Origin of the sequence: Allobosea sp. CS1GBMeth4 (genome assembly GCF_900185715.1) — a bacterium.
Taxonomy (GTDB): domain Bacteria; phylum Pseudomonadota; class Alphaproteobacteria; order Rhizobiales; family Beijerinckiaceae; genus Allobosea.
Window position 1 is genome coordinate 57,033 of the sequence record NZ_FYAS01000016.1, and the last position, 53,972, is coordinate 111,004.

At 69.5% G+C, this 53,972-nt stretch carries 56 protein-coding genes, 1 tRNA gene and 1 riboswitch (2 of these 58 cut by a window edge); of the genes, 22 read left to right on the forward strand and 35 right to left on the reverse strand.

Annotated features, from left to right (window positions below; genetic code table 11):
* Both CS1GBM4_RS09145 and CS1GBM4_RS09150 read left to right on the forward strand, forming a co-directional pair.
* On the forward strand, positions 1-257 hold the 3' portion of the coding sequence (locus CS1GBM4_RS09145; protein WP_186418396.1) for a GntR family transcriptional regulator. Its footprint begins 400 nt before the window's first position; 257 of the gene's 657 nt are visible here — the last part of the coding sequence; its start codon lies off the left edge, out of view; the stop codon is at positions 255-257.
* 98 nt (positions 258-355) lie between these two features.
* Positions 356-1,552: an MFS transporter gene (locus CS1GBM4_RS09150; RefSeq protein WP_186418397.1), complete on the forward strand. Its 1,197-nt coding sequence runs from the start codon at positions 356-358 to the stop codon at positions 1,550-1,552.
* Between the two features lie 130 nt (positions 1,553-1,682).
* Here CS1GBM4_RS09150 and CS1GBM4_RS09155 read toward each other — a convergent pair whose 3' ends face one another.
* Genes CS1GBM4_RS09155 through CS1GBM4_RS09165 form a run of 3 tightly spaced genes read right to left on the reverse strand, consistent with a single transcriptional unit; the run spans position 1,683 to position 3,848 of the window.
* On the reverse strand, positions 1,683-2,408 hold the full coding sequence (locus tag CS1GBM4_RS09155; RefSeq protein ID WP_186418398.1) for a beta-ketoacyl-ACP reductase: 726 nt from the start codon (positions 2,406-2,408) through the stop codon (positions 1,683-1,685).
* Between the two features lie 35 nt (positions 2,409-2,443).
* Entirely contained in the window at positions 2,444-2,659 is a 216-nt protein-coding gene (locus CS1GBM4_RS09160; protein ID WP_186418399.1) for a DUF1737 domain-containing protein, read from the reverse strand.
* Positions 2,660-2,669: 10 nt separating this feature from the next.
* Entirely contained in the window at positions 2,670-3,848 is a 1,179-nt protein-coding gene (locus tag CS1GBM4_RS09165; RefSeq protein ID WP_186418400.1) for an acetyl-CoA C-acetyltransferase, read from the reverse strand.
* Positions 3,849-4,099: 251 nt separating this feature from the next.
* On the opposite strand from CS1GBM4_RS09165, the gene phaR reads away from it, so the two are divergent.
* The gene (gene phaR / locus CS1GBM4_RS09170; RefSeq protein ID WP_186418401.1) at positions 4,100-4,681 is read left to right on the forward strand and encodes a polyhydroxyalkanoate synthesis repressor PhaR; all 582 of its coding nucleotides are present in this window, start codon (positions 4,100-4,102) and stop codon (positions 4,679-4,681) included.
* Between the two features lie 60 nt (positions 4,682-4,741).
* Here the strand turns inward: phaR and CS1GBM4_RS09175 are convergent, their stop codons facing one another.
* Complete coding sequence (locus CS1GBM4_RS09175; RefSeq protein ID WP_186418402.1) at positions 4,742-6,439, reverse strand: GGDEF domain-containing phosphodiesterase; 1,698 nt, start codon at positions 6,437-6,439, stop codon at positions 4,742-4,744.
* A 165-nt stretch (positions 6,440-6,604) separates the two neighbouring features.
* Between CS1GBM4_RS09175 and CS1GBM4_RS09180 the strand changes: the two genes are divergently transcribed.
* Entirely contained in the window at positions 6,605-6,820 is a 216-nt protein-coding gene (locus tag CS1GBM4_RS09180) for a hypothetical protein (RefSeq protein ID WP_186418403.1), read from the forward strand.
* Positions 6,821-6,905: 85 nt separating this feature from the next.
* Here the strand turns inward: CS1GBM4_RS09180 and rpmF are convergent, their stop codons facing one another.
* Together rpmF and mtgA are read right to left on the reverse strand one after the other, a co-directional pair.
* Complete coding sequence (gene rpmF, locus CS1GBM4_RS09185) at positions 6,906-7,091, reverse strand: 50S ribosomal protein L32 (RefSeq protein WP_186418404.1); 186 nt, start codon at positions 7,089-7,091, stop codon at positions 6,906-6,908.
* A gap of 91 nt (positions 7,092-7,182) precedes the next feature.
* The gene (gene mtgA, locus CS1GBM4_RS09190; RefSeq protein WP_186418405.1) at positions 7,183-7,956 is read right to left on the reverse strand and encodes a monofunctional biosynthetic peptidoglycan transglycosylase; all 774 of its coding nucleotides are present in this window, start codon (positions 7,954-7,956) and stop codon (positions 7,183-7,185) included.
* 78 nt (positions 7,957-8,034) lie between these two features.
* Between mtgA and CS1GBM4_RS09195 the strand changes: the two genes are divergently transcribed.
* Positions 8,035-8,988, forward strand: coding sequence for a polyprenyl synthetase family protein (locus tag CS1GBM4_RS09195; RefSeq protein ID WP_186418406.1), 954 nt, complete (start codon positions 8,035-8,037; stop codon positions 8,986-8,988).
* Positions 8,989-9,096: 108 nt separating this feature from the next.
* Here the strand turns inward: CS1GBM4_RS09195 and CS1GBM4_RS09200 are convergent, their stop codons facing one another.
* From CS1GBM4_RS09200 to CS1GBM4_RS09210, 3 genes are all read right to left on the reverse strand, one after another.
* Positions 9,097-11,082, reverse strand: a complete 1,986-nt coding sequence (locus CS1GBM4_RS09200) for a potassium transporter Kup (RefSeq protein WP_186418407.1) — start codon at positions 11,080-11,082, stop codon at positions 9,097-9,099.
* 169 nt (positions 11,083-11,251) lie between these two features.
* A complete protein-coding gene (ispG, locus tag CS1GBM4_RS09205) occupies positions 11,252-12,529 on the reverse strand; it encodes a flavodoxin-dependent (E)-4-hydroxy-3-methylbut-2-enyl-diphosphate synthase (RefSeq protein ID WP_186418408.1) in 1,278 nt (425 codons plus the stop codon).
* A 71-nt stretch (positions 12,530-12,600) separates the two neighbouring features.
* Positions 12,601-13,137 (reverse strand): transcriptional repressor, encoded by a 537-nt coding sequence (locus CS1GBM4_RS09210; RefSeq protein WP_186418409.1) that lies wholly within the window; start codon positions 13,135-13,137, stop codon positions 12,601-12,603.
* Positions 13,138-13,255: 118 nt separating this feature from the next.
* Here CS1GBM4_RS09210 and CS1GBM4_RS09215 point away from each other — a divergent pair, with 118 nt between their 5' ends.
* The 3 genes from CS1GBM4_RS09215 to CS1GBM4_RS09225 all read left to right on the forward strand — a co-directional run bounded on the left by CS1GBM4_RS09215 (position 13,256) and on the right by CS1GBM4_RS09225 (position 15,955).
* Positions 13,256-14,041 (forward strand): 3-hydroxybutyrate dehydrogenase, encoded by a 786-nt coding sequence (locus tag CS1GBM4_RS09215; protein WP_186418410.1) that lies wholly within the window; start codon positions 13,256-13,258, stop codon positions 14,039-14,041.
* Complete coding sequence (locus CS1GBM4_RS09220; protein ID WP_210201558.1) at positions 14,038-15,105, forward strand: patatin-like phospholipase family protein; 1,068 nt, start codon at positions 14,038-14,040, stop codon at positions 15,103-15,105. Before CS1GBM4_RS09215 ends, CS1GBM4_RS09220 begins: the two co-directional genes overlap by 4 nt.
* A gap of 145 nt (positions 15,106-15,250) precedes the next feature.
* The gene (locus tag CS1GBM4_RS09225; protein WP_186418411.1) at positions 15,251-15,955 is read left to right on the forward strand and encodes a L,D-transpeptidase; all 705 of its coding nucleotides are present in this window, start codon (positions 15,251-15,253) and stop codon (positions 15,953-15,955) included.
* Positions 15,956-16,039: 84 nt separating this feature from the next.
* Here CS1GBM4_RS09225 and CS1GBM4_RS09230 read toward each other — a convergent pair whose 3' ends face one another.
* On the reverse strand, positions 16,040-16,699 hold the full coding sequence (locus CS1GBM4_RS09230) for a methyltransferase (protein ID WP_186418645.1): 660 nt from the start codon (positions 16,697-16,699) through the stop codon (positions 16,040-16,042).
* A gap of 5 nt (positions 16,700-16,704) precedes the next feature.
* Positions 16,705-17,859: a glycosyltransferase family 4 protein gene (locus CS1GBM4_RS09235; protein WP_244607143.1), complete on the reverse strand. Its 1,155-nt coding sequence runs from the start codon at positions 17,857-17,859 to the stop codon at positions 16,705-16,707.
* A gap of 142 nt (positions 17,860-18,001) precedes the next feature.
* Between CS1GBM4_RS09235 and CS1GBM4_RS09240 the strand changes: the two genes are divergently transcribed.
* Complete coding sequence (locus CS1GBM4_RS09240; protein ID WP_186418413.1) at positions 18,002-19,426, forward strand: M20 family metallopeptidase; 1,425 nt, start codon at positions 18,002-18,004, stop codon at positions 19,424-19,426.
* Between the two features lie 158 nt (positions 19,427-19,584).
* Here CS1GBM4_RS09240 and CS1GBM4_RS09245 read toward each other — a convergent pair whose 3' ends face one another.
* Entirely contained in the window at positions 19,585-19,890 is a 306-nt protein-coding gene (locus CS1GBM4_RS09245) for a hypothetical protein (protein WP_186418414.1), read from the reverse strand.
* A gap of 197 nt (positions 19,891-20,087) precedes the next feature.
* Between CS1GBM4_RS09245 and CS1GBM4_RS09250 the strand changes: the two genes are divergently transcribed.
* The gene (locus tag CS1GBM4_RS09250) at positions 20,088-20,615 is read left to right on the forward strand and encodes a hypothetical protein (RefSeq protein ID WP_186418415.1); all 528 of its coding nucleotides are present in this window, start codon (positions 20,088-20,090) and stop codon (positions 20,613-20,615) included.
* A gap of 67 nt (positions 20,616-20,682) precedes the next feature.
* Here CS1GBM4_RS09250 and CS1GBM4_RS09255 read toward each other — a convergent pair whose 3' ends face one another.
* Together CS1GBM4_RS09255 and rpsU are read right to left on the reverse strand one after the other, a co-directional pair.
* Positions 20,683-21,057, reverse strand: coding sequence for a DUF6481 family protein (locus CS1GBM4_RS09255; RefSeq protein WP_244607144.1), 375 nt, complete (start codon positions 21,055-21,057; stop codon positions 20,683-20,685).
* Positions 21,058-21,140: 83 nt separating this feature from the next.
* Positions 21,141-21,404 carry a 30S ribosomal protein S21 gene (rpsU, locus tag CS1GBM4_RS09260; protein WP_186418646.1) on the reverse strand — a complete coding sequence of 88 codons (264 nt, stop codon included), beginning with the start codon at positions 21,402-21,404 and terminating at the stop codon, positions 21,141-21,143.
* 302 nt (positions 21,405-21,706) lie between these two features.
* Between rpsU and proB the strand changes: the two genes are divergently transcribed.
* From proB to CS1GBM4_RS09315, 11 genes are all read left to right on the forward strand, one after another.
* Positions 21,707-22,846: a glutamate 5-kinase gene (gene proB / locus CS1GBM4_RS09265; protein ID WP_186418416.1), complete on the forward strand. Its 1,140-nt coding sequence runs from the start codon at positions 21,707-21,709 to the stop codon at positions 22,844-22,846.
* 79 nt (positions 22,847-22,925) lie between these two features.
* Entirely contained in the window at positions 22,926-24,167 is a 1,242-nt protein-coding gene (locus CS1GBM4_RS09270; protein WP_186418647.1) for a glutamate-5-semialdehyde dehydrogenase, read from the forward strand.
* Positions 24,164-24,775 carry a nicotinate-nucleotide adenylyltransferase gene (locus tag CS1GBM4_RS09275; protein WP_244607145.1) on the forward strand — a complete coding sequence of 204 codons (612 nt, stop codon included), beginning with the start codon at positions 24,164-24,166 and terminating at the stop codon, positions 24,773-24,775. The genes CS1GBM4_RS09270 and CS1GBM4_RS09275 overlap by 4 nt, the downstream gene beginning before the upstream one ends.
* A gap of 123 nt (positions 24,776-24,898) precedes the next feature.
* Positions 24,899-25,255, forward strand: a complete 357-nt coding sequence (gene rsfS / locus CS1GBM4_RS09280; RefSeq protein ID WP_186418417.1) for a ribosome silencing factor — start codon at positions 24,899-24,901, stop codon at positions 25,253-25,255.
* Between the two features lie 110 nt (positions 25,256-25,365).
* Positions 25,366-25,848, forward strand: coding sequence for a 23S rRNA (pseudouridine(1915)-N(3))-methyltransferase RlmH (gene rlmH, locus CS1GBM4_RS09285; protein WP_186418418.1), 483 nt, complete (start codon positions 25,366-25,368; stop codon positions 25,846-25,848).
* Positions 25,849-25,925: 77 nt separating this feature from the next.
* On the forward strand, positions 25,926-27,251 hold the full coding sequence (locus CS1GBM4_RS09290; RefSeq protein WP_186418419.1) for a peptidoglycan DD-metalloendopeptidase family protein: 1,326 nt from the start codon (positions 25,926-25,928) through the stop codon (positions 27,249-27,251).
* Complete coding sequence (locus CS1GBM4_RS09295; RefSeq protein ID WP_186418420.1) at positions 27,251-28,606, forward strand: S41 family peptidase; 1,356 nt, start codon at positions 27,251-27,253, stop codon at positions 28,604-28,606. The genes CS1GBM4_RS09290 and CS1GBM4_RS09295 overlap by 1 nt, the downstream gene beginning before the upstream one ends.
* A gap of 167 nt (positions 28,607-28,773) precedes the next feature.
* Entirely contained in the window at positions 28,774-29,985 is a 1,212-nt protein-coding gene (locus tag CS1GBM4_RS09300; protein ID WP_186418421.1) for a divergent polysaccharide deacetylase family protein, read from the forward strand.
* On the forward strand, positions 29,982-30,485 hold the full coding sequence (locus tag CS1GBM4_RS09305) for an RNA pyrophosphohydrolase (RefSeq protein WP_186418422.1): 504 nt from the start codon (positions 29,982-29,984) through the stop codon (positions 30,483-30,485). The genes CS1GBM4_RS09300 and CS1GBM4_RS09305 overlap by 4 nt, the downstream gene beginning before the upstream one ends.
* A 61-nt stretch (positions 30,486-30,546) precedes the next feature.
* The gene (gene hisE / locus CS1GBM4_RS09310; protein ID WP_186418423.1) at positions 30,547-30,960 is read left to right on the forward strand and encodes a phosphoribosyl-ATP diphosphatase; all 414 of its coding nucleotides are present in this window, start codon (positions 30,547-30,549) and stop codon (positions 30,958-30,960) included.
* A gap of 132 nt (positions 30,961-31,092) precedes the next feature.
* Positions 31,093-31,169, forward strand: a tRNA-Arg gene (locus CS1GBM4_RS09315).
* Between the two features lie 386 nt (positions 31,170-31,555).
* On the opposite strand, the gene CS1GBM4_RS09320 is transcribed toward CS1GBM4_RS09315, so the two are convergent.
* The 21 genes from CS1GBM4_RS09320 to CS1GBM4_RS09415 form a co-directional block, all read right to left on the reverse strand.
* Positions 31,556-32,509 carry a VOC family protein gene (locus CS1GBM4_RS09320; protein ID WP_186418424.1) on the reverse strand — a complete coding sequence of 318 codons (954 nt, stop codon included), beginning with the start codon at positions 32,507-32,509 and terminating at the stop codon, positions 31,556-31,558.
* Positions 32,506-33,615, reverse strand: a complete 1,110-nt coding sequence (locus CS1GBM4_RS09325; protein ID WP_186418425.1) for a 5-methyltetrahydropteroyltriglutamate--homocysteine S-methyltransferase — start codon at positions 33,613-33,615, stop codon at positions 32,506-32,508. The genes CS1GBM4_RS09320 and CS1GBM4_RS09325 overlap by 4 nt, the downstream gene beginning before the upstream one ends.
* Before the next feature lie 25 nt (positions 33,616-33,640).
* Complete coding sequence (locus tag CS1GBM4_RS09330) at positions 33,641-34,351, reverse strand: ABC transporter ATP-binding protein (protein ID WP_186418426.1); 711 nt, start codon at positions 34,349-34,351, stop codon at positions 33,641-33,643.
* A complete protein-coding gene (locus CS1GBM4_RS09335) occupies positions 34,344-35,096 on the reverse strand; it encodes an ABC transporter ATP-binding protein (protein WP_186418427.1) in 753 nt (250 codons plus the stop codon). The genes CS1GBM4_RS09330 and CS1GBM4_RS09335 overlap by 8 nt, the downstream gene beginning before the upstream one ends.
* Positions 35,093-36,100: a branched-chain amino acid ABC transporter permease gene (locus CS1GBM4_RS09340; protein ID WP_186418428.1), complete on the reverse strand. Its 1,008-nt coding sequence runs from the start codon at positions 36,098-36,100 to the stop codon at positions 35,093-35,095. Before CS1GBM4_RS09340 ends, CS1GBM4_RS09335 begins: the two co-directional genes overlap by 4 nt.
* Positions 36,097-36,954 (reverse strand): branched-chain amino acid ABC transporter permease, encoded by an 858-nt coding sequence (locus CS1GBM4_RS09345; protein WP_186418429.1) that lies wholly within the window; start codon positions 36,952-36,954, stop codon positions 36,097-36,099. The genes CS1GBM4_RS09340 and CS1GBM4_RS09345 overlap by 4 nt, the downstream gene beginning before the upstream one ends.
* Before the next feature lie 46 nt (positions 36,955-37,000).
* Positions 37,001-38,176: an ABC transporter substrate-binding protein gene (locus CS1GBM4_RS09350; RefSeq protein WP_186418430.1), complete on the reverse strand. Its 1,176-nt coding sequence runs from the start codon at positions 38,174-38,176 to the stop codon at positions 37,001-37,003.
* A 52-nt stretch (positions 38,177-38,228) separates the two neighbouring features.
* Positions 38,229-38,918 (reverse strand): 4-carboxy-4-hydroxy-2-oxoadipate aldolase/oxaloacetate decarboxylase, encoded by a 690-nt coding sequence (locus tag CS1GBM4_RS09355; protein WP_186418431.1) that lies wholly within the window; start codon positions 38,916-38,918, stop codon positions 38,229-38,231.
* Positions 38,915-39,637 (reverse strand): PIG-L deacetylase family protein, encoded by a 723-nt coding sequence (locus CS1GBM4_RS09360; RefSeq protein ID WP_186418432.1) that lies wholly within the window; start codon positions 39,635-39,637, stop codon positions 38,915-38,917. Before CS1GBM4_RS09360 ends, CS1GBM4_RS09355 begins: the two co-directional genes overlap by 4 nt.
* A 20-nt stretch (positions 39,638-39,657) precedes the next feature.
* Positions 39,658-40,773, reverse strand: a complete 1,116-nt coding sequence (locus CS1GBM4_RS09365; protein ID WP_186418433.1) for a 4-oxalomesaconate tautomerase — start codon at positions 40,771-40,773, stop codon at positions 39,658-39,660.
* 4 nt (positions 40,774-40,777) lie between these two features.
* Positions 40,778-41,758 (reverse strand): tripartite tricarboxylate transporter substrate binding protein, encoded by a 981-nt coding sequence (locus CS1GBM4_RS09370; protein ID WP_186418434.1) that lies wholly within the window; start codon positions 41,756-41,758, stop codon positions 40,778-40,780.
* A complete protein-coding gene (locus CS1GBM4_RS09375) occupies positions 41,758-42,588 on the reverse strand; it encodes a DUF1932 domain-containing protein (protein ID WP_186418435.1) in 831 nt (276 codons plus the stop codon). The genes CS1GBM4_RS09370 and CS1GBM4_RS09375 overlap by 1 nt, the downstream gene beginning before the upstream one ends.
* An 86-nt stretch (positions 42,589-42,674) precedes the next feature.
* A complete protein-coding gene (locus tag CS1GBM4_RS09380; RefSeq protein WP_186418436.1) occupies positions 42,675-43,595 on the reverse strand; it encodes a LysR family transcriptional regulator in 921 nt (306 codons plus the stop codon).
* Positions 43,596-43,707: 112 nt separating this feature from the next.
* Positions 43,708-44,502, reverse strand: coding sequence for an ABC transporter ATP-binding protein (locus tag CS1GBM4_RS09385; RefSeq protein ID WP_186418437.1), 795 nt, complete (start codon positions 44,500-44,502; stop codon positions 43,708-43,710).
* Positions 44,499-45,542: an iron ABC transporter permease gene (locus CS1GBM4_RS09390; RefSeq protein ID WP_244607146.1), complete on the reverse strand. Its 1,044-nt coding sequence runs from the start codon at positions 45,540-45,542 to the stop codon at positions 44,499-44,501. The genes CS1GBM4_RS09385 and CS1GBM4_RS09390 overlap by 4 nt, the downstream gene beginning before the upstream one ends.
* Positions 45,539-46,549, reverse strand: coding sequence for an ABC transporter substrate-binding protein (locus CS1GBM4_RS24550; protein WP_244607158.1), 1,011 nt, complete (start codon positions 46,547-46,549; stop codon positions 45,539-45,541). Before CS1GBM4_RS24550 ends, CS1GBM4_RS09390 begins: the two co-directional genes overlap by 4 nt.
* A 234-nt stretch (positions 46,550-46,783) precedes the next feature.
* Positions 46,784-46,992, reverse strand: a riboswitch (cobalamin riboswitch).
* A 65-nt stretch (positions 46,993-47,057) separates the two neighbouring features.
* Positions 47,058-49,544, reverse strand: coding sequence for a glycoside hydrolase family 2 protein (locus CS1GBM4_RS09395; protein ID WP_186418439.1), 2,487 nt, complete (start codon positions 49,542-49,544; stop codon positions 47,058-47,060).
* Positions 49,545-49,547: 3 nt separating this feature from the next.
* Entirely contained in the window at positions 49,548-50,561 is a 1,014-nt protein-coding gene (locus tag CS1GBM4_RS09400; protein ID WP_186418440.1) for a DUF1839 family protein, read from the reverse strand.
* Positions 50,562-50,566: 5 nt separating this feature from the next.
* Complete coding sequence (locus CS1GBM4_RS09405; protein ID WP_186418441.1) at positions 50,567-51,487, reverse strand: amino acid--[acyl-carrier-protein] ligase; 921 nt, start codon at positions 51,485-51,487, stop codon at positions 50,567-50,569.
* A 4-nt stretch (positions 51,488-51,491) separates the two neighbouring features.
* A complete protein-coding gene (locus CS1GBM4_RS09410; protein ID WP_280177697.1) occupies positions 51,492-52,727 on the reverse strand; it encodes an acyl-CoA dehydrogenase family protein in 1,236 nt (411 codons plus the stop codon).
* The gene (locus tag CS1GBM4_RS09415) at positions 52,727-52,972 is read right to left on the reverse strand and encodes an acyl carrier protein (protein WP_186418442.1); all 246 of its coding nucleotides are present in this window, start codon (positions 52,970-52,972) and stop codon (positions 52,727-52,729) included. The genes CS1GBM4_RS09410 and CS1GBM4_RS09415 overlap by 1 nt, the downstream gene beginning before the upstream one ends.
* 408 nt (positions 52,973-53,380) lie before the next feature.
* On the opposite strand from CS1GBM4_RS09415, the gene CS1GBM4_RS09420 reads away from it, so the two are divergent.
* Positions 53,381-53,972: the 5' portion of an acyltransferase gene (locus tag CS1GBM4_RS09420; RefSeq protein ID WP_186418443.1), read on the forward strand. It continues 614 nt past the right edge of the window; only the first 592 of its 1,206 coding nucleotides appear in the window; its start codon is at positions 53,381-53,383; its stop codon lies off the right edge, out of view.

Consider the following 53,972-nt stretch of genomic DNA (forward strand, 5'->3'; position numbering starts at 1 on the left):
GCCGCTTTCACCACGCGATCACCGCTCCCTGCGGCATGCAGCGCCTGCTGGCGACGATCGAGGGCCTGCAGCGGACGAGCGCGCGCTTCTTGTTCGCGGCCTGGCGCGAGCTCGACTGGCAGCCGCGTTCGGAGGCGGAGCACCGGCACATCCTCGCGGAGCTGGCAGCGGGGCGGATCGACGCCGCCGCCCGAGCGCTCGAAGCCCATATCCTCGCGGCGGGCGACGCGCTGGCGGCGAGATTGGCCTCCGCCTGACGCATTGCCCCGGCGCAGCTTCTGGGCGATGGCGGCCATGCACGCCGCGCCGCGCCGACCGATTGACCGCGCCGGGAGACGGAGGCAAGCGTCTGGGCATGACCACGCTCCCCCTGCCGACCGCCGCCCGCCCGCTGATGCCGGTCCTGGCGGCTCTCAGCGTCGCCCATCTGCTCAACGACCTGATCCAGTCGATGATCCCGGCGGTCTACCCGCTGATCAAGGAGAGCTATCGCCTCGATTTCGTGCAGATCGGCCTGATCACCCTGGCCTTCCAGGTCACCTCGTCGCTGCTGCAGCCGGTCCTCGGCTATCTCACCGACAGGAAGCCCTGGCCCTATGCGATGGTCGCCGGCATGGGCGCGACCTTGGCCGGCCTGCTCTCGCTCGCCTTCGCCCAGAGCTACCCGATGGTGCTGGTCGCCGCCGCTCTGGTCGGCACCGGCTCCGCCGTCTTCCATCCCGAGGCGACGCGCATGGCCCGCCATGCCGCCGCCGGCCGGCAGGGGCTGGCGCAGGGCGTCTTCCAGGTCGGCGGCCATGCCGGCTATGCGGTCGGCCCGCTGCTCGCCGCCGCCATCGTCGTGCCGAACGGACAGCACAGCCTGTCCTGGTTCTCCGGCATCGTGCTCGTCGCCATGCTGCTGATGGCCTGGATCGGCTCGCGCTATACCGCCTTCCGCCGCGAGCAGGCCGCCTCGAAGGCCCAGGCCGACGACGTCGCCGCGCATGGCATGTCGCGGTCTCGCGTCCTGCTCGCCATGGCGGTGCTGATCGCCATCCTGTTCTCGAAGAACGCCTATACGGCCTCCTTCACCTCCTACTACACCTTCTATCTGATCGAGCGCTTCCAGGTGCCGCTGCAGCTCTCGCAGATCCTGCTCTTCCTCTATCTCGTCGTCGGCGCGGTCGGCGTGATCATCGGCGGCATGATCGGCGACCGGATCGGCCGCCATCGCGTGATCTGGCTGTCGATCCTGGGCTGTCTGCCCTTCGCGCTCGCCCTGCCCTATGCCGACCTCCTCTGGACCGCGATCCTGAGCATCGTCATCAGCTTCATCATGGCGAGCGCCTTCTCGGCGATCCTGATCTACGCGATCGATCTGGTGCCGCATCGGGTCGGGCTGGTCGGCGGGCTGTTCTACGGCCTCGCCTTCGGTCTCGGCGGCCTCGCAGCGGCGGGCCTCGGCGCGCTCGCCGACAGGATCGGCATCGTCCAGGTCTTCGCGCTCTGCGCCTGGCTGCCGGCCTTCGGCCTCCTCACCTTCCTGTTGCCGAAGGGCGCGCGTAGCTGAGGCTCGCCGTCATTCGGGGCTTCGCGCAGCAAAGAGCCCGGAATGACGAAACGGCCACGCGAAGCCTGGCAGAACGAAGAAGGGCGGAGCCAGCCGGCTCCGCCCTTCTCATGTCAGCCGATGAGCGGCGTCAGGCCATGTATTGCCCGCCATTGGCGGTCAGCGTCGAGCCGGTGATGAAGCCGGCATCGTCGCTCGCCAGGAACGCCACGGCTCGCGCGATCTCCTCGGGCTCGCCGAGGCGGCCGACCGGGATATGCGGCAGGATCGACTTCTCGACCACGGCAGGATCGATCGCCTTGACCATCTCCGTCGCGATGTAGCCGGGACAGATCGCGTTCACGGTGATGCCGGCCCGCGCCCCCTCCTGCGCCAGCGCCTTGACGAAGCCGATGTCGCCCGCCTTGGCCGCGGAGTAGTTGACCTGGCCCATCTGGCCCTTCTGGCCGTTGATCGACGAAATGCAGATGACGCGGCCGAACCTGCGCGCGCGCATGCCCTCCCAGACCGGGCGGGTCATGTTGAACAGCGAGTTGAGATTGGTGTTGATGACGGCGTTCCACTGCTCCTTGGTCATCTTGTGGAACATGCCGTCGCGCGTGATGCCGGCATTGTTGACGAGCACGTCGACCGGGCCGAGCTCGGCCTCGACCTTGGCGATGCCGGCGACGCAGGAATCATAGTCCGAGACGTCCCATTTGTAGGCCTTGACGCCGGTTTCGCCGGTGAACCTGGCGGCCGCCTCGTCATTGCCGCCATAATTCGCCGCGACCGTGTAGCCCGCCGCCTGAAGCGCCTTGCAGATCGCCGCGCCGATGCCGCGCGTTCCCCCCGTCACCAGTGCAACTCTCGCCATCGTCTTCTCCCCTCTGAGGCCGGCTGTTAACCGCGTTATTGTTTGCCGAGATCGAGACCGGGCTCGTAAGCCCGGTCGACATCCTTGATGATCGCCTGACCGCAGATCACCCGCCCCGACGTCGCGTCATAGGTCAGGGTCGGGTGGCCGTAGAGCTCCCAGCCCCGGCTCAGCGCCTCCGAGACCCGATGACAGAAGGAGGCGTCGTCGGGGCCGGTCAGATAGCGGTAGAGCGTGGTCTGCTTCGGCATCGGCCGGCCCTCAGCGCTCCACCGCCAACGCGATGCCCATGCCGCCGCCGATGCAGAGCGTGGCGAGCCCCTTCCTGGCGTCGCGCCTGGCCATCTCGTGCAGCAGCGTCACCAGCACGCGCGCCCCCGAGGCGCCGATCGGATGGCCGATCGCGATCGCACCGCCATTGACGTTGACGATCGCCGGATCCCAGCCGAGATCCTTGTTCACGGCCAGCGCCTGCGCCGCGAAGGCTTCGTTGGCCTCGACGAGATCGAGGTCGCCGATCTTCCAACCCGCCTTCTCCAGCGCCTTGCGCGTCGCCGGGATCGGACCGGTGCCCATGATCGCCGGGTCGACGCCGGCCGTCGCCCAGGAGGCGATCCGCGCCAGCGGGGTGAGCCCGCGCCGGCTCGCCTCCTGCGCCGTCATCAGCACCAGGGCCGCGGCGCCGTCGTTGATGCCGGAGGCATTGCCGGCGGTGACCGTGCCGTCCTTCGCGAAGGCCGGCCTGAGCTTGGCCATCGACTCCAGCGTCGCGCCCTCGCGAATGTACTCGTCGGCGTCGACGACGATGTCGCCCTTGCGGGTCGAGATCGTCACCGGCGCGATCTCGTCCTTGAACCGGCCGGCCTTCTTGGCGGCCTCGGCCTTGTTCTGCGAGCCGACGGCGAAGCTGTCCTGCTCCTCGCGCGTCAGCTGCCAGCGCGCCGCGACGTTCTCGGCCGTCGTGCCCATGTGATAGCCGTGGAAGATGTCCCAGAGCCCGTCCTTGATCATGGTGTCGACGAATTTCACGTCGCCCATCTTGGTCCCGGCGCGCATATGCGAGGCGTGGGTCGACTGCGACATCGATTCCTGGCCGCCGGCGACGATGATCCTGGCATCGCCATTGGCGATCTGCTGCATGCCGAGCGCCACCGCGCGCAGGCCCGAGCCGCAGACCTGATTGAGGCCCCAGGCGGTCGATTCCTGCGGCACGCCGGCATCCATCGCCGCCTTGCGCGCCGGATTCTGTCCCTGCGCCGCGGTCAGCACCTGGCCGAGGATGACCTCGTCGACTTCGGCGGCCTCGACCTTGGCGCGCTTCAGAACATCCTTGATCACCGCCGAACCGAGATCATGGGCGGGCGTATTGGCGAAGGCCCCGTTGAAGGCGCCGACCGCGGTGCGCGCCGCGCCGACGATCACGATGTCATTCTCAGCCATGGGCCTCGTCCTCCGGTTCTCTCCCGCCGGCCCACCCGGCCGGACGGCTTGTCGCGTCCACCTTCGAAGCGGCAGGCGACCGCGTCAAGACGGCGAGGCGGGGAAGCCCATCATCGAGGCAGTCCCGACGCGGCCGCGGCCCGCGCTCAAAAAACTTGCAGCGAACAACCGAAGGGTTATCGTTCTCGTCGAGACCGTTCTCCGGCGTTGCCCGCCTCGGGTCATGACCGCAACAAGCCGCGTGGGTGTCGATGGCCAGCGACAAAGAACCGACTGTCATCAAGAAATACGCCAATCGCCGGCTATACCACACGGGTACGAGCTCCTACGTCACGCTGGAGGATTTGGCCGGCCTGGTCCGCAAGGGCGAGGACTTCGTCGTCTATGACGCCAAGAGCGGCGAGGACATCACCCGCTCGGTGCTGGCCCAGATCATCTTCGAGGAAGAGAGCAAGGACGGGCAGAATCTTCTGCCGATCACCTTCCTGCGTCAGCTCATCCGCTTCTACGGCGACAGCATGCAGGCGCTGGTGCCGCGCTATCTCGAGTTCTCGATGGAGAACCTGACCCAGGAACAGAACAAGATCCGCGAGCAGATGAGCAAGGCCTTCGGCGCCGGCGCGATCGACGCTCTCCAGGCCCAGACGCGCGCCAACATGGCGATGTTCACCGAGGCCTTCCGGCTGTTCAACCCGTTCGCGGCCGCCGCCGCGACGAAAGCCCGCGGCGAAGCCGGGGCGTCGGCCCAGAGCGAGAACGGCGAGCTCGGCGACCTCAAGCGCGAGCTCAACGAGATGCGCGAGCGGCTCGACCGGCTGGCCAGGGAGAAGTGAGGCTGCGACGCCCGCCGTTCCCGGGCAGCCCTGTCCGGGGCGGGCCGGGCGGACGCCCGCTCAGCCGGCGGCCCGCAGCGGCGATGCCCCGGCCGCCGCGTCCGGCTGCGTCAGCTCGGCCTGGCCCACCAGGTGCCCCTGCAGATAGGTGACGCCCCAGTCGCACAGCATCGAGGCCTGCAGCTCGTCGTCCACCCATTCGGCGACCGTCTCGACGCCGAGGTGATGGGCGAGTTCGAGCAGGGTGCGCACGAAGAAGCGGTCATCGGTCGAGCGCCGCAGATTCTGGGTGAAGGCGCCATCCAGCTTGAGGATGTCGATCGGGAAGGCCCGCAGATGCCGCAGCGAGGTGTGACCCGCCCCGAAATCGTCGATCGCGATCCGCGCGCCCCGCTGCTTGATGCGGGCGAGCTGCCGCGCCATCAGGGCCGGATCCTCGATCGTCGCCGTCTCCGTGATCTCGACGATCAGCCGTTTTGCGGCCGCGGGGTGCGTGCGTAGGCTCGCCTCGAAGCCATCGACCCATTCCCGGTCCGCAAGCGAGCGCGGCGAGACGTTGATCGACAGCGCCGCTGCCGGCTGCTCGCGCAGATGCGACATGGCGAGCTCGAGCACGCGATGGTCGAACAGGCCGATCAGCCCGCGCGTCTCCAGCAGCGGAACCAGTTCCGCCGGGGCGAGAAAGCCGTCGCCCTGGCGGCGTTCGACCCGCAGCAGCGCCTCGCTGAAGGCGAGCGTCCGGCCCTTCGCCGTCACCACCGGCTGGAGCGCGAGCCTCACCCTGCGCTCGTTGAGCGCGGCGACCGCCTCCAGATCGAGGCGCGGCGCGGCGGTGTTCGCCTCCGCCGCAACGCTGCGGCGCGCGACCACCGCGGATTCGGCGGCGCTCGCCTCCGCTCCGGCGAGCGCGTTCTCCGCGGCCTGGATCAGCACGGATCCGTGGCGGGACAGGTCGGGAGCGATGGCGGCGCCGACGCGCAGCCGGGCCAGAGCGATCCCGCGCGACGTCTCGACCGCCGAGCGCGTCACCGCCCCGATGAAGCGCTGCGCGGCCGCTTCGATCTGGCCGGCCGGGCAGCCGCTGAGCAGGATGGCGAAGCGGTTGCCGGCGTAATGCATCAGCTGGTCGCGCCGGCGCATCACCGAGTGCAGGCGCTGGCGGACCTCCTCGACGATCTCCCCGATGCCCTCATGGCCGAAATCGCCGCTGAGCCGCGGCAGGTCGCCGATCGCGGCGATCAGAACGACGACGGGACGCTCCGCCGGCAGATGCTCCGCCAGAAGCGCGTCGACGCGCTCGACCAGGGCGTCCCGATCGCACAGATCATGATCCGCGGCTCCGAGCTCCTCGGGCCGCACCGCGCGCTCCAGCCTGAGCACACCGCGCGCCCGGGCGGGGCGGCCGTCGATGCCGGCGAACCAGCGTCCCGCATCCTCGATCCACATCTTGCGGCCGGCGAGATCGGCGGCATAGCGCGTGCGGTAGACCGCTCCGTCGCCGAAATCCTGCCCGCCCGAGGAGAAGATCGCGTCATAGCGGCTGCGGCCGCTGCCGGGCTCGACCAGTCCGGCGAAGGACAGGCCACGCTCGAGCACGGCCTGCGGCACCGGCCCCAGCACCTCCGCGGCATTCGGCCCCCAGCTCAGCGTGTCGCTGCCGATGTCCCAGCTATAGGCCACCTCGCCGATCGAGGAGAGCAGGCTGCGCGGCTCGACGATCTTCTCGTCGCGGGAACCGAACAGGAACGGCGCAGGCATGGTGCGGCTGCCTCGGGCGACGGAGGAGGTATCGTCCCGTTCCGAAAGCGGGATGGCGGGAAATCGTCCCGAAACGATGCATGCATTTGCCTTAACGGCCGGTTAAGATCGGCCGGCAGATTGCAGAGATTCGCTCTCGAAACCCCGATGTTCCGGAGCGGCACGATGGGCGAGACCGAGCGGCCGGACGCGGCCTTCTTCGCGGATCAGGGGGAGCGCCGCGCGCGCGTGCCCGCGGTCTTCCTTGTCCAGCTCGCCGCCAGCCAGGCGGAAATCGGCCCCTTCGCCGGCCGCGACCGCGAGACGCCGCTCATCGGCGCCCGCCGCTATCACGAGGGCCTGGCGTGCCGCCCGTCCTCGAGGCTGCTGCGCTCGGCCTGATCCCCAATCCACAAACGAAAAAGGCCGGCCTCGCGGCCGGCGCTCCTTCGTCGTGCGGGTCGGGGCTCGTCCGAGCCTCGTCGCATCAGGCCTCGGTCTTGGCCTTGAGCACCTGACGGCCGCGATACATGCCGGACTTCAGGTCGATATGGTGCGGACGGCGCAGCTCGCCCGAGTTCTTGTCTTCGATATAGGCGGGCTGCTTCAGCGCATCGGCCGAGCGGCGCATGCCGCGCTTCGACGGCGAAGTCTTTCTCTTCGGAACGGCCATGGGTACTCTCCATCATGCCTTCGCGCGGGGCGCCAGGCTCTCGCCTGCACCACTGTCGCGACGACGTCACATTCGTGATGAGGCGTTGCCCTTACACGCTCGCGCGCGTCCTGGCTAGACGGTCGGGCCGAAAAAGTGAGGCCTGCGCGCCCGCGCCGGCCGGCAGGACACAATTGCCGAGGGCGCCGAGCTGGTTCATCCGGCGCTGCACGCGGCCGGCGGCCGCCATCAGCGCGCGGCTCGGCCGCGACGGGTCGCGCAGGGCCGGGTTCGGCAGGGCGCCGGCCAGCCGCGCCGCCTCCGCCGGCGTGAGCCGCGCCGCCGGCTTGCCGAAATGGCGCCGGGCCGCCGCCTCCGCCCCGAAGACGCCGTCGCCCCATTCGGCGATGTTGAGATAGACCTCGATCACCCGCCGCTTCGGCCAGGCCAGGTCGATCGCCAGGGCGATCGGCAGCTCCAGCCCCTTGCGCAGATAGGAGCGCCCCGGCCAGAGGAAGAGATTCTTCGCCGTCTGCATGGTCAGTGTCGAGGCGCCGCGGCTCGGCCCGTCCTCGTCCTGCAGCACGGCGTTGAGCTCGCCCCAGTCGACGCCGTGATGCGAGCAGAAGCGCTGGTCCTCGGAGGCGATCACCGCCCGGACCAGATGCGGCGAGATCTGCGACAGCGGCACCCAGTCGCGCTCGACCGGGCGCAGGCTCAGCCAGCGGCCCAGCATCAATGTCGAGGGCGCCGGCACGAAACGGTAGAGCAGCAGCAGGGCGAGAAAGACGGCGGCCAGCACCGTCGCCAGCCTGAGGAGGAGGCGAACGGCCCGCCCCGCGGGACTCCCGCGCCGCGGAGCCGGATTGTCAGCCATGCGTGTCATGCCCCACGCTTGACGATCGTGGCCGCCTCCGGCAAGCCCCGCACGTTCAAGCCCGGCAAGCGAACGCGGGAGACGATGATGAGTTCCGGGGACCGGATCGCCCCCGCCGCGGCCTTGGCCGCGGCCCTGTCCGAGACGGCGGGGGCGATCGAGAGCCTGCTCGATCTGCTCTTGCGGGCCGAGCCGGAAGGCGGCGAGATCCATCGCCCGGCCCGCCTCCTCGCCGCGATGCGTCATGGCTCGCTCGGCGGCGGCAAGCGCCTGAGGCCGTTCCTGGTGGTGGAGACCGCCAGGCTCTTCGGCGTGCCGGCCGCGCAGGCGCTGCGCGCAGGCGCCGCCGTCGAGTGCGCGCACTGCTATTCGCTGATCCATGACGACCTGCCGGCCATGGACGACGACGATACCCGCCGCGGCCGGCCGACCGTACACCGGGCCTTCGACGAAGCGACCGCGATCCTCGCCGGCGACGGCCTGCTGACGCTCGCCTTCGACGTCATCGCCGACCCGCGCACCCATGCCGACGGCGAGACGCGCGCCGCGATCGTCCTCCTGCTCGCCCGCTCGCTCGGGCTCGGCGGCATGGTCGGCGGCCAGATGCTCGACCTCGCGGCCGAGGGGCGCTTTCCGGAGGATGGCGGGTCCGGGCGGCTCGGCGAATTCGAGATCCTGCGGCTGCAGGCGATGAAGACCGGCGCGCTCCTGGCCGGCAGCGTCGCGATCGGCGCCCGCCTCGGCCAGGCCGACCCGGCGCGGACGGCCGCGCTGGAGCGCTACGGCAAGGCGCTCGGCGCCGCCTTCCAGGTCGCCGACGACATCCTCGACGTCGAGGCCAGTCCCGAGCAGATGGGCAAGGCGACCGCCAAGGACGGGGCCAGGGGCAAGGCGACGCTCGTCGCGGCGCTCGGCCTGGAGGCAGCCAAGCGCGAGCGCGACCGGCTCAGCGGGGAGGCGATCGCGGCGCTCGACCTGTTCGGGCCGGAGGCGGCGCTGCTGCGCGCGGCGGCGCTGTTCACCGCGCAGCGCAAGAGCTGAAGACGCTCTACGTCATTGCGAGCGAAGCGAAGCAATCCAGGAGCGGCAGAACTCCACGTCCCCCTGGATTGCTTCGTCGCTGCGCTCCTCGCAATGACGGGATCGCCGTCAGACCGTGACCTGCGTGCCGACCTCGACGACGCGGCCGGTCGGGATCTGGAAGAAGCTGGTGGCGTCGGTCGCGCTCTTGGTCAGGCCGATATAGAGATTGTCCTGCCAGACCGGCATGCCCGATTGCGGCGACGGCTTGATCGAGCGGCGCGACAGGAAGAACGAGGTCGACATGATGTCGAACTTGAAGCCCTGCTTGCGCAGGATGGCGAGCCCTTTCGGCACGTTCGGGCTCTCCATGTAGCCGTAGATCATCTCGACGCGCCAGAAATCGTCGGTGATGCGCGAGAGCCTGACGCGCTCGCTCTCGGCGACGCGCGGAGTGTCCGCGGAACGCACGGTCAGGATGACGTTGCGCTCGTGCAGCACCTTGTTGTGCTTGAGGTTGTGCAGCAGCGAGGCCGGCGCCGTCTCCGGATCGCTGGTCAGGAACACCGCCATGCCCTTGACGCGATAGGGCGGGCTCTTGGTCAGCATCCCGACCAGCTCGAGCAGCGGCACGTCGGTCTTGCGGGTCTTGTCGAACAGGATCTGGGTACCGCGCACCCAGGTCCACATCAGCACGACCAGCGCCGCGGCGAACAGCACCGGCACATAGCCGCCGCTCGCCAGCTTCAGCAGATTCGCCGAGAAGAAGGCCACGTCGATCACGAGGAAGGGCAGCACCACCGCGATCGCCGCCGCCAGCCCCCAGCGCCAGCCCTTCCAGATCACGATGAAGGCGAGCAGGGAATCGACCACCATCGCCCCGAACACCGAGATGCCGTAGGCATGCGACAGGTTGGACGAGGTCTTGAATGTCCAGACCAGCAGCAGCACCGTCAGCAGCAGCAGCACGTTGATGCGCGGGATGTAGATCTGCCCGGACGTGTGCTCGGAGGTGTGCCGGATCTCGAGGCGCGGCAGCAGGCCGAGCTGGATCGCCTGCCGGGTCAGCGAATAGGCTCCGGTGATCACCGCCTGGCTCGCGATGATCGTCGCGACGGTGGCCAGGATGACGAGCGGCAGGATCAGCGCCGGTGGCGCCAGCTTGTAGAACGGATTGTCGATCGTGGTCGGATCCGCGAGGATCAGCGCGCCTTGGCCGAGATAGTTGAGCCAGAGCGCCGGGAAGACCAGGAATATCCAGGCGCTGCGGATGGGTCCGCGGCCGAAATGGCCCATATCGGCATAGAGCGCCTCGGCGCCGGTCACCGCCAGGCAGACGCTGCCGAGCACGGCGAGCGACAGGTGCGGATGGTCGAAGAAGAAGCGCACCCCGTAATAGGGGTTGATCGAGGCGAACACGCCGAGATCGTCGGCGATATGGTAGACGCCGAGCCCGGCGAGCGTCAGGAACCAGATCGTCATGACCGGACCGAAGAAATTGGCGACCTTGCCGGTGCCGCGGCTCTGCACCAGGAACAGCGCGATCAGGATCGCGGAAGCGATGGTGATGACGTAGTCGTCGAGCACCGGCGTCACCAGCTTCAGGCCCTCGACCGCCGAGAGCACCGAGATCGCCGGCGTGATCACCGCATCGCCGTAGAACAGCGCCGCGCCTGCCATGCCGAGGAAGAGCACGATGCCGCCACGCACCCGGCCCAGCGCGCGCTGCGCCAGGGCGACCAGGGTCAGCGTGCCGCCCTCGCCGTTATTGTCGGCCCGCAGCAGCACCACCACGTATTTCAGCGTCACCACGAAGACGAGCGACCACAGGATCAGCGAGAGCACGCCGATCACCGCCTCGCGCGGAAGCGGGCCGGTCAGCGCGACCTCGGCGCCGCCGCCATGTCCGCCGGCGGCCGCCCCGGTCGCGGCCAGGATCGTCTCGCGCAGCGCATAGAGCGGGCTGGTGCCGATGTCGCCATAGACGACGCCGAGGGCCCCCAGAGCCAGGGCGGCATAGCTGTGCGAGGAATGGCCGTTGCCGGCCGGCTCGTCGAGGCCGAGGCGATCCCCGTCCGCTTTCGAGGCCGGCGCATGCTGCTGGTCATGACCCATCAAGACGCTCCGCAGGTGCTGCGACGCAGCGAAAAGGCCGGGGCCTCTAGCACGGCATGTCTCGCAGGCAAAGACGCTAGAGCAAGTTCCGCGGGCGTGGGAGCCACTTTCATCGCGGTGCCCGCCTCAAAACGCCTGAACCGATTTAAAGGATGCGCAGGGGCGCTGCTCATTCCGCCGCGGCGGCGCGGGCACCATAGCGCCGCTCGACATAGGCCTCGACCATCGCCTTGAACTCGGCCGCGATGGCGGGCCCGCGCAAGGTCGCGACCTTCTTGCCGTCGACGAAGACCGGCGCGGTCGGAGCCTCGCCGGTCCCGGGCAGCGAGATGCCGATATCGGCATGCTTCGATTCGCCGGGTCCGTTGACGATGCAGCCCATCACCGCGACGTTCAGCGCCTCGACGCCGGCATAGCGCGTCTTCCACTCGGGCATGGAGGCGGCGATCCAGCTCTGGATGTCCATCGCCAGTTCCTGGAACACGGTCGAGGTCGTCCGTCCGCAGCCCGGGCAGGCCGCGACCAGCGGCACGAAGGCGCGGAAGCCCATGGTCTGCAGCAATTCCTGCGCCGCCTTGACCTCGAGCGTGCGGTCGCCGCCCGGCTCGGGCGTCAGCGAATAGCGGATCGTGTCGCCGATCCCGTCCTGCAGCAGCACGCCGAGCGCCGCCGAGGAGGCGACCAGCCCCTTCGAGCCCATGCCGGCCTCGGTCAGCCCGAGATGAATGGCGTAGTCGCCGCGCGCCGCCAGCATGCGGTAGACGGCGATCAGGTCCTGCACGCCCGAGACCTTGGCCGAGAGGATGATCCTGTCCCTGCCCAGCCCGATCTCTTCGGCGCGCTGCGCCGAGAGCAGGGCCGAGCGCACCATCGCCTCGCGCATCACCGCGCGCGCATCGAGCGGCCGCGCCGAGGCGGCGTTCACATCCATCAGCGCCGTCAGCAGTTCCTGGTCGAGCGAGCCCCAGTTCGCGCCGATGCGCACGCTCTTGCCGTGCCGGATCGCGAGCTCGACGATCTGGCCGAATTGCCGGTCCCGCTTGTCCTTGAAGCCGACATTGCCGGGATTGATCCGGTACTTCGCCAGCGCTTCGGCGCAGGCCGGATGGTCGCTCAGCAGCTTGTGGCCGATATAGTGGAAATCGCCGACCAGCGGCACGTCGATGCCGAGGATGTCCAGTCGCTCGCGGATATAAGGCACGGCGGCCGCCGCCTCGTCGCGGTCGACGGTGATCCGGACCAGCTCGGAGCCGGCCCGCGCCAGCGCCGCGACCTGCCCGACCGTCGCCGCGATATCGGCGGTGTCGGTGTTGGTCATCGATTGCACGACGATCGGCGCGCCCCCGCCGACCTGGACATGGCCGACCATGACCGGAACCGTGCGCTTGCGTGGCGCCGGCGCGGCGTCAGGTCCCTCGGGCAGGCAGGTCAGCGGCTGTTCGGTCATGTTCGGGTCCGGATACGGGCGGTCGGCGGTGCTGACGTAAGCGCGTCACGACATCAAGGCAATTCGATTGCCTATTGCCGGCTGCCGGCTGCCTCCTCACGGCAATGCTCGCAGCGGCCGACGATCTCGACCACCTGATAGGACGTCTCGAAGCGCCGCCCCTCGGCCATGCCCCGGATCGCCTGACGCATGGCGGGCGAGGAATCCTCATCGACCCCGCCGCACACCTCGCAGATCAGGAAGGCGACGGCCTCGTTGGCGCCATGGCCGTGCGGACAGGCGATGAAGGCGTTGCGCGAGCTCAGCCGGTGCACGAAGCCCTGCTCGACCAGGAAGTCGAGCGCCCGATAGATCGAGATCGGCGCCAGCCGGCGCCCGCCCGGCGGCGAGATCCGGTCGGCCAGGTCGTAGGCACCGACGGGCTTGTGGTCGGCATAGAGCGCCTCCAGCGCCTTGCGCCGGATCGGGGTCAGCCGCAGGCCCCGCTCGCGGCAGACCTTCTCGGCCCGGGCCAGGCCGGCGGCGGCGTGGCGGGAATGGTCGTGGGCATGCTGGCACAGGCCATGCGCATGGGCGTGACCATGCTCGTCGGGCTGCAATTTCGTCATGTTGCGTTGCAATAGCACATCGGGCACCTTCCGGCGACCCGCCGCGCCTGTTCCGACGCTGCGCCCGTCGCCCCAGCCAAGTTAAGCATTTCCCCGCCCAATGTCAGGAGCCGCTCCGATGTTCCTCAAAGACCGCACCGCGCTCGTCACCGGCTCGACCTCCGGCATCGGCCTCGCCTACGCCCGCGCCCTCGCCGCCGAGGGCGCCAATGTCGTGCTCAACGGCTTCGGCGAGCCGGATGCGATCGAGACCGAGCGCGCCGGGATCGAGAGGGAGTTCAAGGTCAAGGCGCGCTACTCCGCCGCCAACATGACGAGGCCCGACGAAATCGCTGCCATGGTCGCCGAAGCCGAGGCGGAGTTCGGCGCGATCGACATCCTCGTCAACAATGCCGGCATCCAGCATGTCGCCCCGGTCGACGAGTTCCCGATCGAGAAATGGGACCAGATCATCGCGATCAACCTGTCCTCCGCCTTCCACGCCACCCGCGCCGCCCTGCCGAAGATGAAGCAGAAGGGCTGGGGCCGGATCATCAACACGGCGAGCGCCCACGCCTTCGTCGCCTCGCCGTTCAAATCGGCCTATGTCGCGGCCAAGCACGGCATCGCCGGCTTCACCAAGACGGTGGCGCTCGAGGTCGCGACGAGGGGCATCACCGTGAACGCGATCGCGCCGGGCTATGTCTGGACGCCGCTGGTCGAGAAGCAGATCCCGGACACGATGAAGGCCCGCAACCTGACCAAGGAGCAGGTCGTCAACGACGTGCTGCTGCTCGCCCAGCCGACCAAGGAATTCGTCACCGTCGAGCAGGTCGCGGCGCTCGCCGTCTTCCTCTGCAGCGACGCCGCCAGGTCGATCACCGGCGCGACCCTGCCGATGGATGGTGGCTGGACCGCCGCGTGACCGGCCGCAAGCAGCGCACGGTCCCGCAGGTCAAGGGCCTGGCGGGACCGAAGGCCGAGAAATCGGTCAACCTCGCCCTCCAGGGCGGCGGCGCGCACGGCGCCTTCACCTGGGGCGTGCTCGACGCCATCCTCGCCGACGGGCGGATCGCGATCGAGGCGATCACCGGCGCCAGCGCCGGCGCGATGAACGCGGTGGTGCTGACCGAGGGCTGGCTCGACGGCGGCAGCGACGGCGCCCGCGCGGCGCTGGAGAATTTCTGGCGCCGGATCAGCGTCGACGGCAAATATGGCGGCTCGGAGCGCTCGCTGCTCGACACCATGCTCGGCGCCTGGGGCAACGGCCATCCGCCGGGCCTGATCTGGTTCGAGCTCCTGTCGAAGGTGGCGAGCCCCTATGACGTCAACCCGCTCAACATCAATCCGCTGCGCGGCGTGATCGCCGACCTGATCGACTTCGACAAGGTCCGCGGCTGCGCCGACGTCAACCTGTTCATCTCGGCGACCAATGTCCGCACCGGCAAGATCAGGATCTTCACCCGCCAGGAGCTGAGCGCCGACCACCTGATGGCCTCGGCCTGCCTGCCGATGGTGTTCCAGGCGGTCGAGATCGCCGGCGAGGCCTATTGGGACGGCGGCTACATGGGCAATCCGCCGCTCTTCCCGCTGTTCTACGAGTCGAGCTGCGACGATGTCCTGCTGGTGCAGATCAACCCGCTCGAACGCCGGGAATTGCCGACCAACGCGAGGGCGATCCAGGACCGGCTCAACGAGATCACCTTCAACGCCTCGCTGCTGCGCGAGCTGCGCGCCGTCGACTTCGTCACCCGCCTGATCGACGACGGCAAGCTCTCGACGAGCGACTACAAGCGCGTCCTGATGCATCGCATCGACGGCGGCCTGCCGCTGGCGCAGCTCACCTCCTCCTCGCGCCTCAACTCGGAATGGAATTTCCTGCTCGGCCTGCGCGACATGGGCCGCGTCGCGGCCAAGCGCTGGCTCAAGCGCAATTACGCCGCCATCGGCGTGCAGGGGACGCTGGATCTGAAGGAGGCGATCTCGTAAGGCGGAAGCAGGCGGGCTTGTCCCGCACAGGCTAGGCCCGAGCTTGCCAGCCGCGACATGCGACGGCAATCTCGGCCCTCACGGTTCAGCAATGTATGCCGGAGCATTCTCTCGTCGGGCAGCAGGACAAGGGAAGTCCAGGAACATGATCATCGACGACGAGAATGCCGGTCGCGGCAGGATGGATGGGATCGCCCCGCTCGGGCGCCGGGCGCAGCTCAGCCGCCGCTCGTTCCTGGCCGGCTCGGCCGCCGGTCTCGGCGCGCTCGGGCTCGGCGGCTGCACGACCGACGGCATGAGCCTCGCCGAGGCGCAGAAGCTCTACGGGCCGGTGCCCGAGGAGAAGTTCCCGATCCCGGCGATCGACGTCAGCAAGGTCGATCCGAAATACTTCCGTCGCAAGGTCGCCTACGACACCAAGGAAGCGCCCGGCACGATCATCGTCGACCCCGGCAATTACTATGTCTACCGCGTCGAGGGTGACGGCACCGCGACCCGCTACGGCGCCAATGTCGGCCGCGACGGCTTCCGCTGGAACGGCGACGCCTATGTCGGGCGCAAATCCGAATGGGCGACCTGGACGCCGCCCAAGGAGATGATCAAGCGCCAGCCGGAAGCCGCCAAATACGCCCGCGGCATGCCCGGCGGCCTCGACAATCCGCTCGGCGCGCGCACGCTGCATCTCTACCAGAACGGCGCCTATACGCTCTACACGATCTACGCCTCGCTCGACGCCGAATCGATCGGAAACGGCATCACCAGCGGCTGCATCGGCCTGCTCACGCAGGACATGCTGCACCTCTACGACCAGACGCCGGTCAAGACCAAGGTGGTGGTGCTGCCGGCCTGAGGCTGCGCCTGAAGACGCTGAACCGGCGCTGGACGAGCGCGAGCAACCCTCTTCTGAAAGGAGAGGGTTGTCGGGCTCCCTCGCTCAATCTCGCATCGCCAGCCGCCACACCGAACTCTTCTTGATCTCGGAATCCTCCAACGCCCGCGTCACCGGCACCTGATAGGTCGCGACCTCGGCGAGCCTGTCCCTAGGCAGATAGCTGCGGCCGGGGTCGCCGATCAGCACGGTCGCGCCACGCCGCGACAGCCCCGAGAGCCAGTCGATGACCCGCGCTGCCAGCTCGCGCTCATAGCAGATGTCGCCGGCGAGGATGACGTCCCAGCCCTGGTCGAGGCCGAGGAGATCCTCGAGCCGGGCTTCGACGGCAACCCCGTTCGCCTGCGCATTGAGCCCGATCGCCGCGGCGGCGAAGGCGTCGATATCGGCCGCGATCACCTCTGCCGCGCCGGCCCTGGCTGCGGCGACGGCGACCAGGCCGGAGCCGCTGGCGAAATCGAGGACGCGGCGGCCGCGCACGACCTCCGGATGGTCGAGGACATAGCGCGCCAGCGCCTGCCCGCCGGCCCAGGCGAAGGCCCAGAACGGCGGCGGCAGGCCGATCGTCGCCAGTTCCTCCTCGGTCTTGTGCCAGAGCTCGGTCGCCTCCTCGGCGACGTGGAGCGAAATCTCCGGCGTATGCGGCACCGGCAGGAGCCGCGTATGGGCCCGAATGAAGGCGAGCCGGTCCAGCCTGGCATCCACCGCGCTCACGCGACCAGGTCCGCCTGGCGCTGCCCGAGCAGGGAGCGGTAGAGGCCCTTCACCCCGTCCATCACGTCGCGCTCGGTATAGCCGGCGAGCAGGCGCTCGCGCGCGCTCGCGCCCATGCGCTCGACCCGTCCCGGCGAGGCCGCCAGGGTCACCAGCGCCTGCGCCAAGGCCGCGATGTCGTTCGCCGGGACGACGAAGCCGTCCTGCCCGGTGCGGACGAAGGAGCGGCAGCCCGGCACGTCTGTGGTCAGCAGCGCCCGGCCGCAGGCGGCGCCCTCCAGCAGGGTGCGCGGCAGGCCCTCGCCGCCGCGTGAGGGCAGGCAGCAGACATGGTGCCCCCGCCAGACGCCCTCGATGTCCCGCGTCGGCCCGGCCCAACTGATCCCCGGCCGCGCCGACCATTCCCGCAAGGTCGCCTCCGGCACCGCCTTGGGATTGGACGGGTCGGGCGCGCCATGCAGCGTCAGCTCGACGCGTGCGCCCTGCCTGCGCGCCAGGCTCACCGCCTCGACCGCGAGGTCGATCCCCTTCGACCAGAGCATGCGGGCGACGAGCGCGACCTTGAGCGGCGGCTGCGGCGGCATCGGCTCGGGCATCAGGATCAACGGGTCGACCCCGGCGCCGCCGACGATCGCGACCTTGGTCTCGTCGGACGGATCGAGCCCGAGCGTGACCGGATCGTCCGGATTTTCGAACAGGAAGCGCACCAGCGGCCCGTCGATCGCCTCGCGCAGCCAGAGCCTGGCGGCGAGCCGCGCCGCCTCGGCGACGGCGCCCTCGCGCGCGCCGAGGAAACCGAGCCCGGTCAAGGCGTAGACCCGGCGCTCGACCCCGGCGAGGCGGCCGGCCAGGCCGGCGAGCGCGATCGGCTTGAGCGCGATGCAATGCAGGATATCGGGCTTTTCGCGCTCGATCAGCCGCTTCAGCGCCATCACTTGCCGAAGGAGCGCGACCGGCGAGAGCGAGCGCCGCTCCGCTTCGAGCGGGATCAGCCGCGCGCCTGTCGCCTCGATGACGCGGCGGTGGCTGCGCTCGCGCGCGATCACCGCGACATCGAGCCCTATTTCGCCGGCAGCTCGCGCCATCGGCAGGAAGTGGGAGGCGAAGAACCAGTCCTCGGTGGCGACGAAAAGCAGCTTCTGGCGGGCCATGGCGCGCATCAGGCCGATGCCGCGCCGAAAAGCAAGCGCATAAGCGGGCCGGGAGGCAGAGCTGCCATGCCCTGCGGTTGCTGGACGCATGGCCCCGCGCTTGCCAGAAAGGGCCCGGACTTCCCCTCCAGCGAGACGAAACATGGACAATCGCAACGACCTCTGGCGTCACGTCGACGCCAGCAAGCAGCGCTTCATCGAACTCAGCGACCGGGTCTGGGCCATTCCCGAGGTCTGCTACACCGAGAAGCGCTCGGTCGCCGAGCATGTCGCCGAGCTCCGCCACCAGGGCTTCCGCGTCACCGAGAACGTCGCCGACATCCCGACTGCGGTGATCGGCGAGGCCGGCGAGGGCGGCCCGGTCATCGCCTTCCTCGGCGAATACGACGCGCTGCCCGGCCTCAGCCAGGAATCGGGCGTCGCCGAGCATCGCGCCATCGAGGCCGGCGGCCACGGCCATGGCTGCGGCCACAACCTGCTCGGCTCGGCCGCCCTGCTCGCGGCGACGGCGATGAAGAACTGGCTCGCCGAGAACAAGCTGCCCGGCCGCGTCCGCTATTACGGCTGCCCGGCCGAGGAAGGCGGCGCCGCCAAGGCCTTCATGGTCCGCGCCGGCGCTTTCGAGGATGCCGACATCGCGATCTCCTGGCATCCGAGCAGCTTCTGGGAGGTGACCCCGCCGCTCTCGCTCGCCAACACCCGCGCCGACTTCGTCTTCACCGGCCGGGCCTCGCATGCCGCGGCCTCGCCCGAGCTCGGGCGCAGCGCGCTCGACGCCGTCGAACTGATGAATGTCGGCGTCAACTACATGCGCGAGCACATGCCGAGCGATGCGCGCGTCCATTACGCCCTGCTCGACACCGGCGGCATCGCCCCCAATGTCGTCCAGGCCCATGCCCGCGTGCGCTATTCGATCCGCGCCCGCGACCTGCCCGGCATGCTCGAGCTGGTCGGCCGCGTCAAGAAGATCGCCGAGGGCGCGGCCTTGATGACCGAGACGACGATGGAGATGAAGATCGTCAGCGCCGTCTCCAACGTCGTCGGCAACGGCCCGCTGGAACAGGCGCTGCAGGGCATCATGGAGGAGCTCGGCCCGCCGCATTTCGACGAGGCCGACAGGGAGTTCGCCCGCAAGATCCGCGCGACCCTGTCGCAGAAGGACATCGACGCCGTCTGGCGCGCGATCGGCGTGCCGAAGACCGAGGCCGAGCTCGCCGATTTTACCGTGCCGCTCGATTCGCCGCGCAATCCGGCGATCGGCTCGACCGATGTCGGCGATGTCAGCTGGGTCGTCCCGACCGTGCAGGCGCATGCGCCGACCGTCGCGATCGGTACCCCCTTCCACACCTGGCAGGTCGTGGCGCAGGGCAAGATGCCGGCGGCGCACAAGGCGATGGTCCAGGTCGCCAAGGCGATGGCGGCGACCGGGGCCGCCGTGCTGACCGATCCGGCGCTGATGGCGGCGGCGAAGGCCGACTTCCAGAAGCGCGTCGCCGCCGATGGCGGCTACACCTCGCCGATCCCCGCCGAGGTGAAGCCGCCGCTGACCATGTCGACCGGCGGCTGATTCCGCCGCGAAAGCTCCATCGTCGTTCCGGGCCGGGCGCCTTTGGCCTGCCCCGGAACGACGGCGCAGCGCGTTTCCAGCGCGACGGGCATGAAAAGGGCCCGCCGGACGGACCGGCGGGCCAGGATGTCGGGCCGGGGAGGAGGCCCTGGGGAAGCTCAGTAATAGGTACGGCAGACGCGGCGTGTACCGATGACCTCGCCGTAATAATTGACGCGGTCGACGAGGTGGCAGCGGCGGACAGGGCCGTAGGCCGGCACATAGCCGTCGTCATAATAGCCATAGGCCGGGCCGCTGGCGGCGCCGGCCGCGAGGGCGCCGAGGGCCAGGGCCCCGACCACGCCGGCGCCGATCGCGGCACCACGGTAATAGCGCGGACGCGCCTCGGCATCGGCGGCGAAGACGGACACGCCGAGCGTGAGGGCGGCGACGGCAGCGGCGAGGCTCTTCTTGGTGCGGGTCATGTTCGTTCCTCCGATTGGGTAGCCGGGTGGCGAACGGCTCGCCATGCCCGGGCCTTGTCGGCTGCAGGAGCGGAATCGCGCATTCGCCTAAAAAAGCCGCGAAATGCCGCGAGGTTCCATCGGGAGCACCGTGCGGCGGCTTGCCGATCCGCGCCGGATGTCGTCGGATCGCCCGTCCCGAGCGGAGAACCAACGCCATGAGAATCGCACGGCTCGCTCTCGCCATCGGCTTCGCCGCTTTGCTCGCGGCCCCCCTGCGGGCCGGGCAATGGGCGAGCAGCTACACCACCCATGATTATGCGAAATGCCGCAAGGACAGGGGCGATGGCGATCCGGTGGCGGTGCATCGCTGCGCCGGCAAGGCGGGCATCGCGGTGGTCTGGACGGCCGACGACGACGCCTCGGCCGTCGGCTTCGGTCCGAACCCGGCCGAGGAGGCCATTCTGCCCGACATTGGCTTCTTCGAGGCCGGCAGGACGATCGAATGGCGTGGCCCGAAAGGCGGCCGTCCGCAGGCGGCGATCCTGCGCTATGCGACGGGCCGCAGCGTCGGCAGGCTCGACGGCGCCCGGCTCGTCGTCTACCGCCTCGATGCCGGCGGCCATTCCTGCATCATCGGCAGCGTCGATGCCCGCAAGCCGGCCGCCAATGCGGCGGCACGGCGGCTGGCCGACGAGAGAGGCCCGTCGTTCCGCTGCGGCCAGGACAGCCGCTCCGACCGCTAGACCGCCGCAAATAAAAAGCGCCGCGGAGACGCGGCGCTTCCTGCAGGACAGGGGTTCGGAGCGGCGCTCAGCGGCGCTTACCGGCGACCCGCATTTCCATGTACTGGACGGCTTCGAGCAGGACGCGACGCGGCCGCTCGGCATCGCGCTTGGCCTGCTCGGCCTTGCGCAGCGCCTCGCGCTCGGCCTCGGCCTGGCGCTCGGCCTCCTCGCGGGCTGCCCGCTCGAGGGCAGCGATGCGCTCGGCCTCCTGACGCTCCGCCTCCTTCTTGGCCTCGCGCTCGGCGCGGGCCGCAGCGATGGCCTCACGCTCGGCCCGACGCTGCATCATCACCGGATCGTCCGGCCCGGGACGCGCCTTGAAGCGCTCGAGCAGGGCCTTCTTCGCGTTGGCGGAGTTGGCTTGGCGATCGGTGAAATGGCGGTCGTTCGGGTTCTTCAAGGTGGGCCTTCTCGGGGTTACGCGGGCAAGGATGCCGCTCGCATGCTGCGCTTACGGCAACTCGCGAGGTTTTTGTACTGAAATCAGCGCTGGGCCGCTGCGCCGGCAGCGCGGGGCTTGATCGCCTTCGGCTTCGGCGCGGCGATCAGTCCTTCGCGCTGCGCCTGCTTGCGGGCGAGCTTGCGGGCGCGGCGGACAGCCTCGGCCTTCTCGCGGGCGCGCTGCTCGGACGGCTTCTCATAGGAGGCGCGGCGCTTCATCTCGCGGAACACGCCTTCGCGCTGCAATTTTTTCTTCAGAACGCGAATGGCCTGATCGACATTGTTGTCGCGCACGAGAACCTGCATCCGTTTCTCCAGCTCGCAGGATGTGAAGGAAAAAGGGTCAGGCGCAGCCCGACCCTTTGGGATTTGCGCGTCGCGGTACCAGAAATCGGCGGCGAGCGCCACCCCCTATCTATCCTCTCATGCGCATGGCCAACCCGCGGCAGGCAGCCTTAGGGGCTCGCGCCGCCCCCGTCGCGCCGGGCGCCGGCCCGAAATCCCGGTGCAGTGGCGCAATGCGCCCACGCTGCTTTACAATGCCGGCAATTTAGCCAAGGAACGGCGACGGGCGTCATTCCGCCCACCGAGAAGCCCGGTCCTGCCCCGTGAACCTGCCCGCCCTCGATCAGTTCCGTCGCATCGTCGTCAAGGTCGGCTCCTCGCTGCTCGTCGACCGGGCGCAGGGACGCCTGCGCCATGCCTGGCTCGCCGCGCTCGCCGAGGATCTGGCGGAGCTGCACGGCCGCGGCGCCGATGTGCTCGTCGTCTCCTCCGGTGCGATCGCGCTCGGCCGCACCGTCCTGAAGCTGCCGGCCGGCCCGCTCAGGCTCGAGGAAAGCCAGGCCTCCGCCGCGGTCGGCCAGATCGCGCTCGCCCGCAACTGGTCCGAGGCGCTCGGCCATCACGGCCTCAACGCCGGCCAGATCCTCCTGACTCTCGCCGACACCGAGGAGCGCCGGCGCTATCTCAACGCCCGCGCGACGCTGGGCCGCCTGCTCGACCTGCGCGCGGTTCCGGTGATCAACGAGAACGACACCGTCGCCACCTCCGAGATCCGCTATGGCGACAACGACCGGCTCGCCGCACGCGTGGCCACCATGGCCGGCGCCGACCTCCTGGTGCTGTTCTCGGACATTGACGGGCTCTACACCGCCCCGCCCCTGTCCGACCCGGACGCGCGGCACATCCCGGTCGTCCCGGCGATCTCGCCCGCGATCGAAGCGATGGCCGGCGGCGCCGCCTCGGAGCTCTCGCGCGGCGGCATGCGGACCAAGATCGAGGCCGGCAAGATCGCCACCGCCGGCGGCGCCCACATGCTGATCGCCGACGGGCGCGCCAAGAATCCGCTGCGGGCCGTCGCGGAGGGCGCCCGCTGCTCCTGGTTCCTCAGCGCCTCGACGCCCGCGACAGCGCGCAAGACCTGGATCGCCGGCTCGCTCGAGCCGCGCGGCACGCTCCATGTCGACGACGGCGCCGCGCGGGCGCTGCGCGGCGGCGCCAGCCTGCTGCCGGTCGGGGTGACCCGGGTCGAGGGCGCCTTCAGCCGCGGCGACGCGGTCGTGATCCGTGCCGGCGACGGCAGCGAGCTCGGTCGCGGCCTCGTCGCCTATGACGCGGACGAGGCGGCGCGCGTGCTCGGCAAGGCCTCGCGCGAGATCGAGACGGTGCTCGGCTACCCCGGCCGCGCCGAGATGATTCACCGGGACGACATGGCGCTGCGCCTCGGCTACGATCCGGGCCCGTGAGTGAGCTTCAGGAATGACCGACAAGAGCGCCAGGCGCGTCCCAGCGCCCGACAATGAGAACGGCGACATCGCCGCGCTGATGAGCGGGCTCGGCCGGAGCGCCCGTGCCGCGGCGCGTCAGGTCGGTACGGCGCCGGCCGCGCAGCGCGACCGCGCGCTGCTTGCGATGGCTGTCGCCTTGCGCGAGCGCGCGCCCGCCATCCTCGCCGCCAACCGGCAGGATCTCGCCGACGCACGCGCCGCCGGCCTCGCCGCCTCCCTCATCGACCGGCTCGCTCTCGACGAGGCCCGCCTGGAGGCGATCGCCCGGGCCGTCGCCGACATCGCCGCCCTGCCCGACCCGGTCGGGCGCGTGCTGGCGAGCTGGACGCAGCCCAACGGCCTCCTCTTCGAGCGCGTCGCCACCCCGCTCGGCGTCATCGCCGTGATCTTCGAGAGCCGCCCCAACGTCACCGCCGATGCCGGCGCGCTTTGCCTGAAGAGCGGCAATGTCGCGATCCTGCGCGCCGGCTCCGACAGCTTCCGCAGTGCCGGCGAGATCGCCGCCGCCATGCAGGACGGACTCGCCGAAGCCGGCCTGCCGCGCGCGGCGATCCAGCTCGTGCCGAGCCGCGACCGGGCCGCCGTCGGCGAGATCCTGAAAGGGCTCGGCGGCGCCGTCGACGTCGTCGTCCCGCGCGGCGGCAAGGGGCTGGTGGCCCGGGTGCAGGCGGAGGCGCGCGTGCCGGTCTTCGCCCATCTCGACGGCAACAACCATGTCTATGTCCACGGCGCGGCCGATCTCGCCATGGCGCGCGCGATCCTGCTCAACGCCAAGCTCCGCCGTACCGGCGTCTGCGGCGCGGCGGAGACCCTGCTGGTCGACGCCGCCTGCGCCGCGACGCATCTGAAGCCCCTGGTCGCCGCCCTGCTCGACGAAGGCTGCGCCGTGCGCGGCGACGCGGCGACGCTGGCCGTCGACCCCCGCGTCACCCCGGCGAGCGAGGACGACTGGCGCGCCGAATATCTCGACCGCATCATCGCGGCGAAGGTCGTCGCCGGCCTCGATGCCGCGATCGCGCATATCGAGACCTATGGCTCGCACCATACCGACGCGATCGTGACCGACGACGGGACGGCGGCGGCCCGCTTCCTGGCGGAAGTCGATTCGGCCATCGTGCTGCACAACGCCTCGACGCAGTTCGCCGATGGCGGCGAATTCGGCTTCGGCGCGGAGATCGGCATCGCCACCGGGCGCATGCACGCGCGGGGGCCCGTCGGGGTCGAGCAGCTCTGCTCGTTCAAGTACCGGGTCCACGGCCGGGGCCAGGTCCGCCCGTGAGCGCCGAGGAGCTGCGCCTGCCGCCGCACGCCCCCGGTCTGCGCATCGGGCTGTTCGGCGGCACCTTCAACCCGGCCCATGACGGCCACCGCATGGCGAGCCTGACCGCGCTGCGCCGGCTCCAGCTCGACCGGGTCTGGTGGCTGGTCACCCCCGGCAACCCGCTGAAGGACAACCAGGCCCTGCCGCCGCTCGCCCAGCGCGTCGCGACGGCCCGCGCGCTCGCCGACCACGGCCATATCCACGTCACCGGCATCGAGGCGACGCTGCGCACCCGTTACACCGCCGACACCTTGCGCCAGCTGATGCGGCGTTGTCCGGGCGTGCGCTTCGTCTGGGTCATGGGCTCTGACAATCTCGCGAGCTTCCACCGCTGGAACGAATGGCGCACCATCGCGAGGATGATGCCGATCGCGGTGATCGACCGCCCGGGCTCGACGCATCGCTCGATCGCCTCGCCCGCCGCCAACTGGATGGCGCGCTGGCGGCTGCCTGAGAACCAGGGAGCGGCTCTGCCAGTGCGAACTCCGCCGGCCTGGATCTTCCTGCACGGGCGACGGTCGGACCTGTCCTCGACCTATCTGCGCGAGCGCGCCGAAACCAATTGAATTCGGCCCTTCCGGCGCCTAAATTAGCGAGGTCGCGCCCTGAGCGCGTCGTCACGTGAGGATACGGCTCTGAATCGCCCATCCACCGGCGAAGCGGCCTCGGCGCCGCCCCCCGCGCCCGCCATGACCGAGAACCCCGCCGCGAGCAGCATCGCGCTCGCCCTCAAGGTCCTGGACGACATGAAGGCCGAGGACGCCACGGTGATCGACCTGGTCGGCAAGACGTCGCTGGCCGACGCGATGATCATCGCCTCCGGGCGGGTCAACCGCCACGTCGCCTCGATCGCCGAGAGCCTGGTCGAAGCCTTCAAGAAGGCTGGCCACGAGACGCCGAAGGTCGAGGGCTTTCCAGCCTGCGACTGGGTGCTGATCGACACCGGCGACCTGATCATCCACATTTTCCGCCCGGAAGTGCGCCAGTTCTACAATCTCGAGAAGATGTGGGGCGCGGACCGGCCGCGTGAACGCCTCGTCGGCTGAGCCGCGGAGCAACGGATCGAACGTGGAATCCGGTCTTCAGGGTCGCCCGGCACCTGGACGGAAGGCCGGACCGTCGGATTTGCGTCCGAACGGGCGCGGGACGGCTTGACGTGCGCCTGTCCGTCATCGCCGTCGGCCGCCTGAAGGACGGGCCGGAACGCGATCTCTGCGCACGGTACCAGGAGCGCGCCCAGGGCCTCGCCCGCGGGCTCGGCTTCAGCGGCCCGGAGATCGTCGAGATCGCCGAAAGCCGTGGCCGGCGCACCGAGGAGCGCCGCCGCGACGAGGCCAGGCTGATCGGCGAGCGTCTGCCGCCATCGGGCCTCGTCATCGCCCTCGACGAGCGCGGCGCGAGCCTCGACAGCGACGCCTTCGCCAGCCGCCTCGCCACGGCGCGCGACGCCGGAACGCCGGCCGCGACCCTGCTGATCGGCGGCGCCGACGGGCTCGATGCGCCATTGCGCGAGCGCGCCGCCTGGGTGCTGTCCTTCGGGGGGCTGACCATTCCGCACCAGATCGTCCGGGCGCTCGTGCTCGAACAGCTCTATCGGGCGATGACGATCATGGCCGGACATCCCTATCATCGCGCATGATCCGCCGCTCCCGGCCCCTGATTCGCGCAAGCGCCGCCGCTTCCCCTTTTCCCCCTGGCGGCAGATGGGGGCGGGGAATGCGCCCCTGCCTGCTGGCGATGCTTCTGCTCGCCCCGCTCGCCGCCGGGGCGCAGACGCCGCCAGCCCCCGAATCGGAGCAGGCGGCCCGCGACACCGAGCAGAAGCGCGAGGAGAAGCGCGCCCGCGAGGCCGAGCTCAAGGCGATCGAGGAACGCCTCGCCGGCAATGCCGCGGCCCGGGCCAGGCTCGAAGCCGAGATGACCGGCATCCGCGCCGACCGGACCAGGCTCAACCAGGCCCTGCTCGACACGACAGCGCGCGCGCAGGCCGCCGAAGGGCGCATCGCCGGGCTCGAACAGCGCCTCTCCCTGCTGCAGACCTCCGAAACCGCGATCCGGCGCTCGCTCGAGAGCCGGCGCGGACTGATCGGCGAGGTGCTGGCCGCGCTCCAGCGCATCGGGCGCCGCCCGCCGCCCGCCGTGCTGGTGCGCCCCGAGGACATCCTCGAGGCCGTCCGCGCCTCGATGCTGCTCGGCGCCGTCGTCCCGGATCTGCGCCAGGAGATCGCGATCCTCGGCACGGATCTCGCCGAACTGGTGCGGCTGCGCGAGCGTATCGCCGAGGAGCGCAGGGCGATCGCCGCTGAGATGGAGGAACTGGCCGGCGAACGCCAGCGCCTGGCCTCGCTGATCGAGGCGAGACGCGAGCGAGAGACGAGCGCCGCCCAGGACATCGAGGCGCAGCGTGCCGCCGGTGGCGAACTCGCCGCGCAGGCGAGGACATTGCGCGACCTGGTCGAGCGCATCGAAAAGGACATTTCCGCCACGACCCGCGCCGCCGAGGCGGCGCGCCGGGCTCTGGAGGCCGAGACGCAGGAACAGCGCCAGCGCATGGCCCAGCTCGCCTTTCGCGATCCGGCGCGGCTCGCCCCCAAGGCCGCCTTCCAGGAATTGCGCGGCATGCTGCCCCTGCCGGTCGCCGGTTCACAATTGCGTGGATTTGGCGCGACCGACGAGGTCGGAGGCCCGACCCGCGGAATTTCGCTTTCCACCCGCCCCAATGCCGTGGTTTCGTCACCTTCGGATGGCTGGGTGGTTTATGCTGGACCGTTCCGCTCCTTCGGCCAACTCTTGATCCTCAATGCCGGCAATGGTTACTATATTCTTCTGGCGGGCATGCAGCGCATCGACGTGTCGTTGAACCAGTTTGTGCTGGCGGGAGAGCCGGTTGCGATGATGGGCGAGACCGCGGAAGCGGCCGCGACGAATGTGGGAGCGGGGGCCGGAGAGCCGGTCCTCTATGTCGAGTTCAGGAAGGACGGCGTCTCGATCGATCCGACGCCGTGGTGGACGAAATCGCAAGGCGAAAAGGTTCGCGGATGATGCGCAAGGTTTCTCTCGTTCTGGTCGGCGCCATCGCCGGCGCGGGCCTCACCGGTGTCGCCACACAGACGAAGCTGTTCTCGTCGACCAGCGCGGTCGCCGCCTCGGCCGAGGTCTATCGCAGCCTCAACCTGTTCGGCGACATCTTCGAGAAGATCCGCACCGACTATGTCGAGAAGCCCGACGAGCAGAAGCTGATCGAGGCCGCGATCAACGGCATGGTCTCCTCGCTCGACCCACATTCGGCCTATCTCGACGCCAAGAGCTTCCGCGACATGGACATCGACATGCGCGGCCAGTTCGGCGGGCTCGGCATCGAGGTCACGATGGAGGACGGCGCCCTCAAGGTCGCCAAGCCGATCCGCGACACCCCGGCCTCCAAGGCCGGAATCCTGGCCGGCGACATCATCCGGCAGATCGACGGCGACGAGGTCAAGGGCCTGAGCCTCAACCAGGCCGTCGAGAAGATGCGCGGCATCATCAACACGCAGGTGAAGCTCAAGATCGAGCGCGCCGGCAAGAGCGAGCCCCTCGAGTTCACGCTGACCCGTTCCAACATCGTCGTCCCGGCGGTCGAGGAGCGCGTCGAGGGCGATGTCGGCTATGTCCGCATCGGTACCTTCAGCGAGCAGACCTATGAGGGCCTGCGCAAGGCGCTCGACAAGGTCAACGCCGAGATCGGCGTCGACAAGCTCAAGGGCTACGTCATCGACCTGCGCAACAACCGCGGCGGCCGGCTCGACCAGTCCGTGCTGGTCTCCGACGCCTTCCTGGAGCGCGGCAAGATCGTCTCGACCCGCGGCCGCAATGCCGAGGAAACCCAGGTCTTCAATGCCAAATCCGGCGACCTGGCCAAGGGCAAGCCCGTCGTCGTGCTGATCAACGGCTCCTCGGCCTCCGCCGCCGAGATCGTCGCCGGCGCCCTGCAGGATCACAAGCGCGCCACCATCATGGGCTCGCGCTCCTTCGGCAAGGGCTCGGTCCAGACCGTCATCCGCCTGGGCGACAATGGTGGCCTGCGGCTGACCACGGCGCGCTACTACACGCCCTCGGGCAACTCGATCCAGGCCAAGGGCATCTCGCCGGACATCGAGATCATCCAGGACGTTCCCACCGAGTTGAAGGACAAGGTCGAGAACAAGGGCGAGGCCTCGCTCAAGGGCCATCTGCGCAATGGCGACGGCAAGGAGGAGCAGGCCGGTTCGCCGTCCTATGTCCCGGCCGACCCGGCCAAGGACACCCAGCTCGCCGCAGCGCTCAACCTGCTGCGCGGCAAGAAGGACGTGGCCTTGCCCGCCACGCCGGCGCCCGCGCCGGCCCCCGCTCCGGCTCCCGAGGCCGGCAAGTCCAACTGAGCGGCGCGCCGGCCGGCGCCCCCGCGGGATGTCTCGACACTTGTGCAACGGCCGCAGGAGATTGTTTTCCCTGCGGCCGATTGACGATTGATTCCCGCCCGAATCATCCGACTCTAGCGGCGCGGACTGATTCGCGTCCGCTGTGACGTCGAAGAGGACGGCGCCTCTTGGCCGGATTGCCGCTCAGCGAACTCGACCAGCCGCTCGGGCAGGCGAAGCGTGGCCGCGCGCCGCGCCCCTATGGGCGCTGGCTGCGGCGCGGCCTCGCCAGCGCGCTGGCGGTCGTCTTCGCCGGACTCGCCCTCTACGCCGCCGTGAAGCGCGATCCCGACGGCGGCGAGCCGATCGCCACGGCCATGATCCGCCAGGGCGCCCCCCCGTCGGCCGATATCGCCAAGGCCCCGCCCGAGCCCGCTGCGCGCGACGACAGGCACGGCCCGGCCAGCGCCAGCCAGCTCGAGACCGAATCCGGGGTCACCGTGGTCAGGCCGGGATCGGAGGCGCCCGGCGCGATCGTCATCACCATCCCCGACGACGGCGCGGTCAGGCTCGCGCCGGCACCGGACAAGCGCCTCATCGAGCGCACGCGGCACGGCCTGCTGCCCAAGGTCGGCCCCGACGGCACGACGCCGGCCCAGATCTATGCCCGTCCGCTCGGGCCGGCATCCGCCGGCAAGCCGGCCGGCCGGATCGCCATCCTCGTCGGCGGCCTCGGCATCAGCCAGAGCTCGACCAGCGAGGCGATCACGCGACTGCCGGGCACCGTCTCGCTCGCTTTCGCCCCCTATGGCGCCGAGCTCGAGAAGACGGTTCAGCGCGCGCGCAGCGAGGGCCACGAGGTTTTCCTGCAGGTGCCGATGGAGCCGTTCGACTATCCCGACAACGACCCCGGCCCACACACCCTGCTCACCGGGCCGAAGGCCGCCGACAATCTCGACCGATTGCAATGGGCGCTCGGCCGCTTCACCGGCTATGTCGGCATCGTCAACTTCCTCGGCGGCCGGCTGACCGCGGACGACATGGCGCTGACGCCGCTGCTGCGCGAGCTCGCCGGGCGCGGGCTGATGGTCGTCGACGACGGCTCCTCCCCGCGCAGCCTGCTCGCCTCCGCCGCGGCCAAGGCACAGATCCCCGCGCTCAAGGCCGACCTTGCGCTCGACACCCTTCCGCGCGCCGAGGCGATCGACAGGGAGCTCCAGCGTCTCGAGACGCTCGCCCGCGACCAAGGCGCGGCCGTCGCCACCGCGAGCGCCCTGCCGGTGACCATCGAACGCATCACCCGCTGGGTCCGCACCCTGGAGGCGAAGAACCTCGTCATCGTGCCGGTCAGCGCCGCCCGCGGCTTCCGCACCCCCTCGACCACCGGCTCGCTGCGATGACGAAACCTCCCGCCGGCTACCGCCCCTGCGTCGGTCTCGCCCTGTTCAACGCGCAGGGGCTCGTCTTCATCGGCCGCCGCGCCAATCGCAGTCAGCGCGAGCATGTCGCGCCGGGGCATGAATGGCAGATGCCCCAGGGCGGCATCGACCCGGGCGAGCAGCCGATCGAGGCCGCCTATCGCGAACTGCGCGAGGAGACCAATGTCGCCTCCGTCTCGCTGCTCGCCGAGGCACCCGGCTGGCTGAGCTACGACCTGCCGCGCGAGATCGGCAAGGAGGCCTGGCGCGGCCGCTATCGCGGCCAGGCGCAGAAATGGTTCGCCTTCCGCTTCGAAGGCGACGAGAGCGAGATCGACATCCTCAACCCGGTCGGCGGCCACAGGCCGGAATTCGACGCCTGGCGCTGGGTCGAGCTGGCGCAGACGCCGGAGCTGATCATCCCGTTCAAGCGCGAGGTCTATCGCGAGGTCGCACGCCTGTTCGCCGGGGTGGCGCGCTGAGCGCCCACAGCGGGAGCGGCACCGTCACGAAACGCTTACATGACGGTTCGATTCTGCACCGATGACCGATTCGGTGCAGAGACTCTATGCCGCCGTCCGCGCAGCCCGCGCCCGCGACCCCGCCCTGTCGCGAACCGCCAGGCTGGTCCGCCACGGCGTGCCGAAAATGGCCAAGAAGCTCGCCGAGGAGGCGGTCGAGGTCGGGATCGAGGCGGTGCAGGGCGACCGCCGGGCCGTCGTGCGGGAAAGCGCCGACCTCGTCTACAACCTCGTCGTGCTCTGGAGCGGGCTCGGCATCCATCCGAGCGAGATCTGGCGCGAAATGGACCGGCGCGAGGCGCTCTACGGCATCGCCGAGAAGGTCCGGAAGTCAGGAGCGCGCGGGCACATCGCCGCACCGGATGCAAAAGCGGGCGGCGGCGATGCGGAGCCGGCTTCTGCGACGACAGCCCTCCTGCACGGTGGGCAGGGTTGACGCTCGCCTGCTGCTCCGGCTGGAAGCGGAAAGCGAACGAACTCGACAGAACAGGCTTGCCAAGCGCGGCGCGAGCCGTTAAGTCCGCATCCGTCAGCCGGTGGCGGCCTTCAAAACCGCTTCCGCTGTCACGCGCCCGTAGCTCAGCTGGATAGAGCATCAGACTACGAATCTGAGGGTCAGAGGTTCGAATCCTTTCGGGCGCGCCATTCTCTCTCTCGCGGTCAGGCGAGACTTGCCGGAAACGGGCCTTGGGGCGCCGCCGGTTCCCAATGTTCCCCCGCCGCCGTTCCAGGCCCCTGCACCTCGCCTCCGGGATCGATAGCGCCGGAGCCGGCTTCGACCGGGCGATCCGCCGGGTCGGCGTCTCTGCTTCTCGCTGGATCACGCGGCATTTGGACGATTCTGTCCAAATTCAGATAGCCTGATCGACTCCAATAGTTTGGAGCATGCTCGGCGCGAAAGGCCGTTGCCACTTTTTCGCAGCATGCTCCAGGTCCGCAGACGATCCGACCAACCGGCGTACGGTTGCGGCCACGGCACCGCTAGAGACCGTTTTGCCGATCAGATTGATCCAATCTGATCGGATCCGGCTCTACGGCGCCGGCGGCGTTCCATGGGTGTGGAAGCTCTCGATCGTCTTGAGCCCCCAGGCCTGGCCCTTCTTCCGCTCGGCCTCGGTCCAGGTCACGGTTTGCCAGTCCGGATCGAGGATCAGGCGCGCGCCGGCATTGGCGATCTCGACCCGGTTGCCGGCCGGCTCGTAGACATAGAGGAAGAAGGTCTGCTGCACCGCGTGCTTGTGCGGCCCGGTCTCGATGAAGACGCCGTTCTCCAGGAACAGGTCGGCCGCCTCCAGGATGTGCTCGCGCTGGTCGACCGCGTAGGTGACGTGATGGAAACGCCCGCGCGCCGGCGTGTGGTCGCGCGTATAGGCGATGTCGTAGCTCTTGTTGTTGACGGTGAACCAGCAGCCGCCGACCTCGCCGGAATCCAGCACGATCTGCTCGGTCACCCGGCTGCCCAACGCCTTCGGGATGAAATCGCGAATCGCCGCCACGTCCTGCGCCAGCAGGTTCAGATGGTCGAGTCGGCGCACCGCACAGCCGCGGCCGTGGTTGCGCTGCGCCTGGTTCTTGAGCGCCGGCCTCTCGCCCTCGGGCGCGACGTATTTGTCGGTGTCGAAATAGATCTCGAAGACATGGCCGTCGGCATCGCGGAAGCGATAGGCGCGGCCATGGCCGAGATCGCCCGGAGTCCAGCCGATCCCGGCTCCCATCGCCTCGATCGCGGCGACGCGGCGCAGCAGCCCCGCTTCGCTCGAGGCGCGATAGCCGACATGGCCGACGCCGGTCGTCTTCGCCGCGGTGAGCTTCAGCGTGTGGAACTCGTAATCGTCGAAGGCGCGCAGATAGACGCTGTCGCCCTCCCGCCCGCTCTCCGTCAGCCCGAGGATATCGACAAAGAAGTCGAGGCTCGCCTGCGGCTTGTCGGTGAAGAGCTCGACATGGCCGAGATGGGCGATGTCGAAACAGGGCTCGCCGCTCATCCCCAGACCTCTTTCGCGACCTCGACGATGCGCGACAGCTTCGCCCATTGTTCTTCCTCGGCGAGGACATTGCCCTCCTCGGTCGAGGCGAAGCCGCATTGCGGCGACAGGCAGAGCTGCTCCAGCGGCGCGAATCGCGACGCCTCCTCGATCCGGCGCTTCAGATTGTCCTTGCTCTCGATCGCGCCGAATTTCGAGGTCACGAGACCGAGCACCACCTGCTTCTCGCCTCTGGGCAGGAAGCGCAGCGGCTCGAAGCCGCCGGAACGGTCGTCGTCCCACTCCATGAAGTAGCCGTCGACATTGATCTCGTTGAAGACCATCTCGGCGACGGGCTCGTAACCGCCCGAGGCGATGAAGGTCGATTTGAAATTGCCGCGGCAGGTATGGGTGGTGATCACCATGTCGGCCGGCTTCGCCGCCGTCGCCGCGTTGATCACGTCGCGATAGATGAAGATCAGCCGGTCCGGATCGTCGCCGCGCTCGGCCAGCATCTTGCGCTGCTCGGGATCGCAGAAATAGGACAGGCTGGTGTCGTCGAGCTGGAGATAGCGGCAGCCGGCATCGTAGAAGGCCTTGATCGCCTTGGCATAGGCCTTGCCGAGATCGTCATAGTAGTCCTCGATCCTGAGATAGGCGCTCGGATCGATCGCCTTCCGTCCGCCGCGATAATGCAGCATGGACGGGCTCGGAATGGTCATCTTCGGCAAGCGGCTGGTCACCGAGGCCAGGAACCTGAAGTGCGCCAGATGCGGATGGTCGTCAGGGAAATCGAGCTTGCCGGTGACTCGCACCGCATGCCCCTTGGTGCTGACGCCCTTGAACTGGATGCCTGAATCGGTCTCGAAGCTGGTGACGCCGGCAAGGCCGTCGAGGAAGTCGAAATGCCAGAAGGCGCGGCGGAATTCGCCGTCGGTCACCGCCTGAAGCCCGACCTCCTCCTGCTTGCGCACGAGCGTCCTGATCTCCTCGTCCTCGATCGCGGTCAGCTCGGCCTGGCCGATCTCGCCGGCCGCGAGCCTGGCGCGCGCCTGCTTGACCGGCGCGCTGCGCAGCAGGCTGCCGACCATGTCGGCCCGGAACGGCGGCTTCTTCCTCTGTGTCATGACGTCTCCTCCCGGTTGCTGATGGTCACGCCGCGGCAGCGAGGCCGAGGTGATGTTCGAGCCGCTCCGGCTCGGCGATGAGCGCAGCACTGCGCTCGGCGAGAACCACGCGGCCGCGCTCGAGGATGATGGCCTCGTCCGTCAGCGCCAGGATCTTGCGGGCATGCTGCTCGATGACGATCGCCGCCAGGCCCTCGTCGCGGAACAGGCGCTTCAACGCCCGCAGCAGTTCCTCGACGATGATCGGCGCCAGCCCCTCGGTCGGCTCGTCGAGCAGCAGCAGCCTCGGATTGAGCACCAGCGCCCGGCCGATCGCCAGCATTTGCTGCTCGCCGCCGGAGAGCTGGTCGCCGAGATTGGCTTTGCGCTCCGCGAGGCGCGGGAACATCGCGAAGACGCGGGCGGTATCCCACGGCCCCGGCCGTGCGACGGCCGTCAGGTTCTCCAGCACCGTCAGCGATTTGAAGATGTTGCGCTCCTGCGGCACCCAGCCGATGCCGGCATGGGCCCGCTGTTCCGGCGAGGCGGTGGTGAGGTCGCGCCCGCCGAGCACGATCCGTCCGCCGCGCCGGCGGGTGACGCCGATGATGCTGTTCACCAGCGTCGTCTTGCCGACGCCGTTGCGGCCGAGCAGGGCGAGCGAGCGCCCTTCGGCAAGCGCGAGGTCGACATCGAACAGCACCTGCGCCTCGCCATAGCCGGCGCTCAGCCTCTCGATCGTGAGCAGCTCAGACATGGGCGGCCTCGCCGAGATAGGCGGCGCGCACGGCGGGGTCGCGCGCCATAGCCTCCGGCGTACCCTCGGCCAGGACGCGCCCGTTGACCAGCACAGTGATGCGGTTGGCGAAGCGGAAGACGAGATCCATGTCGTGCTCGATCAGCAGCACGGAGACATCCTCCGGCAGCGCCGCCACCGTCGCCATCAGCTCGCGCCGCTCGGCCTCGGGCACGCCGGCGGCCGGCTCGTCGAGCAGCAGCACGCTGGGCCTCGCCGCGAAGGCGGCGGCGATCTCGATCTGACGCCGCCTGCCATAGGGCAGCGTCGCGATCGGCCGGTTCATGATGTCGTCGAGCTTGAAGCGCGTCAGGATCTCGGCGGTTTCGGCGACCAGCGTCGCATCCCGGTCGAGCGTGCGGAAGGGACTTCTGCCGCGCCCGAGCCGCTCGCTGGTGACGAGTGCGATCATCTCCAGCGGCGTCATCGTCGCGAAGAGCTGGTTGATCTGGAAGGTGCGCGCGAGGCCGCGTTTCACCCGCGCCTCGGGAGGCAGCGCCGTGATGTCCTCGCCCATCAGCTCGATCCGGCCCGAGGACGGCCGGAGCATGCCGGTGAGCTGGTTGACGAAGGTCGTCTTGCCCGCCCCGTTCGGACCGATCAGCGCATGGCGGGCGCCTTTCGCCAGCGCGAAGTCGACATGATCCGTCGCGGTAATGCCGCCGAAGCTCTTGCACAGGCCGAAGGTCTGGAGCGCCGCGCTCATCGGGCCGCTCCCCTGCCGAAGCGGGCGACGCGGCCGACGACGGCCCTGACCGCACCGTGGATGACCTCGCGCCCGCCGAGCACGAAGAGCACGAGGAAAAGCCCGATCCAGAACATCCAGTATTGCGGCGTGAGGCTGGCGATCCCGTCCTGGAGCAATTTGAAGGCGATCGCGCCGACGAGGCCGCCATAGAGATAGCCGGCGCCGCCGATGATCAGCACCAGCATCAGGTCGGCGGAGCGATGGAAGTCGAGCACGTCGAGCGAGACGAACTGCGTGGTCTGGGCGAGCAGCGCGCCGGCCGCCCCGGCATAGGCCGCGGCGAGCGCGTAGACGGCGGCGAGGCGGCGCCCGTTCGGCACGCCCGAGGCCGAGGCCCGCAGCGGGTTGTCGCGGATGGCGCGCAGCGAGAGCCCGAAAGGCGAGCCCACGACCCGCCGCGCCACCAGGAACAGCAGGAAGAGCACGCTGAGCGAATAGAGATAGGCGGTGCGGCCGAAGAGGTCGAAATCGAACAGGCCCAGCACCGGGGCCATCATGATGCCCTGCAAGCCGTCGGCCCCGCCGGTCACGGAGGCGAAGGAGTTCGCCAGCTCGTAGAGGATCAGCGCCACGCCGAGCGTCACCATCAGGCGCGTGAGATCGCTCCCGCGCAGCACCAGCGGGCTGGTGGCGAGCCCGAGCAACCCCGCCGCCGCCATGCCGCAGGCGAGGCCCGCGAGCGGATCGGCGGTCACGTGCCGGGCGAGCAGCCCGGCGGCATAGGCGCCCATGCCGAGAAAGGCGGCATGGCCCAGCGAGACGATGCCGGCATAGCCGAGGACCAGGTCGAGCGAGAGCGCAAACAACGCCAGGATCGCCACTTCGTTCAGCAGCAGCAGCTGGCCCGGCAGCAGCAGGAACGCTGCAAAGGCCGCGAGCCAGAACAGAAACTCGGCCGGATACCAGCGGCGGCCGGCACGGAGCGCCTCGCGGACCCGCGCCTCGAAGGCCGCGGCGCTCATGCCCGCCCCCTCGCGAACAGCCCATGCGGCCGGATGATCAGCAGCATGACCATCAGCGCATAGATGATGAAGGCGCCGAGCTGGGGCACGAGATACTTGCCGAGGACATCCGCCAGGCCGAGCAGCATCGCGGCGAAGAACGGGCCGGTGATGCTGGAGGTGCCGCCCACCGTGACGACGATCAGGAAGTAGATCATGAACTTCAACGGAAAGGTCGGATCGAGCCCCATGAGCTCGATGCCGAGCGCGCCGCCAAGCCCGGCCAATCCCGAGCCCAATGCGAAGGTGACGGCGAACAGCCGGTTGACCGGAATGCCCAGACCCCGCGCCACGCGCGCATCGTCGACCGCGGCTCGCAGCCGGCTGCCGAAGCGCGTGCGGGTGAAGCCCCAGTGCAGCGATATCGCGAGCAGCCCGCAGATCGCGATGACGAAGAGCCGGTAGCGGCCGATGCCGATGCCTGCGATCTCGAAGCGCCCCTGCAGCCAGGCCGGCAGGCGGATGAACTGCTGGGTCGAGCCCATCAGCCAGTCGGTGCCGGCCACCGCCATGAAGACCAGCCCGATCGAGAACATCACCTGGTCGAGATGGCTTTTCGCGTACATCGGCCGGTAGACCAGCCGCTCCAGCACGATCCCGACCAGCGCCGCCGCCAGGAAGGCGAGCGGCAGGCTGGCCAGGAAGGGCAGGCCGAGGCGCTGCATGGCGAGCACGGCGACATAGCCGCCGAGCATGGCGAAGGCGCCGTGGGCGAGGTTGACGAAGTTCATCAGCCCCATCGTCACCGAGAGCCCGCAGCCGAGCACGAACAGCACCATCCCATAGGCGATGCCGTCGAACAGGATGGTCAGCATGCGCCGCGTCCCGGCCCGGCGCGAAAGCCCGCCCCCTGCCCCGTCGTCACTTGCGCGCCTTCACCGGGTCCTTGACGTTCGGGATCGTCGCGAACTCGACATTGTGGAGTTCGGAACCGACCTTCTGCGTCTTGCGGACATAGACGTTCTGGATGATGTCGCGTGTCTCGGGATCGATCCTGACCGGTCCGCGCGGGCTCTCCCAGGAGGCGCCCTTCATCGCCGCGATCAGCTTCTCGCCGCTGGCGTCGCCCTTCGTCGCCTTCAGCGCTTCGGCGACGAGCCGCATGCCGTCATAGCCGCCGACCGCCATGAAGTTCGGCCGCATGCCGGGATTGGCCTTCTGGAAGTCCGCCACGAAGGCCTTGTTCGCCGGGCTGTCATGGGCGGCGGAATAGTGATGTGTCGTGATCGCCCCGAGCGCGACCTCGCCGATGCCTTCGAGGATGTCGTCGTCGACCACGTCGCCCGGCCCGATCAGCTTGATTCCGGCCTTGTCGAGCCCGCGTTCGACGAACTGCTTCATGAACTGTGCCCCCACGCCCGAGGGCACGAAGACGAAGAGCGCATCCGGCTTGGCCTCCGAGACGCGCTGCAGGAAGGGCGCGAAATCCGGGTTGCGCAGCGGCACCCGCACGCTCTCGACCGAGCCGCCCGCCGCCTTGAACTTGCCGGCGAAGGAGGTCTCGGCGTCGATGCCCGGCCCGTAATCGGTGACGACCGTGAAGACCTTCTTGATGCCGTTCGCCCAGGCCCAGTCCGCCATCGGCTCGGAGGCCTGCGGCAGGGTGAAGGAGGTGCGCACGATATAGGGCGAGGCCTCGGTGATCGAGGCGGTCGCCGCCGCCATGACGACTTCCGGCACCTTCGCCTGCGTCGCGATCTGCGCCGTCGCCATGGCGAGCGGCGTCAGGCCGAAGCCGGCCAGAACCGAGACCTTGTCGTTGACGACGAGCTCCTGGGCAAGGCGGCGCGTCGCGTCGGCATTGCCGGCATCGTCCTTGAGGATGACCTCGAGCTTGCGCCCGCCATGGACGGCGCCCTCCCTGGCGAGGAAGAGCTTCACCGCCGCGTCGATCTGCCGGCCGGTCGAGGCGAACGGCCCCGTCATCGGCAGGACCAGGCCGATCTTCACCGCCTCCTGCGCCAGCGCCGCGCCGTCGGCCGAGGCGGCCAGCGCAACGCCGAGAATTCCTGTGAGAACCATCCTGCGATGCGTCATGTCGTTCCTCCCGAGAGTTGTGTCCGATCCCCGTTTTCGGGTTCTTCTGTGCTCAGTCGTCTTCCCCGTCGCGATAGACGAGGCCTGCCTTGGCGAGGCCTTCGCGCATAGCGTACATGTCCAGGCCGAGTTCGCCAGCAGCCAGGCGTCTACGCTTTTCGTCTTCATTGGCTTCGCGCTTGCGGCCGGCGGCCGCCACGGCCTCAGCCTCCAGCCGCGGCACCACGACGACGCCGTCATCGTCGGCGACGATCACGTCGCCAGGATGGACGAGCGCCCCGGCGCAGACCACCGGCACGTTGACCGAGCCGAGCGTCGCCTTGACCGTGCCCCTGGCCGAGATCGCCCGCGACCAGACCGGGAAGCCGATCTGCGTGAGCGTGCGCACGTCCCGCACCCCGGCATCGATGACGAGGCCGACGCCACCGCGCGCCCTGAGCGAGGTCGCGAGCAGGTCGCCGAACATGCCGTCCGTGCTGTCGGCGGTGCAGGCGACGACGAGCACGTCGCCCGGCTGCACCTGCTCGATCGCGACATGGATCATCCAGTTGTCGCCGGGCTGGGCCAGCACCGTCACCACCCCGCCGGCGATCTGCGCGCCGGCATAGATCGGCCGCATATAGGGCTTCATCAGCCCGCTCCGCCCCATCGCCTCATGCGTGGTGGAGACGCCGAGCGCGGCGAGATCGGCCATCGTCGCGGCCGGCGCACGCTTCCTCGTGCAGATCACGACCGGGTTCATGCCAGCGCCTCCAGCGCTTCCGGGAAGAGCCGCTGATAGGCCTCGCCATAGGTCATCGCCTTGCCCGAGTTGCGGCCGCCCTGCATGCCGCGATTGAGCGCGACGCGGGTGTAGTATTCCCAGAGATGCTTCTGCGCCGCGAGGATCTCGAACGCCCGACGCTTCTGCTCCCAGACCTCGTCGATGTTGAGGATGATGGTCGGCTTGAAATTGCACTGCTCGGGCTGGTGCGGCTCGAACAGGAAGACGGGTGGGGCGGCATAGGCGCGGCTGGGATCGGGCCTGTGCCCGGCCGCCTGCGCGATGATGCGCGCCTCCTGGGCGAAGCGCGCCGCCTCGGGATGGTCGACATTGTAGGGGTCTTCGAGCGCGTGGGTCAGCACGAAGCTCGGATTGAGCGCGTGGAAGATGTCGATGGCGCGGTCGAGCATCTCCGGGCTCGTCCGGAGCGGATAGTCGCCGGCGTCCATGAACTCGATCTCGGCGCCGAGCAGCGCGGCGGCGGCTTCCGCCTCCTCGCGGCGCTGCGCCTTGACCTCCGCCATCTGCACCCCGGCCTTCTTCCAGGCGAACTGGCTCTCGCCGCGCTCGCCATAGGACAGGCAGAGGATCTTCACCCGCATGCCGCGCCTGGCGTGCAGCGCGATGGCCCCGCCCGCCCGCCAGACGAAATCGCCGGGATGGGCCGTGATCACCAGGCCTGTCTTCTGGGCGCTCATCGAAACGCGATCCTCCCTCGTCATCTCGAGCTTACCGGTACGGCCGCGCGCCCAGCCGTGACGCCGGCGGGAACGAAAGCCTGCCCCGCCATCAGGATGCGCGCGGTGCGCAGCAGCCCCGCCCGCTCGATCACCGGCCGCTCCGTCGTTCCGCCGACCGTCAGCCTCACCGTGAACTCGCCGGTCGGATGCTCGACGCAGAGCGAGCGCTCGCGGCCCGCCGGCATCGCGGCGACGGAGGCGGCGGGCGAGCCCGGCAGCACGGCCGCGGTCGCGACCGTCACCGCCGCGAAGACGCCGATCGAGGCATGGCATTCATGCGGGATGAAGCTGCGGGTGCAGAGCGCTCCGCCGGCCTGCGGCGGCGCCACCAGCGCGATCTTCGGCACGACCTTCCTGGCGACGTCACCGAGCTTCATCAGCGGCCCGGCCATGAGGCGGATGGCCTCGATCCGGGCCTTCAACGCCGTATCCTCGTTGAGCTGGTCGCGCGGCTCGTAGCCGGTGCGCCCGAGATCGGCGGCGCGCAGCACGATCACCGGCATGCCGTTGTCGATCAGCGTGCAGGGTACGCCCTCGATCACGTCGACGACGTTCCCGCTCGGCAAGAGCGCCCCGCAGACCGAGCCCTCGGCATCGAGGAAGCCGATATCGATCGGCGCGGAAGTCCCCGGAACGCCATCGATGCGCGCAGCCCCCTCGGCGCTCGCCTGCCCGTCCGGCGTGTCCATGGCCAGGTCGGCGATCGTGCCGGTGTTCAGCGTCCTGACCCGCACCGTGGTGCGCGCGCCATTCGCCCTCACCAGCCCGCGGGCCAGCGCAAAGGGGCCGACCCCGGCGAGGATGTTGCCGCAATTCGGCGTCGTGTCGACGCTCGCCGTCTCGATGCCGACCTGCGCGAACAGGAAGTCGATATCGCAGCCGGGCTCGCTCGAGGGCGAGACGATCGCGACCTTGCTGGTCAAGGGATGCGCCCCGCCGAGGCCGTCGACCTGGCGCCTGTCGGGCGAACCCATCACCGCCAGCAGGAAGGCATCGCGCGCGGCGGTGTCCGCGGGCAGGTCGTCGCGCAGGAAATAGGCGCCTTTCGAGGTGCCGCCGCGGATCAGCATGCAAGGCACGGCGATCTGGCCCATCGCCTCACTCCGCCGCCTTGATGCCGGCGCGAACGATGACGTCGCGCCAGAGCGCCAGCTCTGAGCCGATCAGCCTGCCGAAGCCCTCGGGCGTCTCCGGGCGGGCGATGGCGCCGTCCTTGGCCAGGGCGGCGGCGAAGTCGGGCTGGCCGAGCAGCGCGTTGATCTCGCGGTTGAGCCGCTCGACCACCGGCCGGGGCGTGCGCGCCGGCGCCACGAGCCCGTACCATTGCACCGCCTCGAAATCGGGCAGCCCGCGCTCGGACAGCGTCGGCAGGTCGGGAGCGAAGCCGACGCGCTCGCGCCCGGCGACGCCGAGCACCCGAAGCTGGCCGCCCTCGGCCAGGGGCAGCACGGCCGGCCCGCCGGTGAGCGTGAACTGGATGTTGCCGGCGACGATGTCGTTCACCGAGGGCGCCGTGCCGCGATAGGGCACATGCGTCGCCTCGATCCCAGCGCGATGGCAGAAATAGGCGGTGGCGATATGGGCGGCGCTGCCCTGCCCGCCCGAGGAGTAATTCAGCTTGCCGGGGTTCGCCCTGGCGTAGGCGATGAACTCGGCCAGGGTCTTCGCCGGCAGCGTCGGATTGATCGCCAATATGTTCGGCAGCATCGCGACGAGCGCCACCGGCTGGAAATCCCTGACCGGATCGTAAGGCACATTGGCGTAGAGCGAGGGCGCGAAGGCCAGCGTCCCGATATGGCCCATCATCAGCGTATGACCGTCGGGCTCGGACTTCGCGACCTGCCCGGCCGCGGTCATGCCGCCGGCGCCGGGCCGATTCTCGATCACGAAACCCTTGCCGGGAATGATCTGTTCGAGCCTGCTGGCGATCACCCGTGCCAGCACGTCGGTACTGCCGCCCGGCGTGAACGGCACGACGATCCGGATCAGCTGGCTCGGCCAGCCCTGCTGCGCGCGCCCCAGCCCGGCGGAGCCGGCGAGCCCGAGCCCGGCCAGCACGGAGCGTCGGTCGAGCCTCATCATGCACCTTCCTTGCGGCGGGCGCCGCGCTGCTGGGCCTCGGCGACGGCGGCGGCGAGCCCGGGATTGAGACCGGCCGCCGCCAGCATCTCCGCGGCCTCCCGCATCTCGGCGGCCCGGCGCACGCCATGCGTCGCGACACGCTCGCGCATGTCGGCGGCGAGCGCCTGGAAATCGATCGACGGAAAAGTCGCGTTAAGGCTGGCGAAGACCGGGTCCCCGACCTCCCAGGCTGCACAGGCGGCAGCACAGTCGACCATCAGCGCCTCCAACCCCTTGATCACGATCGAGCGGCAGAGCTTCATCGCCGAGGCCCGGCCATAGATCTCCGAGACCGGCGTCAGGTTCATGCCGAGCCCGTTGAGCGCTTCGGAGACGGGCTCGGCCTTCGGGCCCCCGCTGAGGATCGCGACCCTGAGGCCGGGCTTCAGCACCGGCGCCATCACTGCCGCCTCGACATAATCGGCGCCGCTGGCAGCGACAGCCTCGGCCGCCCGCTGCTTGGTCGAGGGCGCCGCCGAGTTGACGTCGACGAAGACCTGCCCGGGCTTCAGCCAAGCCGCCGCCCCGCGCGCCACCGCCTCGGCGCGGTCGGCTGTGACGGCCGAGAAGACGAAGGTCGCGCCCGAGCAGGCTTCCTGCGCCGAGGAGGCCCGGACGACGCCGAGTTCTTGCGCGGCGGCTTCCAGGCGGCCGCCGGCCGCGCTGCCGAAGAGCAGATCATAGGCCCGGACGGCGACGCCTTCATTGGCGAGAAGCCCGCGCGAAAAGGTCTGGCCGACCTCGCCGAAGCCGATGAAGGCGATCGCTGCCCTATTGGCGCCTGCCATCGCTGGCCTCTCCTCGTGCGTTTCATCCCAGGCCGAGGAAAGGCCAGACTCGTTCTGCCATCAAATGATAAGAATGCAGCGATTGATTATTTTCGCTCATCTCGCCAGGGCGCGATGCTGCGCTTCAGCGCCTGGCTCAGCAGCGTCATCAGGTCACGCGTCACAGGCCGCAGCGGCACCGATTTGCGCGTGATGATCCCGAGCGTCCGCGTCACCGCCGGCGAGCGCAGCGGCACCGCCACCAGTTCGCCGGCATCGACGACGTCGAGCGCGAGCTGCGGCACCACCGCATAGCCGATGCGTGAGCGCACCAGGCCGACCGCTGTGACGACGCGCTGGACCTCGTAGCGCCAGGTCAGGCTCTCGCGGCGGGCGCCGAGCGCATCGTCGATCAGGATGCGGTTGCCCGTCTCGGCGCTGATCCGCACCAGCGGCTCGCCCTGCAATTGCGCCCAGGTCAGCGAGCCCGCCTGCGCCAGCGGCATTGAGCGATGGCTGACGAGCACGAAGGGCTCCTTGACCACCGGCTTCAGCTCGAGGTCCCAGCGATTGGCGGCGACGATGGTGACGCCGAACTCGGCCTCGCCGGACTGGACCTTGTCGGCGATCTCCGAGGCCGAGTTGTCGTGGATGCGGACACCGACGCCGGGATGGCGCGCGGCGAAGGCGGCGATCACCGCCGGCATGCAATGCACCGCCACCGTCGGCAGGCAGCCGAGGGAGACCTGCTCGTCGCCCTCGCGCAGCTCGACCCTGACCTCGGCGATGGCGAGGCCAAGATCCTCGAAGACGCGCCGCGCCCGCGGCAGCAGCGTCGTACCCGCCGCAGTCAGCGAGACCTGGCGCGTCGTCCGCAGGAACAGCGGCGTGCCGAGCGATTCCTCGAGCTTGCGGATGCGGTGGCTGAGCGCCGTCTGCGACAGGTTGAGATGCGAGGCGGCGGCGCGGAAGCTGCCGCGCTCAGCGATGCTGATGAAGGCCTGGAGACCAAGGACGTCGGCGCGCATGTCCTTTGCTAGTGCATGCTGCGAAAATCTGGCAACGGCTTTCCACGCCGCCCGCGTTCCGAACGATCGCGATCCCGCGGCCTTCGACGGCAGGGGCGATATGCCGGCCATGTCAGGCGCCCGCGAGGCCGCCTGCACCTTGCTCCGCCTCGACGAGATACTCGATGTGCCGCCGTCCCGACGCGCCCGTGCGGATCGCGACCGCGACGCCGAAAATGCGCTGGATCGCCTCGGCGGTCAGGACCTCGTCCGGCGGCCCCGCCATCTGCAGCCGCCCTTCATGCAGCAGCGCGATCTCGTCGCAGAACATGGCCGCCAGGTTGAGATCGTGCAGCGCCATGATGCAGGTGATGCCGAGGCGGCGGACCAGGCTCAGGATCGAGAGCTGGTGCTGGATGTCGAGATGATTGGTCGGTTCGTCCAGGATGAGCTCGCTCGGCTCCTGGGCGAGCGCCCGGGCGATGTGGACGCGCTGGCGCTCGCCGCCCGAAAGCGTGTGCCAGGACTGGTCGTGCCGCTCCGAAAGCCCGACCCGCGCCAGCGCCTCGGTCACGGCCGCCTCGTCGGCGGCAGTCCAGGATGCCAGCGCGGCGCGATGCGGCGTGCGGCCCAGCCGCACCACGTCGCAGACGGAGAGCTGGATCTCGGTCGCCGCCTGCTGCTCGACGAAGGCGAGGCGCCGGGCGAGCTCGCGCCGCGCCAGCGCGGCGATGTCGCGCCCGTCGAGCGTGACGACCCCGCTCGCGACGTTGCGCAAGCGGCACAGCAGCCGCAGCAGGCTCGACTTGCCGGAGCCGTTCGGCCCGATCAGGCCGAGCACCCGACCGGGAGCCGCCTGCAGCGTCACCCCGTCGACGATGATCCGGCCGGCGGCGCCCCAGCACACCTCATGCGTCGCGAGCGTCATGAGGGCCGCCGCGCGCGATGCAGGATGAGGGCGAAGACCGGCGCTCCGAACAGCGCCGTCACCACGCCGATCGGCAGGATCTGCTGCGGGATCAGCACGCGCGACAGGATGTCGGCGAGGATCATGAAGATCGCGCCGACGACGAGGCAGGCCGGCAGCAGGCGGGCATGGCCGGAGCCGACGAGGAAGCGCGCCGCATGCGGGATGATCAGCCCGACGAAGCCGACCGTGCCGATGATCGAGACCATCGCCGCCGTCATCACCGCGGTCGTGGCGAAGAGCACCACCTTCACGCGGGTGACCGCGACCCCGAGCGCAGCGGCGGCGTCGATGCCGAAGGCGAAGGCGTCGAGCGCCTTGGCGTGCAGCATGCAGACGGCGAAGCCGACAAGGGCGACCGGCGTCGCAACCCATAGATCCGGCCAGCGCACGCCGCCGAAATTGCCGAGCAGCCAGAACATAACGCCGCGCGCCTGCTCGGCGCTGGCCAATGTCGTGACGATCGTCGCGGTGGCGGCGTTGAAGAGCTGCGAGGTGGCGACGCCGGCGAGGATGACGCGATCGCTCGCCCCGCCGGCGCCCGTCGCCAGCAATGCCACCACGGCGAGCGCGGCGCAGGAGCCGACGAAGGCGCCCGCCGAGAGCGTCAGCGCGGTGCCGCCGATGCCGACGCCGAGAATGAGGACCGCGACGGCGCCGGTCGAAGCCCCGGCCGAGATGCCGAGGACGTAAGGCTCCGCCAGCGGATTGCGCAGCAGCGCCTGCAGGATCGCGCCCGACAGCGCCAGCGCGCCTCCGCACAAGCCGGCCATCAGCGCGCGGCTCAGGCGATAATCGAAAATCACGCCCTGCTGGATCGCGCTCACCGGCGCATCGAGGCCCAGCAGCCCGTTGCCGAGCGCCCGCAGGGCGGTGTCCAGCGGGATGCGCATCTCGCCGATGGTCACCGCCAGCGCCACGGACAGGGCGAGCGCCAGCACGGAAGCCAGCGCGACGGCGATCCGCGCCGGCCAGTTCGGGCCGTGGGCAGCGTGGCTCAAGGGGAAAGGCCGAAGCCGGCGATCGCCCTGGCGAGGGTCTCGATGCCGTCCACGGTCTCCAGCCCGGCCCGCGTCGCCCCGACATCCATGATCACGATGCGGTTGTTCTTCACCGCGTCGAGCTTGCTCGCGACGGGATCGGTCCTGAGGAAGTCGAGCTTCTTCTCGATGTCGTCGGCCGGAAAGCGCCGGCGATCCATCTTCACCGCGACGATCACCGCGGGATTCGCGGCAGCGATGCTCTCCCAGCCGACCAGCGGCCATTCCTCATTGGTGGTGATGACGTTGCGGGCGCCGAGCTTCGACAGGATATAGGCCGGCACGCCGTTCTTGCCGGCCATGAAGCCGTCGCCCTTGATGTCGCGGCTGGAGAACCAGACCACGACCGGCACGTCCCTGGCCTTGAGGCTGGCGACGGCCGCGACCGCCTTGTCCTCGCGTGCCTTCAGTTCGGCGACAAGGGCTTCGGCCCGGTCGGAAACGTCGAAGATCTGCCCGAACTCGCGGATGTTGCGGTAGACCAGCTCCATCGTGAACATCTGGGTGCGGATCCCGTCGCCCGCGCCGGAATTGTCCTTGCCGACGCAATCGGCCGGCGAGACGTAAGTCGGCACCTTGACCCTGGCGAACTGCTCGCGCTTGCCGACGATGCCGTTCGGCCCGACATGCCATTCGAACATCGCGGTGACGAGGTCGGGCTCCTGGGCCAGCACCGCCTCGAAGCTCGGATCATTGTCGGCGAGGCGCTTCACCTTGGCGTTGACGGCTTCGTAGGGCTTGGCGACCGGCGAGAACCAGACTGCGGTCCCGACCACGCGATCGCCGAGGCCGAGCGCGTAGAGGATCTCGGTCTGCGTCTGGCCGATCGCGACGACGCGCTTGGGCGGCGCGGCGAAGGTCACGCTCTCGCGGCAATTCTCCAGCGTCAGCGGATATTGCGTCGGCGCGGCGACGGCTACGCCTGCGAGGACAATGCCGAGGAGGGCCGCGCCAGATAGCTGCAGCAGGCGGACGAGATTGCACGCGGTCGGCACGAGGGACGCTTCCAATGTAACGTTATTACATTGCCCATAGGATGGGCCGTGGCCGGCCGTCAAGCGCCCCGCGCAGGTGCGGGCGGCGGTCTTCGCGAACATGGATCTCATCGCTCCCCGAGATGATGGAGGGGAGCTGCGCAGCGGCGTGGACGAATGGAGGCACCGCCGCCATCGACACACACCTCCGGAACACCCCGTCCGAAAGACGTCTTCGACGACCGGGGCAGGTCTCCTGGCTCGCGGGTCGGTGCCGCTTCCGCCCGGCCTTCCCGGCGCGCGGCGCCAGTGGACGATGGACGGAGAGCTCGCCGCTCACAGTTGCGGGGGCAGCTTCGGCTTCGGCGCATGGCGCCCCACCGAATTCCCTCTTAGCTCCGGGAATGACCCGGAGAACCTCGATCGCGGTCAGCCTATAGGCCCGCTCCCCGCCGTCAAGCGACCAAGCTGCCGGCGGACGAAGCCGGCAGGCTGGACGGCGTCACCCGCCCGCGGCGTAACCCGCCCGGTCGACGGCGTTGACGGCGCGGACTTCCCCGGCCGGCGCGCCAGCGGCGCCCGTCCGCGGTCGCAGGCGGATGCGCCGCGGCTCACCCGGCGCGAGATGGAACCAGTTCCTCTCCGGCCGCCAGCCCTCGTCGACGATCTCGACCGATTGCGCGAAGCGCCGGGCCGAGAGGACGAGGCTCCATTCGTCCCCCTCGCGCTCCAGCTGCGCGTCTAGCCCGCAATGACGGCGTTCATGGCCGCGCCCGAGCGGGAAATGGAAGGCCTCGGCCAGCACCGCGCCGCTCGCGGCGTCGCGCAGCACGGCCGAGGTCACCTCATGGCCGGGCGGGCCGAAGCGGTAGGCGAAGGTGATGTCGAAGAAGCGACCGATCAGCTCTGCAGCCGAAAGGGTCGTCGCCGCGCGGGGAGCGAGCGCGAGTTCGCGCTTCGCCTTGACGACGGCGACCTCGCCGGCGCGCCAGCAGCTCAGTTCGACCGTCGCCGCCAGGGGCTCCGGACGCTCGTTCAGGACGTGCAGGGCGAGGCCGTTGACGCCTTCGTCGGTCATCGCCAGCTGGACCGGCCGGAAGGCGCGGGCGAGCCCGTGCCAGGCCGATTTGGGTTCGCCGTCGCTGGCGATCACGCCCCAGCCGGCGCCGGCCTGCAGATCCTGCAGCAGCCAGACCAGCGCGCCGCGGGTCGGCGAGCCCGGCCGGCGCCATTCCGCGAAGGTCTCCTCCATCACCTCGGCGACGGTCGCGCGCGACAGGGAAAAATAGCGCTCCGGGTCCTCGCGCCGCAGCCGCGCCGGCTCGAGGCCGTAGAGGCGTTCGAGATAGTGGTCGCGCACATCCTCGAAATCCCAGGAGGCGCCGGCGTCGCGCGGTACGGCGCGCTTCCACTCGGGATGATGCGTGATCGCCGGCGGCCTGCCGCCGCGCAGCGAGACCTCCTCCGGCACATTGGCGAAGGCGAGGCACTCGGCCGCGAAGCGGACCTGGGCGCGGCGGGCATCGTCGAGGCCGCGCATATAGGCCCCGACTCCGTAATAATGCGTCACACCCTTGTCGGCGCCGAAGGGCAGCGGACCGCCGGAGGGCGAGTTCGGGACATAGGCGATGTCGGGGCGACAAGCGGCGACCGCCTCCGGCAGAACCTCGTCGAAGACGGGGCCGGACCAGGCCTCGGGCGGCGCGCCCAGCATGGCCGATTGCTGGAAGACCTCGCTGCCGCCGCAGAGCACGGCGAGGCTGGGCGAGCCCTGCGTCCTGCCGAGCAGCGCCTCGGCCTCCGCCGCGATCGCCGCGCGGAAGCGGGCGTCGCCCTGCGGATAGTCGAAATTGGCCAGCATCATCTCCTGCCAGACCATGATGCCGAACTCGTCGCAGAGCGCGAAGAAGGCGTCGTCCTCATAGGTCATCACGCCGGGGAGACGGACCATGTTCATCCCGGCCTCGCGCGCCAGCCTGAGCCAGGGCTCGTAGGCGGCGCGGCCGCCGGCCAGCATCGTCACGTCGGCATTGCTCCAGCAGGCGCCGCGGCAGAACACCGGCACGCCGTTGACGACGAGGCCGAAGCCCTCGCCATCGGCACCGTGTTCGACGTCGAGCGAGCGGAAGCCGATGCGGCCGAGTTCGATCGTCTCGCCATCGAGCAGGAGCGTGAGCGCGTGCAGGGCGGGCTCGCCATGGGTGTGCGGGAACCAGGGCGCGACGCCGGGCAGGGATAATGCGCCGGCTAAGTATCCGCCGCCTTCGGCATGCAGAGCAGCCTCGCCGTCCCCGCAGCGGATGGTGGCTGTCGCATTCCGTTCGGCGGAAGCGCCCGCCAGCGCGACCCGGAGCGTGACGGTACCGATCCGCCCATCATAGCACGTGCGCAGATCGACGGTTTCGATCCTCGCCGCGTTCGCCTCGCTCTCGATCCGCAGCACCGGCCGATACGGCCCGGTCGGCAGGCCGGGCGGGCACCAGCCCGGCATCGAGCCGAGCGCGCTGGTGCGGTACCAGCGCAGCCCGTTGGGCTGGATCATCGCCGGCCGCCAGCGCGAGCGCCGCGGGGCAGCGGCGAGCTTGGGCGCCAGGGCGCGGAAGCATAGGGCGATCTCTGTCCCCGCCGGACAGTCGACGGCGATCTCGACCGGAGCGAACATCGAGGCGCTGTCGGCCTGCTTCACGCCGCCGACCCAGATCTCCGTGACGGTCGCGAGCCCCTCGAAGCGCAAGCGTCCGGCCAGAGCCTCGGTCAGCCGCGTGCGATACCAATGATCCTGCCGGCCGATCGCCTCGGCGCTGGCGTCGTCGAGCCGGCCGAGGCTGCGCAGCGTCCCGGCGACCGTGCCCGGCACGGCCGCCTCCCGCCAATCCCCATGCTCGGGGAGATCGGCCGGATTGGCGACGGCATCGGCCGGGGTTGCGAGCCAGGACCAGTCTCCGAGCGGCAGGACCCGTTCGCCGGTGCGCGCCACGATGCGGGCCATGGCTCAGCCGGGGAAGCGCTGCCCGAGCGCTTCGCTGACCTGGTCGTGCTCGCCGACCAAGCCGGCGAGCGTCGCGTCGAAGCGCTCGAAGCGCTTCTGCTTCATCGCCCGGGCGAGATGGAACTGCGCCACCTTGGCGCCCTCGGCAAGGCGCAGCGAACCGTCGCGGGCAGCCTCCAGCCCGTCGACCGACTGGCCGAGCCAGGAGAGGTGGCTGGCGAGCAGCTCGAAATTGGCGCCGAGCTGGCGCAGCGTGTTGAAGGCATAGTGATGGAAGGCCGCGCCGGGCCGCTCGGCCAGTGCCTCGGCCTGCTGGGTCGCCACCGCCCGGAAGGCCGCGACCGGGTTGTCCTGCGGCCGGCGCGCGACATGGCGGGCGAGCAGCGTCAGCGCGCTCGCACGCAGGGCACCGTCCTCCGGCCGATGCCGCGGCAGCCGCACCATCTCGGCATAGGGGAAGAGCGTATCCGCACGCATCTGCCCCGGCAGCAGCCGGAACAGCCCGTCGAAATCCTCGCCTTCGGCCCGGTGCAGGCCGTCATTGTGGAAATAATCGAGCTCGCGCGCGGCGCGGTCGATCCGGTTCACCGCGATCGTCGTCTTGCCATGGCTGTCGCGATAGGAGACGCCGCGCGTATCGGGCATGTAGAAGGAATCGAGTTCGAGCAGCACCAGCCGGCCGAGCGCGATCTGCTGCTCGATATGGCCGATCAGATCGTCATAGAGCGCAAGCTCCGTCACCCTCAGGCCGTAGAGCGCCTCGAGATCCTCGAGCGGCGGCTTGAAGAAGGTGAACTGGTCGCCCTCGAAATCCTGCGTGATCGTGAAGCCGAAGGCCGCCGCGGGCTCCAGCCTGAGCGCGTGCAGGATCTCGATCCAGAGATCGGCATAGCAGTTGGTCTGCGGCCAGTGCCGCTCGCCGGCATGCATCGCATGCCGATCATAGCCGAGCGGATCGACCGGCAGGAGCCGGCCCGCCGGGGCGGCGGGCGCGGCGATCTTTTGCTGGGCCGTCATCGCGCTCACGGCCAGAGCACGTCGCGCACCGCCGCCGGCCAGCGCGCGACGTCGTAGCCATGGTGCTTGAACAGAGCGAGCGCGACCCGCTCCATGCCGAAGCCGACGCAGGCGGTGTGCGCGGTCTCGCCCGCCGCGGTCCGGATGCCCCAGGTCGTGCCGAAATGATCCTGATGATAATTGAAGGAGAGGCAGGCGGTCGGCTTCTCCTCGCTCTCGATCGGGATCAGCAGCTCGAACTTCAGGCGCTGGTCGCGCTGGTTGTTCGCCAGCATGCGCCCGGCCCGGCCGAAGAACGGGTCGTTGGCGACATCGACATGCAGCGGCACGCCGAGCGAGGCCATCATCGCCTGGCCGCGTTCGAGCCAGAGCGCACGGAACTCCGTGACCTGCTCGGGCGTGCCGAAGCGGACATATTCGCGCATGCGGAAGAGCTGCATCCGGGCCGGGTCCTTCGAGGGCTCGTGGCGGAAGCAGTAGGATTGCAGGTCGAACAGCGCGCCGTCGGACTTGAGCGGGCCGCGCTTGGCGACGACCGGATAGAGCGGATAGCAGGCGGCCGGGGTCAGCACGACCTCGGTCGAGATCTGCCCGTCGGTCCAGTCGACCCCGTCGGCCACCTTATGCAGCAATTCGGCATGGGCGCGCTCGTCGCCGGCAAAGGAATGCACGGTGCCGGCAAGCTGCGGGAAGCTCTTGAGATAGCCGCTCTTCTCGAAATGCTTGCGGCTCATCGCCGGAGGAAAGCGCACGATCTCGGCGCCGTCCCGGCCGCCATGGCGGGTGATGAGGTCGTCGAAGCGGGCGATGACCTCCTCGAACAGGCCGCTGCGGCCGTAGAGGCCGTCGACGCCGGTGTCGATCAGCAGGCCGCTATCGATCAGTTCCGCGAGGAAACCCTGCGGCTGGGAGCAGTTCTGGCACATGCGATCACCGGGAGAGGCTGGGGTCGTGCTTGTAGACGGCCAGCAGGTTGGAGGTGTTGCCGAGGATGCGGTCGTTGTTGATCATGATCGGCGCCGAGAGCGCGTCGCGCATCAGCCGCGCCAGGCTCGCCGGGCTGTCGTTGCGATAGCCCTGGATGCCGCAGATCAGGAAGGCCTGCATCACGATCTCGCCGACGCTCTGCGAGGCGACGACCTTGATGCTGTTCATCGCCACGACGAAGCCCATCGAGGAGAGCTCGTCGACATCGTCGCGGGCGCGCTCGTAGCGGTCGAGCCCGGCGACGATCAGCGCCTTGAACTGCTGCAGGCGGGCGAGCAGCTCGGCGAGGCGCAGCGCGCTCGGCGGAGTCGAGCCCGGCCGCTTGCGCGCCTCGCTGCGCACGAACCCCTCGGCGCGGGCCACCGCCTCGGCGGCGATGCCGTACCAGACCGAGGCCCAGAGCAGATGCGCGTGCGGCAGCATCGACTGCGCCGCGATCTCCGCGAACGGCACCGGGATGATCTGTTCGGCCGGCGCCCGGCCGGCGAAGGTGAAATTGTCGGAGCAGGTGCCGCGCATGCCCATCGTGTCCCAGACCGCGCTGCGCTCGAGCCGGTACTGGTCCCTGGTCAGGACGGACATGACCTGGTCGGAGGGCGGCGCCTCGGGCGTGCGCCGCGAGGTGATCAGGATCGCGTCCGCCTGCGCGCCATAGGAGATCAGGCAGCCTTCCTTCTCCAGCGTGAAGTCGTCGCCGTCGCGCACCACGCCGCAGACCGAGGAGCGCAGGTCGCCGCCGACGCCGCCGCCTTCGGTCGTGGCCGAGGCGAGCAGCAGCTGCTCGCCGGCGATGCGCGCCATGAACGAGCCGTGCCAGGGATCGTCGCCGCAATGCACGACCAGGCTCGACGCCTTGATCTGGTGCATCGCGTAGATCATGCCGGTCGAGCCGCAGGCCTGGGAGAGCACCGCGCAGATCTCGGCGATGGTCGAAAGGCTCGCCTCCTCGCCGCCCTGCGCCGCCGGGATCATGATGCCGAGCAGGCGCTCGCGCTTCAGCGCCTCGAAGGCCTCGTGCGGGAAACGCGACTTCGCGTCGACGTCGCCGGCGTGCTCGGCCGCGATCTTCGCGACCTTGCGCGCCTTGGCGACCATGGCCCTTTCGGCCTCGGCGCGCGCACCGGGAATCTCGGCGGAAAGCTGGTAGCCGGCTTCTGCCAGACGGGCGAGCGTCGTCATCAGACGTGCTCGCTCTGGATCGCGCGGATCGCGCTCTCGATCGCGGCGATCGAAGCGAAATTGCGCCGGTTCATCATCGTGTCGGGGAACTCGACCTCGAAGGCCTCCTCGAGCGCCATCATCAGCTCGACCGTGCCGAAGGAGGTGAGGCCGGCATTGTAGAGATCGGCCTCGTCGCCGAGCGTGGCGACGTCGACCGGCAGCTTGCCGGTGGTCCCGAGGATTTCGCGGATCCTGGTCTTCATCTTTCGTCCTGCCTGTCCCGTATCGCTGGCGGCCGAGATGGCCGCGAGGCAGCCAAGCCGCGGCACGGTGAAGTGCGCGGGCGCGAAGGCCCGCTCGCGGATCGCCGTGAAGCGTTGTTTGGCTGGTTTGACGCCGTGTTCTTCTTGGCTGCAACGTAGCGCTCAAATTTTAATGTTGCCTTGCGGCCGCTGTAGAAATCCCGCTGTAATCGCTCGACAGGCTGACCTTTGGACATGTGGTAAACGCCATCTTGCGCGAATACTCGCGCGCATTGGTCGAATCCCGTTTACGATGTTTTAGGATTTGGCCGGCCTGCACCGGCGAAACGCTCGATTCCCGAGGCTCGTTTGCATTATCTCCTCTCCGTCGGGACATGGGTGGCAGGGCTGCCCCCTTGGAGACGGTGAATGACGACCTTCGGATCGAGGCTGGCCGAGCACGACGGCGTGGGCCCGGGATTCGATGCCATGCGCATCGTGCTCGCGCTCTCGGTTCTGTTCAGCCACACCTTGCTGCTGTGGCCGACGGACCCGGCCCGTCAGGTGGTGCCGGTCGTTCCCTTCGCGCCGCTCCAGCAATGGGCCTTCGATTTCGCCATCCTGCCGATGTTCTTCGCGCTGAGCGGCTTCCTTGTCGCCGGCAGCGCCGAGCGGCTTTCGCTCGGCCAGTTCGTGATCAATCGCGGGCTGCGCATCCTGCCGGCGCTCGCGGTCGAGATCGGCCTGTCGGCGCTGGTGCTTGGACCGCTGCTGACGATCTACGGCCTCTGGCAATATCTCGCGGACCCGCTCTTCGCGCGCTACTTCCTCAATATCCTCGGCGTGATCCAGTACGAGCTGCCGGGCGTCTTCCTCGGCAATCCGCAGCCCAACATCGTCAACGGCTCGCTCTGGACGGTGCCGCACGAGGTCACCTGCTACGCGGTCCTCATCCTGTGCATCGCGACGGGCCTGTACCGGCACCGCCTGTTGATGCTGCTGGCGACGCTGGCGCTGTTCG

Excerpts from the sequence above, each read along its gene's own strand:
- CS1GBM4_RS09150 (WP_186418397.1), top strand. The coding sequence starts at position 356 with ATGACCACGCTCCCCCTGCCGACCGCCGCCCGCCCGCTGATGCCGGTC.
- CS1GBM4_RS09155 (WP_186418398.1), bottom strand. The coding sequence starts at position 2,408 with ATGGCGAGAGTTGCACTGGTGACGGGGGGAACGCGCGGCATCGGCGCG.
- CS1GBM4_RS09160 (WP_186418399.1), bottom strand. The coding sequence starts at position 2,659 with ATGCCGAAGCAGACCACGCTCTACCGCTATCTGACCGGCCCCGACGAC.
- CS1GBM4_RS09165 (WP_186418400.1), bottom strand. The coding sequence starts at position 3,848 with ATGGCTGAGAATGACATCGTGATCGTCGGCGCGGCGCGCACCGCGGTC.
- phaR (WP_186418401.1), top strand. The coding sequence starts at position 4,100 with ATGGCCAGCGACAAAGAACCGACTGTCATCAAGAAATACGCCAATCGC.
- CS1GBM4_RS09175 (WP_186418402.1), bottom strand. The coding sequence starts at position 6,439 with ATGCCTGCGCCGTTCCTGTTCGGTTCCCGCGACGAGAAGATCGTCGAG.
- CS1GBM4_RS09180 (WP_186418403.1), top strand. The coding sequence starts at position 6,605 with ATGGGCGAGACCGAGCGGCCGGACGCGGCCTTCTTCGCGGATCAGGGG.
- rpmF (WP_186418404.1), bottom strand. The coding sequence starts at position 7,091 with ATGGCCGTTCCGAAGAGAAAGACTTCGCCGTCGAAGCGCGGCATGCGC.
- mtgA (WP_186418405.1), bottom strand. The coding sequence starts at position 7,956 with ATGACACGCATGGCTGACAATCCGGCTCCGCGGCGCGGGAGTCCCGCG.
- CS1GBM4_RS09195 (WP_186418406.1), top strand. The coding sequence starts at position 8,035 with ATGAGTTCCGGGGACCGGATCGCCCCCGCCGCGGCCTTGGCCGCGGCC.
- CS1GBM4_RS09200 (WP_186418407.1), bottom strand. The coding sequence starts at position 11,082 with ATGGGTCATGACCAGCAGCATGCGCCGGCCTCGAAAGCGGACGGGGAT.
- ispG (WP_186418408.1), bottom strand. The coding sequence starts at position 12,529 with ATGACCGAACAGCCGCTGACCTGCCTGCCCGAGGGACCTGACGCCGCG.
- CS1GBM4_RS09210 (WP_186418409.1), bottom strand. The coding sequence starts at position 13,137 with ATGACGAAATTGCAGCCCGACGAGCATGGTCACGCCCATGCGCATGGC.
- CS1GBM4_RS09215 (WP_186418410.1), top strand. The coding sequence starts at position 13,256 with ATGTTCCTCAAAGACCGCACCGCGCTCGTCACCGGCTCGACCTCCGGC.
- CS1GBM4_RS09225 (WP_186418411.1), top strand. The coding sequence starts at position 15,251 with ATGATCATCGACGACGAGAATGCCGGTCGCGGCAGGATGGATGGGATC.
- CS1GBM4_RS09235 (WP_244607143.1), bottom strand. The coding sequence starts at position 17,859 with ATGGCCCGCCAGAAGCTGCTTTTCGTCGCCACCGAGGACTGGTTCTTC.
- CS1GBM4_RS09240 (WP_186418413.1), top strand. The coding sequence starts at position 18,002 with ATGGACAATCGCAACGACCTCTGGCGTCACGTCGACGCCAGCAAGCAG.
- CS1GBM4_RS09245 (WP_186418414.1), bottom strand. The coding sequence starts at position 19,890 with ATGACCCGCACCAAGAAGAGCCTCGCCGCTGCCGTCGCCGCCCTCACG.
- CS1GBM4_RS09250 (WP_186418415.1), top strand. The coding sequence starts at position 20,088 with ATGAGAATCGCACGGCTCGCTCTCGCCATCGGCTTCGCCGCTTTGCTC.
- rpsU (WP_186418646.1), bottom strand. The coding sequence starts at position 21,404 with ATGCAGGTTCTCGTGCGCGACAACAATGTCGATCAGGCCATTCGCGTT.
- CS1GBM4_RS09270 (WP_186418647.1), top strand. The coding sequence starts at position 22,926 with ATGAGCGGGCTCGGCCGGAGCGCCCGTGCCGCGGCGCGTCAGGTCGGT.
- rsfS (WP_186418417.1), top strand. The coding sequence starts at position 24,899 with ATGACCGAGAACCCCGCCGCGAGCAGCATCGCGCTCGCCCTCAAGGTC.
- CS1GBM4_RS09290 (WP_186418419.1), top strand. The coding sequence starts at position 25,926 with ATGCGCCCCTGCCTGCTGGCGATGCTTCTGCTCGCCCCGCTCGCCGCC.
- CS1GBM4_RS09295 (WP_186418420.1), top strand. The coding sequence starts at position 27,251 with ATGCGCAAGGTTTCTCTCGTTCTGGTCGGCGCCATCGCCGGCGCGGGC.
- CS1GBM4_RS09305 (WP_186418422.1), top strand. The coding sequence starts at position 29,982 with ATGACGAAACCTCCCGCCGGCTACCGCCCCTGCGTCGGTCTCGCCCTG.
- hisE (WP_186418423.1), top strand. The coding sequence starts at position 30,547 with ATGACCGATTCGGTGCAGAGACTCTATGCCGCCGTCCGCGCAGCCCGC.
- CS1GBM4_RS09320 (WP_186418424.1), bottom strand. The coding sequence starts at position 32,509 with ATGAGCGGCGAGCCCTGTTTCGACATCGCCCATCTCGGCCATGTCGAG.
- CS1GBM4_RS09325 (WP_186418425.1), bottom strand. The coding sequence starts at position 33,615 with ATGACACAGAGGAAGAAGCCGCCGTTCCGGGCCGACATGGTCGGCAGC.
- CS1GBM4_RS09330 (WP_186418426.1), bottom strand. The coding sequence starts at position 34,351 with ATGTCTGAGCTGCTCACGATCGAGAGGCTGAGCGCCGGCTATGGCGAG.
- CS1GBM4_RS09335 (WP_186418427.1), bottom strand. The coding sequence starts at position 35,096 with ATGAGCGCGGCGCTCCAGACCTTCGGCCTGTGCAAGAGCTTCGGCGGC.
- CS1GBM4_RS09340 (WP_186418428.1), bottom strand. The coding sequence starts at position 36,100 with ATGAGCGCCGCGGCCTTCGAGGCGCGGGTCCGCGAGGCGCTCCGTGCC.
- CS1GBM4_RS09345 (WP_186418429.1), bottom strand. The coding sequence starts at position 36,954 with ATGCTGACCATCCTGTTCGACGGCATCGCCTATGGGATGGTGCTGTTC.
- CS1GBM4_RS09350 (WP_186418430.1), bottom strand. The coding sequence starts at position 38,176 with ATGACGCATCGCAGGATGGTTCTCACAGGAATTCTCGGCGTTGCGCTG.
- CS1GBM4_RS09355 (WP_186418431.1), bottom strand. The coding sequence starts at position 38,918 with ATGAACCCGGTCGTGATCTGCACGAGGAAGCGTGCGCCGGCCGCGACG.
- CS1GBM4_RS09360 (WP_186418432.1), bottom strand. The coding sequence starts at position 39,637 with ATGAGCGCCCAGAAGACAGGCCTGGTGATCACGGCCCATCCCGGCGAT.
- CS1GBM4_RS09365 (WP_186418433.1), bottom strand. The coding sequence starts at position 40,773 with ATGGGCCAGATCGCCGTGCCTTGCATGCTGATCCGCGGCGGCACCTCG.
- CS1GBM4_RS09370 (WP_186418434.1), bottom strand. The coding sequence starts at position 41,758 with ATGAGGCTCGACCGACGCTCCGTGCTGGCCGGGCTCGGGCTCGCCGGC.
- CS1GBM4_RS09375 (WP_186418435.1), bottom strand. The coding sequence starts at position 42,588 with ATGGCAGGCGCCAATAGGGCAGCGATCGCCTTCATCGGCTTCGGCGAG.
- CS1GBM4_RS09380 (WP_186418436.1), bottom strand. The coding sequence starts at position 43,595 with ATGCGCGCCGACGTCCTTGGTCTCCAGGCCTTCATCAGCATCGCTGAG.
- CS1GBM4_RS09385 (WP_186418437.1), bottom strand. The coding sequence starts at position 44,502 with ATGACGCTCGCGACGCATGAGGTGTGCTGGGGCGCCGCCGGCCGGATC.
- CS1GBM4_RS09395 (WP_186418439.1), bottom strand. The coding sequence starts at position 49,544 with ATGGCCCGCATCGTGGCGCGCACCGGCGAACGGGTCCTGCCGCTCGGA.
- CS1GBM4_RS09400 (WP_186418440.1), bottom strand. The coding sequence starts at position 50,561 with ATGACGGCCCAGCAAAAGATCGCCGCGCCCGCCGCCCCGGCGGGCCGG.
- CS1GBM4_RS09405 (WP_186418441.1), bottom strand. The coding sequence starts at position 51,487 with ATGTGCCAGAACTGCTCCCAGCCGCAGGGTTTCCTCGCGGAACTGATC.
- CS1GBM4_RS09410 (WP_280177697.1), bottom strand. The coding sequence starts at position 52,727 with ATGACGACGCTCGCCCGTCTGGCAGAAGCCGGCTACCAGCTTTCCGCC.
- CS1GBM4_RS09415 (WP_186418442.1), bottom strand. The coding sequence starts at position 52,972 with ATGAAGACCAGGATCCGCGAAATCCTCGGGACCACCGGCAAGCTGCCG.